The organism is Mycobacterium sp. 1482292.6 (assembly GCF_001672995.1).
Taxonomy (GTDB): Bacteria; Actinomycetota; Actinomycetes; order Mycobacteriales; family Mycobacteriaceae; genus Mycobacterium; species Mycobacterium europaeum_A.
In genome coordinates, this window is record NZ_LZKV01000071.1 from 1 (window position 1) to 40,500 (window position 40,500).

At 70.0% G+C, this 40,500-nt stretch carries 39 protein-coding genes and 1 pseudogene; 12 read left to right on the forward strand and 28 right to left on the reverse strand.

The window, feature by feature from the left end:
- Positions 1-43: 43 nt before the first annotated feature.
- The 5 genes from A5624_RS06625 to A5624_RS06645 form a co-directional block, all read right to left on the reverse strand.
- Positions 44-2,908: an aminotransferase class I/II-fold pyridoxal phosphate-dependent enzyme gene (locus tag A5624_RS06625; protein ID WP_066863449.1), complete on the reverse strand. Its 2,865-nt coding sequence runs from the start codon at positions 2,906-2,908 to the stop codon at positions 44-46.
- 92 nt (positions 2,909-3,000) lie between these two features.
- Positions 3,001-3,390, reverse strand: coding sequence for an antitermination protein NusB (locus tag A5624_RS06630; protein WP_066863453.1), 390 nt, complete (start codon positions 3,388-3,390; stop codon positions 3,001-3,003).
- Positions 3,387-3,890, reverse strand: a complete 504-nt coding sequence (gene nusB, locus A5624_RS06635) for a transcription antitermination factor NusB (protein ID WP_066863456.1) — start codon at positions 3,888-3,890, stop codon at positions 3,387-3,389. The genes A5624_RS06630 and nusB overlap by 4 nt, the downstream gene beginning before the upstream one ends.
- The gene (gene efp, locus A5624_RS06640) at positions 3,887-4,450 is read right to left on the reverse strand and encodes an elongation factor P (RefSeq protein WP_066863465.1); all 564 of its coding nucleotides are present in this window, start codon (positions 4,448-4,450) and stop codon (positions 3,887-3,889) included. Before efp ends, nusB begins: the two co-directional genes overlap by 4 nt.
- 110 nt (positions 4,451-4,560) lie before the next feature.
- Positions 4,561-5,670 (reverse strand): Xaa-Pro peptidase family protein, encoded by a 1,110-nt coding sequence (locus tag A5624_RS06645; protein WP_066863468.1) that lies wholly within the window; start codon positions 5,668-5,670, stop codon positions 4,561-4,563.
- Positions 5,671-5,703: 33 nt separating this feature from the next.
- On the opposite strand from A5624_RS06645, the gene A5624_RS06650 reads away from it, so the two are divergent.
- A complete protein-coding gene (locus A5624_RS06650; protein ID WP_066863471.1) occupies positions 5,704-6,384 on the forward strand; it encodes a B-4DMT family transporter in 681 nt (226 codons plus the stop codon).
- Here A5624_RS06650 and aroQ read toward each other — a convergent pair.
- The 9 genes from aroQ to A5624_RS06695 form a co-directional block, all read right to left on the reverse strand.
- Positions 6,381-6,827, reverse strand: a complete 447-nt coding sequence (gene aroQ / locus A5624_RS06655; RefSeq protein ID WP_066863476.1) for a type II 3-dehydroquinate dehydratase — start codon at positions 6,825-6,827, stop codon at positions 6,381-6,383. The genes A5624_RS06650 and aroQ overlap by 4 nt on opposite strands.
- Positions 6,824-7,918 (reverse strand): 3-dehydroquinate synthase, encoded by a 1,095-nt coding sequence (gene aroB, locus A5624_RS06660; protein ID WP_066863478.1) that lies wholly within the window; start codon positions 7,916-7,918, stop codon positions 6,824-6,826. Before aroB ends, aroQ begins: the two co-directional genes overlap by 4 nt.
- Complete coding sequence (locus A5624_RS06665; RefSeq protein WP_066863481.1) at positions 7,915-8,439, reverse strand: shikimate kinase; 525 nt, start codon at positions 8,437-8,439, stop codon at positions 7,915-7,917. The genes aroB and A5624_RS06665 overlap by 4 nt, the downstream gene beginning before the upstream one ends.
- A complete protein-coding gene (gene aroC, locus A5624_RS06670) occupies positions 8,439-9,644 on the reverse strand; it encodes a chorismate synthase (protein ID WP_066863568.1) in 1,206 nt (401 codons plus the stop codon). The genes A5624_RS06665 and aroC overlap by 1 nt, the downstream gene beginning before the upstream one ends.
- 65 nt (positions 9,645-9,709) lie before the next feature.
- Positions 9,710-11,320: an ABC transporter ATP-binding protein gene (gene nikE, locus A5624_RS06675; protein WP_066863484.1), complete on the reverse strand. Its 1,611-nt coding sequence runs from the start codon at positions 11,318-11,320 to the stop codon at positions 9,710-9,712.
- Between the two features lie 17 nt (positions 11,321-11,337).
- Positions 11,338-12,171 carry an ABC transporter permease gene (locus A5624_RS06680; protein WP_066863487.1) on the reverse strand — a complete coding sequence of 278 codons (834 nt, stop codon included), beginning with the start codon at positions 12,169-12,171 and terminating at the stop codon, positions 11,338-11,340.
- Positions 12,168-13,130 carry an ABC transporter permease gene (locus A5624_RS06685; protein WP_066863490.1) on the reverse strand — a complete coding sequence of 321 codons (963 nt, stop codon included), beginning with the start codon at positions 13,128-13,130 and terminating at the stop codon, positions 12,168-12,170. Before A5624_RS06685 ends, A5624_RS06680 begins: the two co-directional genes overlap by 4 nt.
- 4 nt (positions 13,131-13,134) lie before the next feature.
- Positions 13,135-14,727 carry an ABC transporter substrate-binding protein gene (locus A5624_RS06690; RefSeq protein WP_066863493.1) on the reverse strand — a complete coding sequence of 531 codons (1,593 nt, stop codon included), beginning with the start codon at positions 14,725-14,727 and terminating at the stop codon, positions 13,135-13,137.
- Between the two features lie 10 nt (positions 14,728-14,737).
- A complete protein-coding gene (locus A5624_RS06695; protein WP_066863496.1) occupies positions 14,738-15,949 on the reverse strand; it encodes an acyl-CoA dehydrogenase in 1,212 nt (403 codons plus the stop codon).
- A gap of 200 nt (positions 15,950-16,149) precedes the next feature.
- Between A5624_RS06695 and A5624_RS06700 the strand changes: the two genes are divergently transcribed.
- The 3 genes from A5624_RS06700 to A5624_RS06710 are packed head-to-tail and all read left to right on the forward strand — an operon-like array spanning position 16,150 to position 19,463.
- Positions 16,150-17,076, forward strand: a complete 927-nt coding sequence (locus A5624_RS06700) for a luciferase (protein WP_066863501.1) — start codon at positions 16,150-16,152, stop codon at positions 17,074-17,076.
- A 35-nt stretch (positions 17,077-17,111) separates the two neighbouring features.
- Complete coding sequence (locus A5624_RS06705; RefSeq protein ID WP_066863571.1) at positions 17,112-18,356, forward strand: NtaA/DmoA family FMN-dependent monooxygenase; 1,245 nt, start codon at positions 17,112-17,114, stop codon at positions 18,354-18,356.
- 21 nt (positions 18,357-18,377) lie between these two features.
- Positions 18,378-19,463, forward strand: a complete 1,086-nt coding sequence (locus A5624_RS06710) for an LLM class flavin-dependent oxidoreductase (RefSeq protein WP_066863504.1) — start codon at positions 18,378-18,380, stop codon at positions 19,461-19,463.
- Positions 19,464-19,468: 5 nt separating this feature from the next.
- On the opposite strand, the gene A5624_RS06715 is transcribed toward A5624_RS06710, so the two are convergent.
- The 6 genes and pseudogenes from A5624_RS06715 to A5624_RS06740 all read right to left on the reverse strand — a co-directional run bounded on the left by A5624_RS06715 (position 19,469) and on the right by A5624_RS06740 (position 25,692).
- The gene (locus A5624_RS06715) at positions 19,469-19,900 is read right to left on the reverse strand and encodes an A24 family peptidase (protein ID WP_066863507.1); all 432 of its coding nucleotides are present in this window, start codon (positions 19,898-19,900) and stop codon (positions 19,469-19,471) included.
- A 10-nt stretch (positions 19,901-19,910) separates the two neighbouring features.
- Entirely contained in the window at positions 19,911-20,750 is an 840-nt protein-coding gene (locus tag A5624_RS06720; protein WP_066863510.1) for a shikimate dehydrogenase, read from the reverse strand.
- Positions 20,725-21,972, reverse strand: coding sequence for an endolytic transglycosylase MltG (mltG, locus tag A5624_RS06725; RefSeq protein WP_066863513.1), 1,248 nt, complete (start codon positions 21,970-21,972; stop codon positions 20,725-20,727). The genes A5624_RS06720 and mltG overlap by 26 nt, the downstream gene beginning before the upstream one ends.
- Positions 21,965-22,470: pseudogene (ruvX, locus tag A5624_RS06730) on the reverse strand (Holliday junction resolvase RuvX). Before ruvX ends, mltG begins: the two are co-directional and overlap by 8 nt.
- Positions 22,471-25,173: an alanine--tRNA ligase gene (gene alaS / locus A5624_RS06735; RefSeq protein ID WP_066863516.1), complete on the reverse strand. Its 2,703-nt coding sequence runs from the start codon at positions 25,171-25,173 to the stop codon at positions 22,471-22,473.
- 129 nt (positions 25,174-25,302) lie between these two features.
- Positions 25,303-25,692, reverse strand: a complete 390-nt coding sequence (locus A5624_RS06740) for a secondary thiamine-phosphate synthase enzyme YjbQ (RefSeq protein WP_197497906.1) — start codon at positions 25,690-25,692, stop codon at positions 25,303-25,305.
- Positions 25,693-25,869: 177 nt separating this feature from the next.
- Here A5624_RS06740 and A5624_RS06745 point away from each other — a divergent pair, with 177 nt between their 5' ends.
- Positions 25,870-26,493: a hypothetical protein gene (locus A5624_RS06745; RefSeq protein ID WP_066863523.1), complete on the forward strand. Its 624-nt coding sequence runs from the start codon at positions 25,870-25,872 to the stop codon at positions 26,491-26,493.
- Between the two features lie 19 nt (positions 26,494-26,512).
- On the opposite strand, the gene A5624_RS06750 is transcribed toward A5624_RS06745, so the two are convergent.
- Together A5624_RS06750 and A5624_RS06755 are read right to left on the reverse strand one after the other, a co-directional pair.
- Entirely contained in the window at positions 26,513-26,848 is a 336-nt protein-coding gene (locus tag A5624_RS06750; RefSeq protein WP_066863527.1) for a hypothetical protein, read from the reverse strand.
- Complete coding sequence (locus A5624_RS06755) at positions 26,845-28,215, reverse strand: replication-associated recombination protein A (RefSeq protein WP_066863530.1); 1,371 nt, start codon at positions 28,213-28,215, stop codon at positions 26,845-26,847. The genes A5624_RS06750 and A5624_RS06755 overlap by 4 nt, the downstream gene beginning before the upstream one ends.
- 147 nt (positions 28,216-28,362) lie before the next feature.
- Here A5624_RS06755 and A5624_RS06760 point away from each other — a divergent pair, with 147 nt between their 5' ends.
- Positions 28,363-29,034, forward strand: a complete 672-nt coding sequence (locus tag A5624_RS06760) for a hypothetical protein (protein ID WP_066863534.1) — start codon at positions 28,363-28,365, stop codon at positions 29,032-29,034.
- Between the two features lie 190 nt (positions 29,035-29,224).
- Positions 29,225-31,840: a circularly permuted type 2 ATP-grasp protein gene (locus A5624_RS06765; RefSeq protein ID WP_156748882.1), complete on the forward strand. Its 2,616-nt coding sequence runs from the start codon at positions 29,225-29,227 to the stop codon at positions 31,838-31,840.
- A 17-nt stretch (positions 31,841-31,857) separates the two neighbouring features.
- On the opposite strand, the gene A5624_RS06770 is transcribed toward A5624_RS06765, so the two are convergent.
- Both A5624_RS06770 and A5624_RS06775 read right to left on the reverse strand, forming a co-directional pair.
- The gene (locus A5624_RS06770) at positions 31,858-32,913 is read right to left on the reverse strand and encodes a putative zinc-binding metallopeptidase (RefSeq protein WP_066863539.1); all 1,056 of its coding nucleotides are present in this window, start codon (positions 32,911-32,913) and stop codon (positions 31,858-31,860) included.
- Positions 32,906-33,877, reverse strand: a complete 972-nt coding sequence (locus A5624_RS06775) for a transglutaminase family protein (RefSeq protein WP_082990508.1) — start codon at positions 33,875-33,877, stop codon at positions 32,906-32,908. Before A5624_RS06775 ends, A5624_RS06770 begins: the two co-directional genes overlap by 8 nt.
- A gap of 97 nt (positions 33,878-33,974) precedes the next feature.
- Here A5624_RS06775 and A5624_RS06780 point away from each other — a divergent pair, with 97 nt between their 5' ends.
- Positions 33,975-34,364 (forward strand): MmcQ/YjbR family DNA-binding protein, encoded by a 390-nt coding sequence (locus A5624_RS06780; RefSeq protein ID WP_066863545.1) that lies wholly within the window; start codon positions 33,975-33,977, stop codon positions 34,362-34,364.
- A gap of 5 nt (positions 34,365-34,369) precedes the next feature.
- On the opposite strand, the gene A5624_RS06785 is transcribed toward A5624_RS06780, so the two are convergent.
- The 3 genes from A5624_RS06785 to A5624_RS06795 all read right to left on the reverse strand — a co-directional run bounded on the left by A5624_RS06785 (position 34,370) and on the right by A5624_RS06795 (position 36,663).
- Positions 34,370-35,437, reverse strand: coding sequence for an aromatic acid exporter family protein (locus tag A5624_RS06785; protein ID WP_066863548.1), 1,068 nt, complete (start codon positions 35,435-35,437; stop codon positions 34,370-34,372).
- Positions 35,438-35,440: 3 nt separating this feature from the next.
- The gene (locus A5624_RS06790; RefSeq protein ID WP_066863551.1) at positions 35,441-35,884 is read right to left on the reverse strand and encodes a nitroreductase family deazaflavin-dependent oxidoreductase; all 444 of its coding nucleotides are present in this window, start codon (positions 35,882-35,884) and stop codon (positions 35,441-35,443) included.
- A 104-nt stretch (positions 35,885-35,988) separates the two neighbouring features.
- Positions 35,989-36,663 carry a 2OG-Fe dioxygenase family protein gene (locus A5624_RS06795; RefSeq protein WP_066863574.1) on the reverse strand — a complete coding sequence of 225 codons (675 nt, stop codon included), beginning with the start codon at positions 36,661-36,663 and terminating at the stop codon, positions 35,989-35,991.
- Between the two features lie 161 nt (positions 36,664-36,824).
- On the opposite strand from A5624_RS06795, the gene A5624_RS06800 reads away from it, so the two are divergent.
- Positions 36,825-37,025: a hypothetical protein gene (locus tag A5624_RS06800; RefSeq protein WP_066863554.1), complete on the forward strand. Its 201-nt coding sequence runs from the start codon at positions 36,825-36,827 to the stop codon at positions 37,023-37,025.
- Between the two features lie 6 nt (positions 37,026-37,031).
- Here A5624_RS06800 and aspS read toward each other — a convergent pair whose 3' ends face one another.
- Positions 37,032-38,798: an aspartate--tRNA ligase gene (gene aspS / locus A5624_RS06805; protein WP_066863558.1), complete on the reverse strand. Its 1,767-nt coding sequence runs from the start codon at positions 38,796-38,798 to the stop codon at positions 37,032-37,034.
- Between the two features lie 65 nt (positions 38,799-38,863).
- On the opposite strand from aspS, the gene A5624_RS06810 reads away from it, so the two are divergent.
- The 3 genes from A5624_RS06810 to A5624_RS28080 all read left to right on the forward strand — a co-directional run.
- Positions 38,864-39,763: an oxidoreductase gene (locus A5624_RS06810; protein ID WP_197498168.1), complete on the forward strand. Its 900-nt coding sequence runs from the start codon at positions 38,864-38,866 to the stop codon at positions 39,761-39,763.
- 9 nt (positions 39,764-39,772) lie between these two features.
- Entirely contained in the window at positions 39,773-40,270 is a 498-nt protein-coding gene (locus A5624_RS06815; RefSeq protein WP_066863564.1) for an SRPBCC family protein, read from the forward strand.
- Between the two features lie 9 nt (positions 40,271-40,279).
- The coding region (locus tag A5624_RS28080) for a hypothetical protein (protein ID WP_156748880.1) at positions 40,280-40,500 on the forward strand (221 nt) is incomplete at its 3' end.

The window sequence follows — 40,500 nt, forward strand, 5'->3', positions numbered from 1 at the left end:
ACCACGTGCGCCGCCCGGCCGACTCCGACACCCCGCTGATCGCTCAGCCGCTGTCGGCGCCCGACGGCACGGCCGGGGCGTCGCTGGCCCCGTTGGTGCGTGCCCCGTTGGTCGCGGACGCGTCCGAGGGCAGTTCGAAGGCCGCGGTCACCGAGCCCACCGCGGCCATCGCGGCGCTGCGTTGCGCCTCCATGCGCGCCAGCGCCGTCTCGGTGAACACCGACAACCCCAGATCCGGGTTGTAGCCGTGGATTTCCTTGACGTCGAGCTGGGCCAGGAAGTACACGATCTCCTTGGACACCACCTGACCGGGGACCAGCACCGGGAAGCCCGGCGGGTAGGGCACCACGAACGTGGTCGACACCAGGGTCTTGCCCTCGGCCAGCCGTCGCCCGGCCATGCCGATCAGCACGTGTTCGCGGTCGGACTCCTCGTATCCGGCGTAGAACGCCGAACGCATGTCGCCGAATTTGCACTCGTCGACGGGCTTGAACGCCATGTCGAATTCGCTGAAGTCGGGCAGATGCGGCAGGTCTTCGGTGATCTCCTCGACGTGACGCTCCTGCAGCGCTCGGTCGGCAACGCTGGCCGCCTTCTGGATGCGATCGAAATCGATTGCCACCCTTCGCAACACGTCGAGCAGGTAGTGCACGCTCGACCAGGTGACGCCGATCGTGAAGATCAACAGCACGCTGTTGATCGACGTCTTGTTGATCTGGATGCCGAATCGCTCCATCAGGATCTTCTCGCGGAAGTCGTAACCGTTCATCCCGGTCGCGCCGACGAACAGCGTCACCCGGGTGGCGTCGAGCACGAACTGGTCCGAGCGCCACGCCTCGTTCCACTCGGCCAGCGCCCCCTGCCTGACCTCGCGGTAGGAGCTCACCGAGGACTTTCGGAATTCCTCTGGTACCAAATCGGATTCGTCGAGAATGCGGAACCACTTGCTGATCAACCGGTCCTTGCGCACCCGATGCCGGAAGACCAGCGCCATGTCGTAGACCTGCCGGACCAGTTGGAAGCCCTCGATGTCGACCTGTCGGCGTGCCAGATCCAGCGACGCCAGCAGTTGCTGGTTGGGTGACGTCGAGGTGTGGGTCAAAAACGCCTCACCGAACGAATCGCGGGTGAGCGCGTTGAAATCCTGGTCGCGCACGTGGATCATCGACGCCTGCCGAAGCGCCGACAGCGATTTGTGCGTGGAATGCGTGGCGTAGACGCGGACCCGCGCGGTTTCCGGGTCGGGCATCAGCTCCCGCTCGATCCATTCCGACCGGTCGACGCCGTCCATGGTCGCGGCCCATTTCCGGTATTCCTCAAGGTATTCCGGTGAGGCCAGCATCTGTTCGAGGCGCTCGGCGGACACCATCGCGGTCCGCTGCCGGGCCCACGGCACCGCCGTGGCGAACGCGTACCACGCCTCGTCCCACAGGAAGCAGATGTCCGGCTTGATCGCCAGCACCTCCTGCATGACCTGCAGCGGGTTGTAGACGACGCCGTCGAAGGTGCAGTTGGTCAGCAGCAGCATGCGCACCCGGTGCAGCTGCCCGGCGGCTTCCAGGTCCAGCAGCGCCTGCTTGATGGTGTGCAGCGACACCGCGCCGTAGATCGCGAACTGCGGCAACGGATAGGCGTCCAGATACAGCGGGTAGGCGCCGGCCAGCACCAGCCCGTAGTGATGCGACTTGTGGCAGTTGCGGTCGATGAGCACGATGTCGCCGGGCCGGGTCAGCGACTGCACGACGATCTTGTTGGCCGTCGACGTGCCGTTGGTGACGAAGTAGGTGTGGTCGGCGTTCCACGTCTTGGCGGCCTTGTCCATCGCCTTTTTGATGTTGCCGTGCGGATCCAGCAGCGAGTCCAGCCCGCCGGAGGTGGTGGAGGTTTCGGCCATGAAGATGTTGCGGCCGTAGAACTCCCCCATGTCCTGCAGCGACCTGGAGTTGAAGATGCTGGCGCCCCGCGCGACCGGCAGGGCGTGGAATTGCCCGACCGGGGCGGCGGCATACGCCCGTAACGCGTCGAAAAACGGTGTGGCGTAACGGTTCCGCAGCCCGGCGAGCACCGTGCTGTGCAGGTCGGTGACGTCGTTGAGCCGGTAGAACGTGCGGTCGTAGACGTCGGGCTCGGTCCCGTCGCCGGCCGCGATCGACTCGTCGGTGAGCAGATACAGGTCGATGTGGGGCCGCAGCTCCCGGATCCACTCGCCGCACTCCACCCAGTAGTTGGCGCGGTCCGGGATGCCGTCTCCGGCGTCCTCGTTCGGGCCGAGCAGCGTGTTCATCAGCGGCAGCCGGTCACGGGACCGCAGCGGCAGGTCGTCGCGGATGATCGCGGCCTGGATCTCCCCGTTCAGCGCGACCGCGGTGATGGCGTCCTCCACGCTGGGCACCACCAGGATCTCGAACTGCACATCGTCGGACGGCGTGCGCAGCGCGCGCAGACACTCGGCCAGGCTGTCCGGCGCGGTGCTCGGGGCGTCGTCGGCGAGCAGCACGGTGTAGAAGTGCTGCTGTTTGGCCTGGGCCACCAGTTCCTGGTCATCGAGCGGCGCGGACGTATCGAAAAGCCCTGCGCGGTCGCCATATTCACTGAGCAACCGCACGGCCAGCGACACCTCTTCGGTGAGCCGCACGGTGGACAGGCTTTCCAGATGGGCGCGGAAGATCGCCAGGTTCGCCGCCCCGGGGTACAGCCAGTACCGCTCGTAGGCGGCGATGCGGTCCATCAGCCGTTTGACCCGGGCCACGTCGTGGGTCTTGTCCAGCCCGGCGAGGTCCACCTCGGCCAGGTGACGGCAGGCGTCGTCGAGCAGGTTCCAGGTGTCGACCCGCGCGTAGGACGGGTTGGCCACGGCCGCCAGTGCCGACACCCGGAGTCGTCGCGGCTGGGTGCTGTATCGAATCATGACCTCACCTGTTCTTCGTTCGCCGCCGCTGACGTGCCGCTCGTATTGTCAACCCGCCGCGACATGCCCGTGGTCATTTCACCTCAGCTTGATCAGTGATCCGCCTCGTCGTCACTTTCCACCACACGGCGATTACCCCGCGTGCTGTCCACCCAACGCAACACCGGCAACTCCCAGCGGCGGGCGGGCAATTCGGTGACGTCGGACAGCGAGCGCACCACGCCCTGCGTCAGCCCCATGATCGCGGCCATCACCGGCAGCAGCGGCTGCAGCGGCTTGGCCGCCGAGCGCACCGTGCTGATGCGCCGGGCCACGATCACCCGTTCGACGCAGTGATACAGCCAGGCGCCCACCCCCAGCGCGTAGATGGAGAGCACCGAGGCGACGATGGTCAGGCGATAGGCGGCGCAGATCACCGCGCCCAGCACCACCGTCGCGGCCAGCACGGCCGCCACGAGCAGGCGCAGCTCCAACCGGGTCATGGCTGCGGTCCGGGGTCCTCCGGGGTTAGGTCGGGACCCAGCGCGCCTCGGACCGCCTCGGCGGCGGCCCGGATCTGCGGCGTCACCAGCATGACGTGGCCCAGCACCCCGTTGACGAAGCCCGGCGAGTCGTCGGTGGACAACTCCTTGGCCAGCTGGACGGCCTCGTCGACGGCGACCGGCTCGGGCACGTCGTCGGCGTACAGCAGCTCCCACACCGCGACCCGCAGGATCGCGCGGTCCACGGCCGGCAGCCGGTCCAGCGTCCAGCCCTGCAGGTGCGAGCTGATCAGGTCGTCGATGTGCGCGGCGTGCTCACCGACGCCCCGGGCCGCCGCGGCCGTATACGGCTGCAGGGGCGCGACTTCGGGGTTCGTTTCGGCGAGCCCGGTGCGGACGTCGACGACCTCCGCCGGGCTCAGTCCGCGGGCCTCGGCTTCGAACAACAGGTCGACGGCGCGTTTGCGGGCCTGGTGGCGTCCCCTCACGGGTCTACTCACGCGTTGATGCGCCCCAAGTAGCTGCCGTCGCGGGTGTCCACCTTCAGCTTGTCGCCGGTGTTGATGAACAGCGGCACCTGGATCTCGGCGCCGGTCTCCACGGTGGCCGGCTTGGTGCCGGCGCTGGACCGGTCACCCTGCAGGCCGGGCTCGGTGTGGGTGACCTCCATCTCGACCGACACCGGCAGCTCGAGGTACAGCGGTGACCCGTTGTGGAACGCCACCTGCACCGGCAGGCCCTCCAGCAGGAACCGGGCGGCGTCCCCGACCAGCGACTCGGGCAGCGGGTGCTGCTCGTAGTCCTGGCTGTCCATGAACACGAAGTCGCTGCCGTCGCGGTACAGATAGGTGGCGTCGCGCCGGTCGACGGTGGCGGTCTCCACCTTGACCCCGGCGTTGTACGTCTTGTCGACGACCTTGCCGGAGAGCACGTTCTTCAGCTTGGTCCGCACGAACGCCGGGCCCTTGCCGGGTTTGACGTGCTGGAACTCGACGATCTGCCACAGCTGGCCGTCGATCACCAGCACCAGTCCGTTCTTGAAATCGGCAGTGCTTGCCACGGTTCGGTATATCTCCTCGGGATGGACAGTCGTCTGCGGACTGTGTGCGACTTGTCGGCTAGTTTAGAGCGCCGCGGGGCCGGGCCTCGCGGGCCGGGGTCGCGCGACGGCTACCCCAGGACGGCCAGCTCCTTGGGGAACTTGGTCAGCAATTCCGGTGATGTGCCGCCGGCCTCCTGCGGCACCACCAGGGTGTCCTCGATGCGCACCCCGCCGCGGCCGGGCAGGTAGACGCCGGGTTCCACGGTCACCACCGACTCGGCCAGCAACGTGCCGGTGGAGGTGGCGCCGATGCCCGGTGCCTCGTGGATCTGCAGGCCCACGCCGTGGCCCAGGCTGTGGCTGAACTGCTCGCCGTAACCGGCGTCGGCGATCACCCGACGGGCCGCGGCGTCCACCTCGCGCAGGTCGGCGCCGGCGTGCAGCGCCTCCCGGCCGGCCCGCTGCGAGTCGGCGACCAGCTGGTAGATCTCCAGCTGCCAGTCGGCGGCCTTGCCGAGCACGAAGGTGCGGGTCATGTCGGAGTGGTAGCCGCCGACCAGCGCGCCGAAGTCGATCTTCACGAAATCGCCGCTGGCCAGCACGGCATCGGTCGGGCGATGGTGCGGGATCGCCGAATTCGGCCCGGCGGCCACGATGGTCTCGAACGAGATCGCGTCGGCGCCGTGGTCGAGCATCAGGGCCTCCAGCTCGCGGCTCACCTCGCGTTCGGTCCGGCCCGGCCGCAGGCCGCCACGCGCCACCAGGTCGCTGAGCGCGGCGTCGGCCGCCTCGCAGGCCAGCCGCAGCAGCGCGACCTCGCCGGCGTCCTTGACCTCGCGCAGCGCTTCGACCGTGCCGGCGGCCTTGACCAGCTCGGTGGCCGCCTTGCGGTCGTCGAGCTTACGGGTCAGGGCGTCGAACCCGTCGACGGTGACCACATTGCTTTCGAAGCCCAGCTTCTGCGCGCCGGCCTCGGCGGCCTGCCCGACCAGGTAGCGCCCGAGGGCCCGTTCGATGGCGACCTCGAGGTCCGGCGCCTGCTCGGCGGCCTGCGTTCGGTAGCGCCCGTCGGTGGCCAGCACGGGGCCCCGACCGTTGGCGAACACCAGCAACGCGCCGTTGGATCCGGTGAAACCGGAAAGGTAACGGACGTTCACCAGGTCCGTGACCAGCAGCGCATCCAATCCGCTGGCCTCGAGTCGTGCTTTGAGCCTGTCTCGACGCTGTGAATGTGTCACAGGTCTTGACGGTACTCGCTACGCTTTTGGGCCATGAGTAACTGGATGCTGCGCGGATTGGTCTACGCCACGGCGATGGTCGTCGTCCGATTGTTCCAAGGTGCACTGATCAACGCGTGGCAGACGAACGCCGGGTTGTTCAGCGTGGTGCTGCTGGTGCTGTTCATCATCGGCGTGGCCGTGTGGGGGGTGCTCGACGGCCGGGCCGACGCCCGCGCCAACCCCGATCCGGACCGCCGCGGCGACCTGGCGATGACGTGGCTGCTGGCCGGCCTGCTGGCCGGTGTGCTCAGCGGCGCCGTGACCTGGCTGATCGCGCTCTTCTACAAGGGCCTGTACACCGGCGGGCTGCTCAACGAGCTCACCACCTTCGCCGCCTTCACCGCGCTGTGCGTCTTCCTGCCCGCCATCATCGGCGTGACCATCGGGCGCTGGCGGGTGGACCGCAATCCCCCGCCGCGGCGGCCGGGCGCCGACGACGAACGGGCCGACACCGACGTGTTCTCCGCGGTGCGCGGTGACGACGCCCCTACCGGCGAGATTCCCGCGCAGACGTCCAGCCACCAGACCGACGCGCGGACCGCGGCCGTCGCCACCGCCGAGCGCGAAGAGCCCACCGAATCGATCGGCAAAACCGAGCACGACCCCAAGACCGAAGTGATCCACCGCGGCGACGAGCACACCAAGCCGGGCACGGAGCACGGCAAGGGCTAGCTGTCGGCGCCGGGCTTTCCGGCCAGATAGCGCAGGGCGAGCAGATAGCCCTGTACCCCCAGCCCGACGATCACGCCGGTGGCGACCGGGCTCAGGTAGGAATGCCGCCGAAACTCCTCGCGGGCATGGACATTGGAGATGTGCACCTCGATCAGGGGTGCGCTCAGCTCGGCGCAGGCGTCGCGCAGGGCCACCGAGGTGTGGGTGAGCCCGCCGGCGTTGAGGATCACCGGTTCGCCCGCGTCGGCGGCCGAGTGGATCCAGTCCAGCAGCTCGGCTTCGTTATCGCTTTGCCGCACAACGGCTTTGAGGCCCAGGTCATCGGCCTCGCGCTCGATCAGCGCCGCCAGCTGATCGTGCGTCGTGTCGCCGTACACGTCGGGCTCGCGGCGCCCCAGCCGGCCCAGGTTCGGGCCGTTGATGACGTTCACAGTCGTGGTCACGAAGCCTCCTGCGCGAGTCCGGCATATGCCGCCGCCAACAGCGCCGGGTCGGGTCCGGCCAGCCGGCCCGGCTTGCCCAGCCCGTCGAGCACCACGAACCGCAGCACCCCGGCGCGCGACTTCTTATCTCCCGCCATGTATTCCAGCAGCTGCGGCAGCGCGTCGGCGTCGTAGCTGACCGGCAGGCCGAGCGCGGACAGGATGGTGCGGTGGCGCTGCGCGGTGGCGTCGTCGAGCCGGCCGGCCAGCCGGGCCAGCTCGGCGGCGAAGACCAGACCCACCGACACCGCGGCGCCGTGGCGCCACTGGTAGCGCTCCCGGCGCTCGATGGCGTGGCCCAATGTGTGCCCGTAGTTGAGGATTTCGCGCAGCTCCGACTCTTTCTCGTCGGCGGCCACCACCTCCGCCTTGACGGCGATCGCGCGGCGGATCAGTTCCGCCAGCACGTCACCCGACGGGTCGACGGCGGCCTGCGGATCGGCCTCGATGAGGTCGAGGATCACCGGATCGGCGATGAATCCCGCCTTGACGATTTCGGCCATCCCGGCCACAAGTTCGTTGGGCGGCAACGTCTGCAGCGTCGCGAGGTCGACCAGGACCGCGTGGGGCTGATGGAACGACCCGACCAGGTTCTTGCCCGCGTCGGTGTTGATCCCCGTCTTGCCGCCGACGGCCGCATCGACCATGCCGAGCAGCGTGGTGGGCACGTGCACGATGTCGACGCCGCGCAGCCAGGTGGCCGCCGCGAACCCCGCGACGTCGGTGGCCGCGCCGCCGCCGAGACTGACCAACGCGTCCTTGCGCCCGATCCCGATGCGGCCCAGCACTTCCCACAAGAAGCCCACGACCGGAAGGTCTTTGCCGTCTTCGGCGTCCGGGATCTCGATGCGGTGCGCGTCAACACCCTTGTCCGCCAACCGGCCTCGGATCACCTCGGCGGTCTCGGCCAGCACCGGCTGATGCACGATGGCCACCTTGTGCCGGTTGCAGAGGAGTTCGTCCAGCTCGCCCAGCAGGCCGGTACCGATGATCACCGGGTACGGCGGGTCGACGGCCACCTCGATGGTGACGGGCTCACCCGAGCGGGTCATGTCGCGGCCCCCGCGGGAGCCTGCAACCGCGAGACGATGTAGCGCACCACCGCGCCGGGGTTGCGCCGGTTGGTGTCGACGCGGATGGTCGCGGCCCGCCGGTACAGCGGGCTGCGCTCGGCCAGCAGCGCGCGGTACTTGTCGGCGCGATCGGGCCCGGCCAGCAGCGGACGCACGGCGTTGCCGCCGGTGCGCCGCACGCCTTCGGTGGCGCTGATCTCCAGGTAGATGACGGTGTGACCGGCCAGCGCCGCCCGCACCCCCGGGGTGGTGACGGCGCCGCCCCCCAGGGACACCACGCCGTCGTGATCGGCCAGCGCGGCGCGCACCACTTCCTCCTCGATGCGGCGGAATTCCGGCTCGCCGTCGGTGGCGAAGATGTCGGCGATGCGCCGCCCGGTCCGCTGCTCGATGGCCACATCGGTGTCCAGGAAGTCGACCCCGAGGGCCTTGGCCAGCCGCCGGCCGATGGTGGACTTGCCCGATCCCGGCAGACCGATCAGAACAGCCCTGGGCGCCATTACGCGGTACCCCGGGCGGCCGGCGACTCCCGCTCGGCGACCGCCCGCCGGTAGGACTCGACGTTGCGGCGGGTTTCGGCCAGCGAGTCGCCGCCGAACTTCTGCAGCGCCGCGCGGGCCAGCACCAGCGCCACCATGGCCTCGACCACCACGCCGGCGGCCGGCACCGCGCAGACGTCCGAGCGCTGGTGGATCGCGACGGCCTCGTCGCCGGTCGCCATGTCGACGGTGGCCAACGCCCGCGGCACCGTGGAGATGGGCTTCATCGCGGCGCGCACCCGCAGGGGCTGGCCGTTGGTCATGCCGCCCTCCAGGCCACCCGCCCGGTTGGTCGAGCGGACCACCCCGTCTGGGCCCGGATACATCTCGTCGTGGGCTCGGCTGCCGCGGCGGCGCGCCGTCTCGAAGCCGTCGCCGATCTCGACGCCCTTGATCGCCTGGATGCCCATCACGGCGGCGGCGAGCTGGCTGTCGAGGCGGTTGTCGCCGCTGGTGAACGAGCCCAGCCCGATGGGCAGGCCCAGGACCACCACCTCGACCACCCCGCCGAGCGTGTCGCCGTCCTTCTTGGCGGCCTCGATCTCGGCGATCATCGCCTCCTCGGCCGCCTTGTCGAAGGCGCGCACCGGGCTGGCGTCGATCGCGGGCAGGTCGCCCGGGCCGGGCGGCGGGCCCTGGTAGGGCGCCGACGGGCCGATCGCGATGACGTGCGAGAGCACCTCGACGCCCAGCGCCTGGCGCAGGAACGCGCGGGCGATGGTGGCCGCCGCGACGCGGGCCGCCGTCTCGCGGGCGCTGGCCCGTTCCAGCACCGGCCGGGCGTCGTCGAAGCCGTACTTGAGCATGCCCGCGTAGTCGGCGTGGCCGGGCCGCGGCCGGGTGAGCGGCGCGTTGCGCGCGCTGTCGGCCAGCTCGCTCGGGTCGACCGGGTCGGCGGCCATCACGGTCTCCCACTTCGGCCATTCGGTATTGCCGATCTCGACGGCGATGGGCCCGCCGAGGGTGACACCGTGACGCACCCCGGACAGCACGCTCACCGCGTCCCGCTCGAACGCCATCCGGGCGCCGCGGCCGTAACCGAGGCGGCGGCGGGCCAGCTGTTCGGAAATGTCGAGGGAGGTGATCTCCACACCGGCGACCATGCCTTCGAGCACGGCCACCAGCGCGCGGCCGTGCGACTCCCCAGCAGTGATCCAACGCAACACGGATCCCATTGTCCCATGTCGACTTCCGAAAAGCCGATTCGCGCAGCCCGCGGCGGTGCCGGCCGCTATCCGGAGGCGGACAGCGCCAGATGCGCCAGCCGCCGCCCCGGTGTGGCGTCCAGGAGCGCGCGGGTGTAGTCCGCCGCCGGCGCCGCGAACACCGCCGCGGTGGCGCCGCTTTCCACCACCCGCCCGGCCCGCAGCACCACGACGCGGTGGGACACGCGCCGGACGACCGACAGATCGTGGGAGATGAACAGGTAGGTCAGGCCCAGCTCTTCCTGCAGCCGCAGCAGCAGGCCGATGATCTGTTCCTGCGTCACGACGTCCAGCGCCGACAGCGGTTCGTCGAGCAGCACGATCTGCGGTCGCACCACCAGCGCGCGGGCGATCGCGACGCGCTGGCATTCGCCGCCGGACAGCTCGGCGGGCCGCCGGTCGAGCTTGTCCGGGGTCAGGCCGACGCCGGTCACCGCCTCCGAGACGCGCAGGGCCCGCTCCCCCTTGTCGCCTATCCCGTAGGAGCGCAGCGGGCTTTCCAGGATCTGGCGGACGGTCCAGCGCGGGTCGAGCGCCGAACCGGGGTTCTGATACACGAACTGGATGTCTTGCCAGTGCTCGCGCCGGCCCCGCGCCGACAGCGAGGCGATGTCGCGGCCCAGCACGGCCACCGTTCCCCGGCTGGGCTTGAGCAGGCCGACGATCATCTTCGCCGTGGTCGACTTCCCCGACCCGGACTCCCCCACCAGGGCCAGCGTCTCGCCGCGCCTGACCGCGAAGGTCAGGTCGGCCACCGCGGTGTGTTCGCCCCGGGCGCCGATCCGGAACTCCTTGGCGACACCCGCGACCTCGATGACCTCCTCGGCATCGATGTGACCGGCGGCCGGCGCCTGGGCACCGAGCCGGCGGATCAGGTGCGCGGCGTACTCGGTGCGCGGCGCCGCGACGATCGCGTCGGCCGCGGCGTCTTCCACGACCGCGCCGTCGCGCATCACCACGATGCGCGACGCGTGATCGGTGGCCACGCCGATGTCGTGGGTGATGAAGACGACGGTGGTGCCGTGCTCGGCGACGAGCCGGTCGAACACGGCCAGAACGTGACGCTGGACGGTCACGTCGAGGGCGGAGGTCGGCTCGTCGGCGATCAACAGGTCGGGACCGAGACCGAACGCGATCGCCAGCAGCACGCGCTGGCGCATGCCCCCGGAGAGCTCACCGGGATACTGCTTGAGTCGCTGCTCGGGGCGGTCGATTTCAACCCGGTCCAACAGGTCGATGCAGCGCTGACGGACCTGGCGCCGGGACAGCTTCTCCTTCTTCAGGGCGAAGACCTCGGCGATCTGAGACCCGATGGTCCGCACCGGGTTCAGCGACGTGGCCGGATCCTGCGGCACCAACCCGACGGCGCTGCCACGCAGCCCGCACCACTGGCGCTCACTCAGGCCGAGCGCGTCGCGGCCACCGATGGCCAGCGACCCCGCGGTGATGGTCGCCGCCGGGGGCAGCAATCCGAGCACCGCGTTCGCCAAAGTGGTTTTGCCCGAACCGGATTCGCCAACCACGGCGACGAATTCGCGCCGGGACACCGCCAGGTCGAGGTGGTCGAGGGCCACCTTGGGCACCTCACCCGGGTAGGTCACGGTGAGGCCGGACACGTCGAGCAGCGGTGGGGACACGGTGCGTCTCCTTGCGTTCAGATCCGGTTGGACGTCAGCGCCCGGCGGCTCACCACACCGAGCGCCAGGATCACCAGCAGAACGACGGCGCCGGGCAACGTGGTGAGCCACCACGCGGTCGCCAAGTAGCGGCGGCCCTCGGCGATGAGCAGCCCCCACTCCGGGGTCGGCGGCGGGGCGCTGTAGCCCAGGTAACCCAACGCCGAGATCAACAGGATCGCGCTGCTCAGATCGATGACGGTCAGGGCGATCACGACCCCGGCCGCGTTGGGCACGATGTGCCGGCGGATCACCGACCACCGGGTCTCCCCGGACAAGAAGGCGGCCTCGACATAGTCCAGCGCCCGGACGCGAAGCACTTCGGCGCGAAACACCCGGGCGAAGATCGCGATCGAACCGATGCCGACACCGATGCCGACCGACAGCGGGCCCGGGCCGTAGGCGGTGACGATCCACACCGACACCAGAAAACCCGGCAGCGCCAGCAGCACATCGGCGAATCGCATGCCGAGCGCGTCGACGGCGGGGCCGGACACGCCGGCCAGGATGCCGACGACGCTGCCGATCAGCAGTCCCACCGCCACCGCCAACCCGGCCGTCGCGATGGTGTGCGAAGTCCCGTAGATGACCCGGGTCAGCACGTCGCGGCCGAGGTGGTCGGTGCCGAACCAATGCACCGAGCTGGGCGGCTGGAACTTGTCGACGGGCTTGCCCTTCACCGGGTTTCGCTCGGTGAACAGCCCGGGGGCGACCGCCCATGCGGCGACGAGGATCAGCAGCGCCGCGGACAGCCGCACCGACCAGGACGCTGAACGCCGCGCGCGGCGGGCCGGCGCCGCGACCGCGCTCATCCGAACCTGCCCAGCCGGGTGGTGAATCCGCGGCGCTGCGACTTGGTGACGCGCGGGTCCAGCAGCGGGTAGATCAAGTCGACCACGAGGTTGGCCGCCACGATGACCACCGCGGTCAGCAAGACCAGACCCTGAATGAGCGAGATGTCCTGGTTGGAAACCGCCTGCAGCAGTACGGCTCCCAAGCCGGAACGGGAGAACACGGTTTCGGTGACCACCGATCCGCCCAGCAGCGCACCCACCGTCGTCGCGGTCACCGTCAGCGCCGGCGCGGCGGCGTTCTTCAGCACGTGCCTGCGGATCACCCACCCCGGCGTGCCGCCCTTGGCGCGCGCGGTGTTGACGTGCGGAAGCGCCAGGGTGGCATCGATGTTCTTGCCCAGCACCTGCGCGATCGGTGCCGAGATGGGCACGGCGAGCACCAGCGCCGCGACCAGCAGCGAGGTCACGGATCCGTCCGGAAACAACGAGATCAGCCCGAGTTGCACCGAAAAGACTTGCAGCACCACCAATCCCAGCCAGAACGTCGGGACGGCGCCGAACAGCGGCGGGATCGCGCGCACCACCGACTTCACGGGCGCGCAGGTGGTCGCCAGCGCCGTGATCGCCGCGGCGAACAGCAGCGCGAACGCGGTCGCCGTGGCCGCCAACTTCAGCGTCTCGCCGATCACCCCGCCGATGCGGTCGGTGACGGACTGACCGCTGGACAGTGAGAAGCCGAAATGCCCGTGCAGCACCTGGTTCAGCTGGGAGAAGTACTGCACCCACAACGGCCGGTCATAGCCGTAGAACGCCCTGACCTGGATGACGATGTCGGGGTTGAAATAGCCCTCGCCTTTGGCCACGAAGATCGCCGCGGGATCGGTCGGCAGGATGCTGACCCCCCAGAAGACGACGGTGAAGGCCACCAGCAGCACGATCGCCGACTGGCCGACGCGGGTGAGGATGTAGGTGACCACCGCGTCAGGCCTTCCACGCGCTCTGCAGCAACGGCTCGGTGTAGCGGGTGAACTCGACGTGGACGTTCGGCGCGGCGGCATGAACCTGCACCTCGTCCCAGAGCACCAACGCCAACTGGTCGTCGATGATCTTGCGCTGTTCGCGAGCGACGATGGCTTTGAGCCGGGCGGGGTCGGTCTCTTTGAGTTCTTCCTCCGACAACGCCAACAGATCGTCGTTCTTGGCGAATGTCAGGTTGCTTTTCGCGCGGCCGAACAGCAGGCCCAGGCCGATGTTGTACTGGATTCGGGTGCCGAACAACGGAGTCGACTGTTGGCTGCTGGAGGCGTTGAAGAACGTCGTATCGCCGGCCCGGTTCTGCAGGACGACGCCCAGTTCCCGCCACTGCGATTCGATGAACTCGAACGCCGGGCGAAACACCACGCTCTGGTTGGACGCCGCCAGCGTCAGATTGAGCTTCTTGCCGTCCTTTTCGCGCACCCCGTCGCCGCCGATTCTCCACCCGGCCGCATCGAGCAGGTTGGCCGCCTGCTGCGGCCGGTATCCGATGTCGGCGCTGACGTTGGCGAACAAGGGGTCGTCGTGGCCCAGGACGGAATCGCTGGCCCGATAGCTGTCGGACAGCACGGTATCCACCACCGCTTGGCGGTCGATGCCCAGTTGCAGCGCCCGGCGCACCCGCACGTCGTTGACGACCTGGTTGTTGATCCGAAAGCCCACCAGGTTCGCGGTCTCGGCGGGCGCCGCGACCGAGATCACCTGCAGGCCACCCTGTTTGAGTGCGGGTTCGTCGGTGGGCTGGATTCCGCGCGCCACGTCCACCTGATGCGACTGGACCGCACCCGCGCGCAGGCCCGGTTCGGCGATAACCCGGAAAACCACCTTGTCGAGATAGGCGGCCCCCGGGTTCGACCACGACGACGGCGCCCACGCGTAGTCCGGGCGTTTCTTGAGCACCACCTGTTGGTCGGGAATCTGCGATTGGTAGACGAACGGGCCTGAGCCGACGACGTTTTCGATCTTGGCCTGACGCTGGTAGTCGAGGGCCAGCGTCGACGGCGCGCGGATCCCGGCGCGGCTGTAGGACAAGACCTTGTAGAAGTTCGTGTTGGGGCGGTTGAGGAACACGGTGACGACGTTTCCGCTGACCTCGCTGCGGTCGTAGCCGACGAAGTCGGCGAAGGCCGGCATCTTCTTGCCCGGGTCGCCCTTGCCGAGCTGGTCGAAGTTCGCCTTCACCACCTCGGCGGTCAGCGGTGTCCGGTCGCTGAACGTCACTCCGTTGCGGATCGTGAAGGTGTACCGGGTGGCGTTCTGGTTGCGGGAGAAGGTTTTCGCCAGCCATCCATGTACCGCGTCGGTCTTCGGGTCTACGTACACCACCCGGTCGAGCACCTGGAACATCAGGTTGTTCGCGCTGTAGTTGGCCGCCATGGTGTCGGTGACGAACTGGACATCGGAGTAGGTCAACGTGCCACCGTGCACCGGCGCCCCGGTGGGCCCCGCGCTGGGAGCGTGCCGGTGGCTCGAGCACCCCGCCGCCACGACCGAGAGGACGGCGCCCAGCACCACCGCGCGCGTCGCTGCCTTCGACATTCGGGCGCGTTTAGAAGAAACTGGTGTCGGGCAGCGCCGCGCCGTTGACGGCGACGTCGCCCAGCACCCGCGCCTTGTAGATGGTCGGGTTGTGCGAGAACAGGGTTCGCAGGTTTCGCCAGTGCCGGTCCAGCAGCGCCGAGGCCTGGATGGCCGACGCGCCCCCGGCGTCGAAGACGCGCGACGCCGCCCGCAGGGCGGGCTCCTGGATCGCGACCTTGACCCTCGCGGCGGCGATCGACGCCGCGGCTTCCAACTCGGGATCGATCCCGGTGTCGCGCGCGGCCTCCAGCGCGGGCGCGAGATCGGCCGCCGCGCTGCGCACCAGAGCGTGCGCGCCGTAGGCCACGGCGTCGATCTCCCCGACGATCTGCAGCAACTGCGGGTCGGCGGTCGGAGTGTCGGTGCTGGCGAAGGTGTAGGTGCGGCGCCGGCCGCGCACCAGGGCCGCGGCATCCGCCGTCAGGCTGCGCAGGATTCCGGCGGCCACCGCGTGCAGGTACAGCTGCACCAGCGCACCTCGGGCGCGGTTCACCCCGATGGTGGCGCCCAGCGGGAAGACTTCGTCGGCCGCGACCGCGACGTCGTTGAACACCGTTGTGCCGCTTCCGGTTTGACGCTGACCGATGCCGTCCCAATCGTCGAGGTGCTCGACGCCGGCCCGGTCCACCGGAATCACCACGGCGGTCGGGGCGCCGTCGTCGTCCTGCGCGGTGATCCGCAGGTAGTCGGAGAACTGCGCGCCGGTGCTGTAGAACTTCCTGCCGCGCAACCGCAACCCGTCCTCGGTGGCCACCAGCCGCGTGTCGCGGTTGTTGCCGCCGACGGACTTCTGGCTCTGCTCGGCGTTGGCGCCCCCGATCAGCCCGCCCTCGGCGACCACCGCGATCCAGCGGTCGCTGCCGGGGCGCCGCGGCTTGACCTGCAGCTCCTCGACCAGCGCGTAATGGATCCGCAAAATGTGCGCCAGGTCAGGGTCGGCGGCGGCCAGCGCGACGAGATAGTCGAAGAACTCCGGCGCCGTGAAGCCGGCACCGCCGAGTTCGCGGGCCAACCGCACCGCGCCCAGCCGATGGTCGCGAACAAGCTTGAGCCCACGCAGCGGCGGTTCCGTCGCACCGTCGGCCAACCGCAGACGATAGTCGGCGGCGATCTCGGCGAGTACGTCGCCGATCGCCGCGGGGTCTGCGGGTGTGTCGTGCCGGTGAACTCCAACGGGCATGTGTGACAAAGCCTTCCGGATGCGTCCGTGCCGCGGCGATTCACGGCAACCAGCCCCAGAACCTATGCGCCGCCGGCCGATGCCGACAACGGTTTATAGCGTCACAATTTTTAAGCGGAATGGCGCGTGGTCAGCCATCTTCGGGTCGGCGCCGCGCGCGGCGGTTGCATCGCGCGTGCGCCGACGTAACGTCGTGACTCATGCCTGCCACGCTGTCCGTCGGGATCGAGGTCGCCGGCGATGGGACCGGCGGCCAGTCGCCGGCGTGCGGCGTCGCCGGGCTGGCACATCGCCTGGAATCCGCCGGTGTGCACTACTGGGTGATCGGCGCCGACCGCTCCGAACCGTCCGACGCCGTCGCCCTGGACGCCTCGCTGGTCGCCACCGTCGCGGCCCGGCACAGCACCACGCTGGGCCTGGTGGTGGCCGCGTCCGTGCATCGCGACCACCCCTATAACCTGGCCCGCCGGCTGCTGTCGGTCGAGCATGCGGCGCCCGGGCGCGTCGGCTGGTTCGCCCTCGATGCCGACCGGCGCATCGGGCTTGACGCCGTCGCCGACACCTGGACCGGCGCCGCCCTCGGCCCGGCGCACACCGCGGCGGCGATCGAGGCGGTGCGGACGCTGTGGCGCACGTGGCCGTATGCGTCGGTGGTGGGCGACCGCGCGACCGGCGTTTTCGCCGACACCGCACAGATTCGGCGCGCCGACGTGCACGGCGCCTATCGCATCACCGGGCCGCTCAACGTGCCCGGTTCGCCGCACGGCGACCCGCCGGTGTGGCAGCGGGGCGGTGTCGCCACCGCGAACGCCGACGTGGTCGTCGTCGAGGACGGCGACCCGGCCCCGGATGGCGCGGTCGTCCGGGTGCGGTCGGTCGGCCATGCGGCGCTGGATCGGGTGGCGGCCACGCCGGGCGCGCGCGGCGTGCTGCTGCGGGTCACCCCTGACTCCCTGCCGGCGGTGCTCGACGATGTGGTCGCCGCGGCGCAACGCCGCGGCGTGCTGGCCACGCCCGGCGCCGGCACGCCGCGACAACGGCTCCGGCTTTCCGAACCCGCCGGCCCCGACCTGTCGGCACATCGCCGCGCCTTCGACGGCGCCCCGAATGCGGGAGCCCGCCTGTGAGCGGCCACCAGCGCCGGCTGACGCTCAATGTCAACGTGTTGAACCTGGGCATTCACACCGCATCGTGGCGGCGATCGGCCGAGGCGCCCACCGCGTTCACCGACCCCGGCTACTACGTGCGGATGGCCGAGATCGCCGAGCGCGGAACGCTGGACGCGCTGTTCCTGGCCGACGGACCCGCGTTGCGCGATCACCCCGCCCTGCGCCCGTCGCAGGCCCTGGAGCCGAGCGTGATCCTGGCCGCCATTGCGGCGGAGACGGAGCATCTCGGACTCATTGGGACGTTGTCCTCGACGTTCAACGACCCGGTGGAGCTGGCGCACCGGTTGCTCAGCCTCGATCACCTCAGCGGGGGGCGGCTCGGCTGGAATGTCGTCACCACCTATTCCGAGGCGGCCGGCGGCAACTTCGGCCTCGCCGACCTTCCCGACCGGCAAACCCGATACCGGCGCGCCGCGGAGTTCGTCGACGTGGTGCTGGCCCTGTGGCGCGACGCCGCGGCCGGTGCGGGCGGCATCGACCACCGGGGCGAATTCTTCAGCGTCACCGGCTCGTTGCCGCAGGGCCCGTCCCCGCAACGGCATCCGCTGCTGGTGCAGGCCGGCGGCTCGCCGCAGGGCCGCGACCTGGCCGGGCGCGTCGCGGACGCGGTGTTCAGCGCGGAACTCGACCTGGAGGCCGGCATCGAGCACTACCGCTACGTCAAGGACGTCGCCGCCGCGCACGGCCGCGGCCCCGACGCGGTGCGCATCCTGCCCGGACTCATCACCACCATCGGCAGCAGCCGCGCCGAAGCCCAGCGGCGCTACGACGAGCAGAACGCGCTGCTGCCCGCCGGCCACGACGTCGAGCGGCTGTCACAGACCCTCGGGGCGGACCTGTCGGGACTTCCGCCGGACGAACCGATTCCCGCGCGGCTGCTGGGGGCGGTGCCGGATCCGTCGAAGTTCGTTGGCTCGCTGGGCTTTCGGGAATCGGTGGTGCGCCTGGTGACCAGCCGCGGGCTGACGCTGCGGCAGACCCTGCGCGAGTTCAGCGGCTCGGGCCACCGGGTTATCGTGGGAACGCCGGTCGACGTGGCCGACACCATCGAGCGGTGGTTCTGCGCCGGTGCCGCCGACGGCTTCAACCTGATGCCCGACGTCTTCCCCGACGGTCTGGAGGTCTTCGTCGACGAGGTGGTGCCGATTCTGCGGTCCCGCGGCCTTTTCCGCACCTCGTACACGGACAAGACGCTGCGCGAACGGCTCACCGGCGACCGACACGTCGCCGCGGCGTGAACCCAGGAAAGAAGGTGCACCGTGCCCGCCGAGAAGGGTCAATTTCTCTGGTACATACCGAATACCGTCGAGCCGGGCCATCGAGGCGATGACACCGTCGACGGCTGGGGAAGCCTGGACTATTCGGTCGACCTGGCGCTCCGCGCCGAGCAACACGGCTGGGAAGGCGCGCTGATCGGCACCGGCTGGGGCCGGCCGGACACGTTCACGGTGGCGACGGCGATCGCCGCGCGCACCACCAACTTCGCGCCACTGGTGGCGGTCCGCCCGGGGTATTGGCACCCGGCGCATTTCGCCAGTGCGGCGGCAACGCTGGATCGGCTCAACAACGGCCGGCTGCTGGTCAACGTCGTCAGCGGGGCCGATGACCTGGCCGCCTACGGCGACCCGGAGGTCGACAAGGCGCGCCGCTACGACCGCACCCGCGAATTCATCCGCCTGGTCCGCCGGTTGTGGAGCGAGGACGACGTCACCTTCCGCGGCGAGTTCTACCGTGTCGAACACTCGACGCTGCAGCCGCGCCCGACCGGTGCGGACGAAGGCCGGCACCCCAAGCTCTACTTCGGTGGGGCGTCGGAGGCCGCCGAGCAGGTCGCCGCGACCGATGCCGATGTCCAACTGTTCTGGGGCGAGCCGCTGGACGGCATCGCCGAACGCATCGACAGGCTGAAGTCGTTGTCCGACAAGCTCGGTCGCGAGCACGCGCCACTGGAGTTCGGCCTGCGTGTCACCACCCTGGTGCGCGACACGTCCGAGGAGGCCTGGCGCGACGCCGAGGCGAAGGTCGCCAAGCTGGCCGGCACGCCCACGATGATGCTGCTGCACGACCCGGCGGGGTCCGCGGGCCAGCGGCGGCTGACCGATCTCGCCGGGCGGGGAGAAGTGCTGGATTCCTGCCTGTATACGACGCCGAGCAAATACGGCGGCGAGGGCGCCGGGACGACGTGGCTGGTCGGGTCGGCCGTCGAGGTCGCCGCCGCGCTGCGCAAATACGCCGACCTCGGGGTCACCCACTTCGTGTTGTCGGACACCCCGTACAAGTCGGAGACGGTCCGGCTCGGCGAGCAGTTGTTGCCGCTGCTGCGCCCCACCACCGTCCCGAACTGACCGCCTCAGAGCAGCGCCAGCCCGACGCCCGCCGCGCTGGCCAGACACATCGACGGCCCGTGCGGCACCGTGGCCGTGCCGTCGCCCGGAAGCCGGGCCGCCATCCCCAACGCCGCGGTCAGCAGCGGCGCCGCCAGCGCCGCCAGGAACCATGCGCCCACGCCGAAGCACCCGGTCAACGCGCCCAGGCCGAGGGCCAGCTTGACGTCACCGGCGCCCATTGCGCCCCGCGACGCGCAGTGCACGGCGAGGTAGATCGCGGTCAGCGCGACGGTTCCGGCCGCCGCCGGCGCGCCGCGGCCGGCCAGGGCGGCGGCCGCCAGAATCGTCGCGGCCCCGGTCAGCGTCAGCGCGTTGGGCAGCCGGCGCTCCCGGATGTCATAGCCGCTCAACGCCGCCAGCCAGGCCAGCACCAGACACGCCGCCGCAATTCGCATGCGCGGCAGGCTAATCCGGTGCGGCCACCGCGCAAGTCATGGCCTCGCGCGGCGCGGGCCGCCCGGTGAACTGTTCCACCTGCGCGAAGGCCTGGTGCAGCAGCATCTGCAGACCACTGATCACCCGGCCACCGGCGGCGCTCACCGCGGCGGCCAGCGGCGTGGGCCACGGGTCATAGACGGCGTCCAGCAGCACGCCGATGCGTCCGAAGGTGCCGGCATAGCGCGCGGCCACGTCCGCCGGGATGGTGCTGACCAGCACCTCGGCGCCCGCCACCTCGTCGGCCAGCCCCCCGCCGTCCAGGTCGCAGAACCGGGTCGGCACACCCAGTTCGCCGCCCAGCTCGACCAGCCGGGCCGCCTTGCCGGGGTTGCGGGCCACCACGGTGACGCCGGCGACGCCCAGTTGGGCCAGGCCGGCGACGGCCGCCGGAGCCGTGCCGCCCGATCCACAGACCAGCGCCCATCCAGAGGCCCCACCTGTTGACGCCAACGCCCCACTGACGCCGTCGATGTCGGTGTTGTCGGCCCGCCAGCCGGTCGGCGTGCGGACCAGGGTGTTGGCCGAGCCCACCCGCCGCGCCCGCTCGGTCCGCTCGTCGGCGAAGCGCAGGGCGGCGAACTTGCCGGGCATGGTCACCGACAGCCCGACCCATTCCGGCCCGAGGCCGCCCACCACGCCGGGCAGCTGCTCGGCGTCGCACTCGATGCGCTCGTAGGTCCAGTCATCCAGGCCCAGCGCGCGGTAGGCCGCCAGGTGCAACTGCGGGGACTTCGAGTGGGCGATCGGCTTGCCGAGCACGGCCGCCTTGCGCGGCGCCGGGCTAGCGGGGGGTGCTGTCGAGGACACCGTTGTGCTTAGCCAGCTCGATGTTGGCCAGGTGTTGTTGATAGTCGCGGGTGAACAGCGTCGTGCCCTGCGCGTCGATGGTGACGAAGTACAGCCAGTCACCGGGCTGCGGGTGCTCGGCGGCGTTGAGCGCGTCGGTGCCGGGCGAACAGATCGCGGTGGCCGGCAGGCCCTGCGACACATAGGTGTTCCACGGCGTCTTCTGGGCCCGGTCGGCGTCGCTGGTGGCCACCTCGCGGCGGTCCAGCGGGTAGTTGACCGACGAGTCGAACTCGAGCGTGTGGTGGGCGTGCAGCCGGTTGTAGATGACCTGCGCCACCTTGGCGAAGTCCTGGGAGTTGGACTCCTGCTGCACCAGCGACGCCACCACCAGGATGTCGTAGGGCGACAGGCCCATGGCCTGGGCGGTGTCCACCAGCCCGGACTTGACGTACTCCTCGGCGCCGGCGCCGATCAGGGTGGCCAGGATGGCCTCGGGCGACGCGGACGGATCGATGTTGAAGGTGCCCGGCCCGATCAGCCCCTCGATGCGGCGGTGGTCCTTGCCGAGTTCACCGACGGGTTCGGTGGCCCATGCCGGCACCGCCAACGCCAAGGGAGAACTGTTGGTGGCGGCGGCCCGCAGGCCCTCCACCGGGACGCAGCGGGTGTCCCCGTCCAGGTCGACGCAGGTGGCGCGCGAGATCAGCGTCAGGATTCCCGGCGTCACCACGTTGGTCTTCATGTCGGTGGTGTCGTCGAGCTGACGGCCTTCGGGGATGACCAGCCGGCCCACCCGGCTCTTCGGGTCGGTCAGCCGCGCGACGGCGTTGGCGGCCGGGATCTCGGTGCGCAGCCGGTAGAAACCCGGCTGGATCGCGTTGATGGCGCTGTTGCCGTGCGCGGCGTTGACGAACGCCCGCACCGTCTTGATGACCTGCTGTTTTTGCAGCGTCTCACCGATGTTGGTGGTCGAGTCACCGGCCTGGACCTGAATCACCAGGTCCCGCTTGCCGCTGCCGGTGTAGTCGTCGCCGGGCCCGAACAACGTGTGCCACAGCTTGCCGCCCGCGAAGACGCCGGCGAGCACCACCACGACGAAGATCGCCAGCGCGACCTTGCCGGCGAAGCGCCGCCGCCGGCGGCCCCGCTCGGCCTTTCGGGCGACCCGGCTCGACCTGCGCCCCGACGGCGCGCCCACCGCCTCGGGCTCGGCCCGTTCCCGCCGTGCGCTGTCAACCATCGCTGAGCTCCCCCGCCACCGCCGCGCGGCGCTGATCCAGCCAACTCTGCAGGATCGCCACCGCCGCGGCCTGATCGATCACCGCACGCTGTTCTTTGGCCCGCATCCCGGCCGCGCGCAGCGAGCGCTGGGCGGCCACGGTAGTCAGCCGCTCGTCGGCCAACCGCACCGGCACCGGGGCGATGCGCTGGGCCAACGCGTCGGCCACCTCGATCGCGTCGAGGGCCACGGGCCGGTGCGATCGGCCAGCGTGCGCGGCAATCCGACCACCACCTCGACGGCTTCGTATTCGGCGACCAGCGCGGCCAGCCGCCGCAGGTGCTTGCCGTTGCGGTCGCGGCGCACGGTCTCCACCGGGGTGGCCAGGATGGCGTCGGGGTCGCTGCAGGCCACGCCGATGCGCACGCTGCCCACGTCGATGCCGAGCCGTCGTCCCCGGCCGGGGTCCTGGTGAGGATCGCCGGGCCGGTCAGGCGAGCGGTGCTGTGTCAAGACCACTCAATCGACCCGCGCTATCACGGCGATCTCGGACCGTACCGCGTCGAGCGCTGCGTCGATGCCCGCCGGATCCTTGCCGGATCCCTGCGCCAGGTCCGCCTTGCCACCGCCGCGGCCGTCGACGGTCGCCGCGAGCTGCTTGACCAGGTCGTTGGCGCGAAGCCCCAGGTCCTGGGCGGCCGGATTGGCAGCGACGGCGTAGGGCACCGACCCGCCCTCGCCCTCGGCGATCAGCGCGACCACCGCGGGATCGCTGCCCAGCTTGCCGCGGATGTCGCCGACCAGGGAGCGCAGATCGCCCGCCGTCATCCCGCCGGACATCCGTTGCGCCACCACCCGGACGTTACCGATGCGCTCCGCGCCCGCCGCGGCGTTGGTCGCGGCGGCCCGGGCGCCGGCCAGCCGGGCGCGTTCGAGTTCCTTTTCCGCCGCCTTGAGGCGCTCCACCAGGTTGGCCACCCGGGCGGGCACCTCGTCGGAGGGCACCTTCAGCGTCGACGCCAGCCCCGCCATCAACGCGCGTTCCTTGGCCAGGTGCCGGAACGACTCCAGCCCGACGTAGGCCTCCACCCGGCGCACCCCGGAACCGACCGAGGATTCGCCCAGGATGGTCACCGGCCCGATCTGCGCCGAGTTGTGCACGTGGGTTCCACCGCAGAGCTCCAGCGAGAAGGGGCCGCCGATCTCCACCACGCGCACCTCGTCGGGGTAGGCCTCGCCGAACATGGCCATCGCGCCCATCGCCTTGGCCTTCTCCAGCTGCTCGGTGAACGTGTGCACCTCGAAGTCGGCCTGCACGGCCTGGTTGGTCACCTCTTCGACCTGAGTGCGCTGCTCTTCGGACAGCGGCCCCTGCCAGTTGAAGTCGAACCGCAAATAGCCGGGGCGGTTGAGCGAGCCGGCCTGAATGGCGTTGGGGCCCAGCACCTGTCGCAGTGCCGCGTGCACCATGTGGGTGCCGGAGTGGCCCTGGGTGGCGCCGCGGCGCCACTGCGGGTCGACCGCCGCGACGACGGTGTCGCCCTCGACGAACTCGCCGGACTCGACGTTGACCCGGTGCACCCACAGGGTTTTGGCGATCTTCTGCACATCGGTGACCGCGGCGCGGGCGGTCTCGCCGGCGCCCGTTCCGCTGATGGTGCCCTCGTCGGCGATCTGGCCGCCGGCCTCGGCGTACAGCGGCGTGCGATCCAGCACCAGTTCGACGCGGTCGGCCCCCTCGGTGCCGTGGGTGACCACCGGAACCCGCTTGCCGTCCACGAAGATGCCCAGAATCCTTGCCTCGGAAGTCAATTCGTCAAATCCGGTGAACTCGGTCGGCCCGGCGTCGACCAGCTCGCGGTAGGCGGTCAGGTCGGCGTGGGCGTGTTTGCGCGCGGCGGCGTCGGCCTTGGCGCGCCGGCGCTGCTCGGCCATCAGTTCCCGGAAGCCGACCTCGTCCACGTGCAGGCCGGCCTCCGACGCCATCTCCAGCGTGAGCTCGATCGGGAATCCGTAGGTGTCGTGCAAGGTGAAGGCGTCCGCGCCCGAAATCGACTTCGCGCCAGAGGATTTGGTGGTGCCGGCCACCTCGTCGAACAGCTTCGAGCCCGCCGCCAGCGTGCGGTTGAACGCGGTCTCCTCGGCGACGGCGATGCGCCGGATCCGGTCGAAGTCGGCGACCAGCTCGGGGTACGACGGCCCCATCGCGTCGCGCACCGTGGCCATCAGGTCGCCGACGATGGGCCCCTCGATGTCGAGCAGCCTGGCCGAGCGGATCACCCGGCGCAGCAGCCGGCGCAGCACGTAGCCGCGGCCGTCGTTGCCGGGCGTGACGCCGTCGCCGATCAGGATGGCGGCGGTGCGGCTGTGGTCGGCGATCACCCGGTAGCGCACGTCGTCGTCGTGGTTGCCCACGTCATACCCGCGGGGCGCCCGGGCGGCGGCGGTGTCGATGACCGGGCGCAGCAGGTCGGTCTCGTAGACGTTGTGCACGCCCTGCAGGATGAACGCGACCCGCTCCACGCCCATGCCGGTGTCAATGTTCTTGCGCGGCAACGGCCCCAGGATCTCGAAGTCGGCCTTGCCGGTGCCCTCGCCGCGCTCGTTCTGCATGAACACGAGATTCCAGATCTCGATGTAGCGGTCCTCGTTGGCGATCGGGCCGCCCTCGATGCCGAACTCCGGCCCGCGGTCGTAGTAGATCTCCGAGGACGGGCCGCACGGGCCGGGGATGCCCATCGACCAGTAGTTGTCTTCCATGCCGCGGCGCTGGATGCGATCGGAGGGCAGGCCGGCGATCTCCTGCCACAGCTGCACGGCCTCGTCGTCGTCGAAAAAGACCGTCGTCCAGATGCGTTCGGGATCCAGGCCGTAGCCGCCCTGCTCGACGCTGTTGGTCAGCAGGGTCCAGGCCAGCTCGATGGCGCGGCGCTTGAAATAGTCGCCGAACGAGAAGTTGCCCGCCATCTGAAAGAACGTGTTGTGTCGGGTGGTGATACCGACCTCGTCGATATCGGGCGTGCGGATGCACTTTTGGATGCTGGTGGCGGTCGAGTACTCGGGAGTGCGCGCGCCCAGGAAGTAGGGCACGAACTGCACCATGCCCGCGTTGACGAACAGCAGGTTGGGGTCGTCGAGGATCACCGATGCGCTCGGCACCTCGGTGTGGCCCGCCTTCACGAAATGATCAAGAAACCGCTTCCTGATCTCGTGTGTCTGCACTTTCCAGCCCGCTTCTTTCCGTTACTTCGACGTCTGGCTCCCAGCCTATTCGCCGGGTGTGAGAAGCCCATCTAACGACGCATTTCGACCGCTCACAGTACCTGCCCCGGCGCGCCGGGCGTCCGGCCGCTAACCCTCCAGAAAGCTCAGCCGGACCGAGCGTTGGGGGTTGTCCCGGTTCAGGTCGACCAGGACGATGCTTTGCCACGTGCCCAGCATCGGCTCCCCGCCCGAGACCGGCACCGTCACCGACGGCGCGACGAGCGCCGGCATCACATGGTCGGCGCCGTGGCCCGGGGAGCCGTGCGAGTGCCGGTACCGGTCGTCGCGCGGCAGCAGCCGTTCCAGCGTGTCGACCAGGTCGTCGTCGGAACCGGCACCCGTCTCGATGATGGCCACCCCCGCCGTGGCGTGCGGGACGAACACGTTGCACAGGCCGTCCCCGCGCGACCAGCAGAACCCGCGCACCGCTTCGGTGAGATCGACGATGCGGCGGCGCGAGGTGTCCACGTCCAACACATCGGTATGCACTCGGACAAGCCTACGGCCCGACCGTCGCGACCAGCCAATCGTTTGTGAGCGCGGCCACAGTTGGGCATTGCGGCACGCAACCGGCAGGAGGAAGGTAACTGGTGGGACCGGTGGCGCCACCGGGTCCCGTTAGTTGTCAAGCCCCGACACAGAGAGGGGTCGACCGTGTACGCACGTTCCACCACCATCCAGGCGCAACCCCTGTCGGTCGACATCGGAATTGCGCACGTTCGCGACGTCGTCATGCCCGCCCTCACCGAGATCGACGGGTGCGTGGGGCTGTCGCTGTTGGTCGACCGGCAATCCGGCACCTGCATTGCGACCAGCTCGTGGGAGACCATCGAGGCGATGCGCGGCAGCGCCGAGCGGATCGCGCCCATCCGTGACCGGGCCGCGCTGATGTTCGACGGCAGCGCGCGGATCGAGGAATGGGACATCGCCCTGCTGCACCGCGACCACCCGTCCCGACAGGGTGCGTGCGTGCGCGCCACCTGGCTCAAGGTGGTGCCGGATCAGCTCACCCGGTCGCTGGACTTCTACCGGTCCTCGGTGCTGCCCGAGCTGGAGGACCTCGACGGGTTCTGCAGCGCCAGCCTGCTCGTCGACCACCCCGCGTGCCGCCGGGCGGTCACCTGCTCCACGTTCGACTCGATGGAGGCGATGGCCCGCAACCGCGACCGGGCCAGCGAACTGCGCAGCAGGCGGGTGCGCGAGCTGGGCGCCGAGGTGATCGACGTGGCCGAGTTCGAGCTGGCCATCGCCCACCTGCGGGTGCCCGAGCTGGTCTAGCCGGGCAATCAGGCTGGGCCTAGGGCAAGGCGTCGCCGGGGAACCCGCGGCAGGCGTGCACCTCGTAGGTGAAGACGCCCGCGGCGACCCCGGGGTCCTCGCTCATGATCCCGGTGGTCTCGTCGACCGTCGCGGCGAAGACTCCGACGCCGCAGACGTCGGACTCGTCGCTGACCGGCAGGACCACCGCGAGCACCCCGTCGTCGCGCAGCCCGAAATTGCGCCGGCCGTGCTCCCAGATCACGCCGACCGACGACTCGTCGCCGAACCTGGGGCCGCGCTTGAGGATGACGACGCTGTAGGGCTTGGCGGTGGGCAGCAGCCGGCCCATCTCCTCGTCGGTGAAGACCTTCATGACCGTCCCCTCTTGTTGCGGATGATCGCGCGCAATCGGTCCAGCCGGCCGGTCATTTCGCGTTCACCGCCGCGGCCGGTGGGGCGGTAGTAGTCGACACCGACCAGCTCGTCGGGTGGATACTGTTGCGCGACAACGCCATCCGGGTGATCATGCGAGTACTTGTAGCCCTGCGCGTTGCCCAGCCCGGCGGCGCCCGAATAGTGCCCGTCGCGCAGGTGCGGCGGAACCAGTCCGGCCTTGCCGGCCCTGATGTCGCTCATCGCCGCACCCAGCGCCGTGGTGACCGCGTTCGACTTCGGCGCGGTGGCCAGATAGACCGTGCAGTGCGCCAGGGTGAGCTGCGCCTCGGGCATGCCGATCAGCGCGACGGTCTGCGCGGCCGCGACCGCCACCTGCAGCGCGGTCGAGTCGGCCATGCCGATGTCCTCGCTGGCCAGGATCATCAGCCGGCGCGCGACGAACCGCGGGTCTTCCCCGGCGACCAGCATGCGGGCCAGGTAGTGCAGCGCGGCGTCGACGTCGGAGCCGCGGATCGACTTGATGAAGGCGCTGATGACGTCGTAGTGCTGGTCGCCGTCCCGGTCGTAGCGCACCGCGGCCTCGTCCAGGGACTGCTCGACGGCGGCGACGGTCAACTCGCCACCGGGTTCGGCCGCCCGCACAGTTTCGGCGGCGACCTCCAGCGCCGTCAGCGCGCGCCGGGCGTCGCCGGCGGCCAGCCGCACCAGCAGGTCGACGGCCTCGGGGGCGACGGCGATCTGACCGCCCAGCCCGCGCGGGTCGTCGATCGCGCGCTGCACCACCGCGCGGATGTCGTCGGCGCTCAGCGGCCGCAACTGCAGGATCAGCGAGCGGGACAGCAGCGGCGCCACCACCGAGAAGCTGGGGTTCTCGGTGGTCGCCGCGACCAGCAGCACCACCCGGTTCTCCACGGCCGACAGCAGCGCGTCCTGCTGGGTCTTGGAGAACCGGTGCACCTCGTCGATGAACAGCACCGTCTGCTCGCCGGACAGCAGCGCCCGGCGCGCGGTATCGATCACCGCCCGAACGTCTTTGACACCGGCCGACAGGGCCGACAGCGCCTCGAACCGGCGGCCGGTCGCCTGCGAGATCAGCGCGGCCAGCGTCGTCTTGCCGCTGCCGGGGGGCCCGTACAGGATGGCCGATGCCACGCCCGAGCCCTCGACCAGGCGGCGCAGCGGGGACCCGGGCGCCAGCAGATGGTCCTGCCCGACCACCTCGTCCAGCGATGCCGGACGCATCCGCACCGCCAGGGGGGCGCCGCCCGACACGCCCAGCCCGTGATCGGTTGGCTGCGACGCGCCGGGTAGGTCAAACAGACCGTCGGACACGGCTTCAGGCATACCACGACCGGCCGACGCCCGCGCCGGCCCAGGCACGCAGCCGGCCCCGGCTACGGGCCCCCACCCGGCTACGGGGCGCCGCCCCGGCCCGCGTTCAGCGTCGGTGACGCGTTCGGCTGGGCCTGGAACGCATTCACCAAAAACCCTGTGGCGCTGATCGTTTCGGCTCTCGTCTACGGGGTGCTGTTCGGCATCGCGTCCGCCCTGGTCGGCCTGAGTCAAAGCGTGGGTTCCACCACGAACAGCTCCGACGACGACTACTTCACCTTCACTGCGAACCTCAACGGCGGTGGGCTGGCGCTGCTCATCCTCGGCTATCTGGTCGCCTACCTGGTGGGGGCGTTCGCCCAGTCCGCTTTCCTGTCCGGCTGCCTGGATCTGGCCGACGGACGGCCGGTGTCCATCGGGTCCTTCTTCAAGCCGCGCAACTTCGGCACGGTGTTTCTGGCCGCGCTGCTGGTCGGCATCCTCACCTCGATCGCCTCGGCGTTGTGCTTCCTGCCCGGGCTGATCCTGGGGATCTTTGCCCAATTCACCATCCCCTACGCCATCGACCGGTCCGAGCAGCCGATCAAGGCCCTCACCTCCAGCTTCTCCACCGTCACAGCGAACTTCGGCAACGCCCTGCTGGTCTGGCTGGTCGAGGTGGCGCTGTTCTTGGTGGGCTTCCTGGTGTGCGGCGTCGGCCTGCTGGTGGCGGCCCCGGTCGCCTCCCTGTTCGGGATCTACGCCTACCGCAAGCTATCCGGCGGACATGTGGTCCCGGTGCAGCAGGCGGGATACCAGTCCGGTCCGCCGCCCGGGCCCGCGCCGGCCTAGCGCCGCGCGCAGGTCTTTCGATTACGGCCGCGCTCGCCGCGTTTGCGGTGCGCTGCGCCGGGTCGGCGCGTGTGATGGGATCGGCGATTATGAACATCAAAGTGGCGCTGGGGCTCCCCTCCGGCCACACCTTTGATTGGCCTTTGCCGACATGACATTCGGCACCGGCGCACCGGCTGGACCCGGCTCGATGGCGGGCACCGCACGCTATGACGCCGACCGGCTGCTGGCCGGCTACCGCGCCGCGCGCGCCCAGCAAGCGCTGTTCGACCTGCGGCACGGCCCGGCGAGCGGCTACGACGAATTCGTCGACGGGGACGGCAACGTCCGCCCGGCGTGGGGCGAACTGGCCGACGCCATCGCCGAGCGTGGCCGCGCCGGGCTGGACCGGCTGCGCTCGGTGGTGCGCGACCTGATCGACAACGACGGCATCACCTACACCGACGTCGAGCCCGGCGGCCGGGCCCTAGAGCCCAGACCCTGGCAGCTGGACACCCTGCCGATCGTGCTGTCCGCGGCCGACTGGGAGGTGCTCGAGGCCGGCCTGCTGCAGCGGTCCCGGGTGCTCGACGCGGTGCTGGCCGACCTGTACGGGCCGCGCAGCCTGCTCACCGAGGGCGTGCTGCCCCCGGAACTGCTGTTCGGTCATCCCGGCTACGTGCGCGCGGCCAACGGCATCGAAATCCCGGGCCGTCACCAGCTTTTCATGCACGCCTGCGATGTCAGCCGACGACCGGACGGCGCCTTCATGGTCAACGGCGACCGCACCCAGGCCCCGTCCGGCGCCGGGTACGCGCTGGCCGACCGGCGCGTCGTCGCGCACTCGATTCCCGACCTCTACGAACGAATCGCGCCGCGGCCCACGACACCGTTCGCCCAGGCGCTGCGGCTGGCGCTGATCGACGCCGCACCCGATGACGCCCAGGACCCCGTGGTGGTGGTGCTGTCGCCGGGCATCTACTCCGAGACCGCGTTCGATCAGGCCTATCTGGCCACCCTGCTGGGTTTCCCGATGGTGGAAAGCGCCGACCTGGTGGTGCGCGACGGCATGTTGTGGATGCGCTCGCTGGGCACCTTGAAACGCGTCGACGTGGTGCTCCGCCGGGTCGACGCCGACTACACGGATCCGCTGGACCTGCGCGCCGACTCCCGGCTCGGGGTGGCCGGTCTGGTGGAGGCGCAGCACCGCGGGACGGTGACCGTGGTCAACACCCTGGGCAGCGGGATCCTGGAAAACCCTGGGCTACTGCGCTTTCTGCCCGCCATGGCCGAGCACCTGCTGGCCGAAACCCTGCAGCTGCCCACCGCGCAGGTCTATTGGGGCGGCATCGCCAGTGAACGCTCACACCTGCTGGGCAAGCTGTCGTCGTTGTTGGTGAAGTCCACGGTCGGCGCGGAAACCCTTGTCGGCCCGGCGCTTTCGTCACACCAGCTGAGCCGGTTGGGCGCGCGCATCGAGGCGATGCCCTGGCAGTGGATCGGCCAGGAGCTGCCGCAGTTCTCATCCGCGCCCACCGACCACGCCGGCGTGCTGTCGTCGGCGGGCGTCGGCATCCGGCTGTTCACCGTCGCCCAGCGGGGTGGTTACGCGCCGATGATCGGCGGCATCGGTTATGTGCTGGCCCCCGGGCCGGCCGCGTATGTCTTGAAAACCTCTGCGGCGAAGGATGTCTGGGTGCGGCCCACCGAGCGGGCACGCGCCGAGGCGATCAGCCTTCCGACGCCGGAGGCACCGGCGAAGACGGCCGCGGGCACCTGGGCCGTCAGCTCGCCACGCGTGTTGTCCGACCTGTTCTGGATCGGCCGTTACGGTGAGCGCGCGGAAAGCATGGCGCGGCTGCTCATCGTCGCCCGCGACCGGTTCCACGTCTACCGCCACCATCAGCAGAGCGAGGAAAGCGAATGCGTGCCGGTGCTGATGACGGCGCTGGGCCGCATCACCGGCACCGACATCGCGGCCGACAGCGACGGCGACCACGCCGAGATGATCGCCATCGCCCCGTCCACGCTGTGGTCGCTCACCGTCGATCCGCACCGGCCCGGCTCCCTGGTGCAATCGGTGGAGGGTCTGGCGCTGGCGGCGCGGGCGGTGCGCGACCAGATGTCCAACGACACCTGGATGGTGCTGGCCGGCGTGGAGCGCGCGCTGGCGCTGAAAAGCGAACCGCCGCAATCGCTTTCGGAGGCCGACGCGCTGCTTACCGGGGCGCAGACTCAGACGCTGGCCGGCATGCTGACGCTGTCGGGGGTGGCCAACGAGTCGATGGTGCGCGACGTGGGCTGGACGATGATGGACATCGGCAAGCGGATCGAACGCGGGCTGTGGCTGACGGCGCTGCTGGGGGCCACCCTGACCGTGGTCCGCGGCGCCGCGGCCGAACAAACCATCATCGAGTCCACCCTGGTGGCGTGCGAGTCCTCGGTCATCTATCGGCGCCGCACGGTGGGCAAGGTCAGCGTTGCCGCTATGGCCGAACTGATGCTGTTCGACGCGCAGAACCCGCGGTCGCTGCTGTACCAGGTGGAGCGGTTGCGGATCAACCTCAAGGACCTGCCCGGCTCCTCGGGCTCGTCGCGCCCGGAACGGCTGGTGGATGAGATCGGCACGCTGCTGCGGCGGTCCCATCCCGCCGAGCTGGAACGGGTCAGCGACGACGGCCGCCGCGCCGAGTTGGCGGAGCTGCTCGATGCGGTGCATGTCGAGCTGCGCAACCTGGCCGAGGTCATCACCACCACCCAGCTCACGCTGCCCGGTGGCATGCAACCACTGTGGGGTCCCGGCGTACGCCGGGCGATGCCGGCCTAGCCGGACGGCCATGCGGCCTAGCCGGCGATCGCCGCGGGTCCCCTGGCCTCCGAGGTGATCTCGTCGATCACGGTGTGGATGAACTTCATCTTCTCGAGCACCGCGGCCGGCAGCACGAACGGGTAGAGGTCGTCGTGGCCCATCGAACGGTTCACCATGTTCAGCGACCACGACAACGGCAGCCACATGTCGATGATCGTCTGAAAAGCGCTGGGCCCCAAGACCGGCCGGTCGAAGGTCGCCGTCGCCGGTGCGAATCCGCACCACGCCGAGGTGTCCAGCGCGTCGCGGATGTGCAGGTAGTGGGCGAACGTCTCGGCCCAGTCCTCGGCGGGATGCATGGTCGCATACGACGACACGAAGTCGTCCTGCCATCCCTGCGGCGGGCCGTCGCTGTAGTGGCGGTCCAGCGCCGCCTGGTAGTCGGCGTCGGGATCGCCGAACAGCTCGTTGAACTGCGCCAGGTAGTCGCTCGACGGGGCGATCAAGCGGTAGAAGTAGTAGTGCCCGATCTCGTGGCGGAAGTGCCCGAGCAGGGTGCGGTAGGGCTCGTCCATCTCGACCCGCAGCTGCTCGCGGTGCACGTCGTCGCCTTCGGCCAAATCCAGTGTGATGACGCCGTTGTCGTGTCCGGTCATCACCTTCTCCTTGGCGCTGGACAGCAGATGAAACGCCAGGCCCTGCTGCGGATCCTCGTCGCGGCCGATGATCGGCAGCTTCAGCTCGTGCAACTCGACGATCAGCCGGCGCTTGGCCGCCTCGGCCCGGGCGAACTCGGCCAGCCCGGCGGTGTCGGCGTCGTTGGGGCGCACCGTGGTCAGCGAGCACGACTCGCACAGCCGGCCGTAGTTGTTCTTCGGCACCAGCCAATTGCACTCGGCCAGATGCAGGTTGCCGCACAGCTGGTACTCGTCGGCGTCCACGGCGCCGGCGTGCTCGCCTTCGTTGCCCCGGGCGATCACCAGCAGTGCCATCTGGTTGAGGGAGAAGCCCAGTGCGCTGCCGCACGACAGGCACGCCGAATTCTCGAATGCCAGACGCTGACCGCAGTTGGGGCAGTGGAAATCACGCATAAAGCACATCACCTTCGAAAGGCACCACGTCGACGGCGACGTCGATCACGCTGTGTTCTGAGTTGGTATAGATGATCCCCCGCAGCGGCGGGACGTCGGCGTAGTCGCGTCCCCGGCCCACGACGATGTAGCGCTCGTCGACCATCTGGTCGTTGGTGGGATCAAGCCCCAGCCACTCGAATTGGCCTGCCTGCTGCGGTGTCCACACCGCCGCCCAGGCGTGGGTGGCGTCGATGCCGATCATTCGATCCTTTCCGGGTGGCGCGTCGGTGGCCAGGTATCCGGAAACGTAACTGGCCGCCAGACCGTTGGCTCGCAGGCAGGCGATCGCCAGCCTGGCAAAGTCTTGACATACCCCTTCCCGGGCGGCCAGAACCTCTTTGACTCCGGTGGAAATCGTCGTCGATCCCGACCGGTAGGTGAAGTCGGTGAAGATGCGCGACGTCAGATCCCGCAGCACCTCGATCAAGGGACGGCCGGGGGTGAAACTGGCCGCCGCGTAGTCGCGGATCTCGTCGGTGATCTCGGGCGGATTCAGGTCCAGGGTGAACTCGGTCGCCAGCGCCCCGCTGCGTCCGACCGGACGGGCCGATTCCCACGGTTGGGCCGCCGGCCCGGCGCCGTACAGGTCCGGGCCGGGCGGGTAGACGTCGACGATCGAATCGCTGGTCACCTTCAGGGCGCGGTGCGGCTCGGTGACATGGAAGTAGGAGCTGACGTTGCCGTAGCTGTCCTCGCTGGTGGAGCTGTCGCCGGGGGCCGGCTCGATCATCAGCCGGTGCGCGACGCAGCGCTGCCGCAGCGAGTCGCGCGGGGTGAGGAATCCGCGACCGTAAGAGCTGGTCACGACGTCGGAGTAGCGGTACTCGGTGCGGTGGGTCACCCGATGACGGCGGGCGGCCCCGCCGCCGTGTCCGCCTGGTTCTGCTGGCAAGCGCGTCCTCCTGTCCACCGCTGATCTCATCACATGCCGGCCGCTCGCGTGGGGTCCGCAACCGCGCGGTCGGCCGCCGTTTGCCGATCCGGCGGCACTCACGCCAAAACGGGAGCACAATCGTGTTGTGGCCACGTGGGGCGAGGTCGCCCGCATCGTTGGTGAGCTGGCACTCACCTCCGAGCCGTCACCGCACGACTGGCGGGTCGGCAAGAAGTTGCTGGCCTGGGAGCGGCCGCTGCGGCCGTCGGAGCGTGAGGCGCTGGAACGCAACGGTCTCCCATCCCCACAGGGCGACATCCTCGGTGTCCGGGTGTCCGACGAGGGCGTGAAGTTCGCGCTGATCGACGACGAACCGCGGATCTACTTCACCACCCCGCATTTCGACGGCTATCCCGCGGTGCTGGTCAACCTGGCCGAGATCTCGGTGCGCGACCTCGAGGACCTGATCACCGAGGCGTGGCTGACCCAGGCCCCGCGCAAGTTGGTCCAGGAGTTCCTGGCCGACTCGCGCTGAATCGCTCACACGGTTCGAAGGTCGATGACCCGTTGCAGGTCATCGACGCAGGCGCTGACGACGTCCGCGAGGATCACCTGCGTCTTCTCCCGCGCCCCGGATTGCAGTTGCGCGGCGTGGTGGCGCGCCGAGGCCGTGTACGCGCACGCGCCCGCGGGGTCGGGATCGGCCAGCGCGGTCGCCGCCGCCAGCACCACCAGCACGGTGTGCACGGACTGCGGCAGGCGCTCGCGCCCGCCGTCTTCACCGGGTGCGACGGCGCGGACCAGCTGGAGCACCGAACCGGCCAACAGCGCCACGTGCACGGCCTGATGGTCGGCCGCCGAGATCGCCTCCCGCAGCCCCCAGCGCCGCGGCGCGATGGTGACGACGTGGCGCGCGGTGGTGCGCGCCTCGAGCAGCCCGCTGAGCTGTTCGTGCACCCGGTCGACGGCCGCCAGCGGCCAATCCGGCGGCGGCGCCTTGCGTCCGGCGGCGACGTCCGCCGCCCGCGCCATTACGTCGTGCAGCACGCCGAGCACCCCGACGCGCGCGTTGCGCAGCACCTTGCGCGGGTCTGCGGGGAACAGCAGGACGGCGAAGACGATGGCCACCGCACCACCGATCAGCGCGTCGAAGATACGTTCAAACCCGACGCCGCCGCGGTACAGCGCCAGCACCAGGATCGCCGACACCACCGTCTGGTTGGCGAACATCATCCCGTGCCCGATGAAGCCGCCCCCGATGAACACCGCGGCGCCCAGCGCCACCACGGCGGCGACCCCGATGGGCACGTCCCCCGGCCCGAGCAGGCCCTGCACCAGCGAGCCCACCCCGATGCCCAGGGTCACCCCGATCATCATCTGGATGGCGCGCTGCGCCCGGAGCACGTTGCTGGTCGACAACGACACCGCGGCGGCGATCGGCGCGAAGAACGGCTGCGGGTGCTGCAGGACGTCGTGGGCTAAATACCAGGACAGGCCCGCGGCCACCGCGGTCTGCACCAGGTTGAACCAGACCGTCCGCAGCCGCTTACTGCCGGCACGCGCGACCGCGGCAACCAACGAGGGCGCCGCCGGTCGCGAAGTGCCCACCGGCTAGGTCCGGATTAACTCGAACAGCGGGATCACCCGGCTGGTCTTGGCCTGGTACTCGGCGAAGCCCGGCGCGACGGCGGTGACCTTGTCGAAGAGCGCGGCGCGCTCGTCGGCGGGCAACTCGCGCGCGGTCACGTCGAACGCTTGCACCCCCTGCGGAGCGCCGACCTCGACCCGCGCCTGGGGGTTGGCCCGTAGGTTGTGCACCCAGGCCGGGTCCTTGGGCGCGCCGGCGAAGGAGCCGATGATGATGAGCTTGCCGTCGATCTCGAAATAGGCCAGCGGCGACACCCGGGGCTGGCCCGACTTGGCGCCGGTGGTGTGCAGCAACAGCAGGCTGGCGCCCTCGAACTGGCCGCCGACCTTGCCGTCGTTGGCCCGGAATTCGTCGATGATGCTCTTGTTGAATGCGTTGACGTTCTCGGCGTCAGGGGTTTGAGTCATGCCCGGTCAACCTTGCCCGGCTCGGCGTCTATTCCGCTCGACAAACACCCGGACACGGTAATGGGTTTTGACGGCGGCTGAAAGCCGCCGATGAAACGGCGACCTCACGGCCAGGCCGAGGCAAAGGTGATCACCAGGACATCGCGCTGGGCCGGCATCGAGCCGTCGATCGGCCGGATCGGGGACACTCCGTGCAGGGTGCGACGGTCGTCGCCCAGCAGCAACGCGCCGGGATCGGCCAGCGTCGTCACCAGCAGCTCTCGGCCGTCGGCGTCGCACACCGTGCTCTCGCCGCCGCTGGCGTTGCGCCGCCCCACCAGCAGGGAGCTGACCAGGGTGACGCCGTCGCGGTGCATGCCCTCGGGCGTCGGGCGCCCGCCCTGCTCCATCGAGGACAGGGTGCGAAACGGATGCACCTTGACGTTCCAGTTCACGACGTCGTCCAGGGCCGACGCGACCCGGGACAGTAGCCCGATCACCTTGTACAGCAAGGGATCCCCGGCGAACGCGGCCGTCAGCGGCTCAAACTCGCGCTGCCTGCCGACGTAGAGGGGGTTGGAGTCCTCCGGCTGCACGAACGTGTGCTCGGGAATGGGGCGCAGCGCCCCGTCACGAAACGAGTACTGGCCGTAGCGACGCAGCCGCCGCACCCCCAACTCCGCCGCGTACGCGTCGGGCGCCAGCCGTTCCCAGTGCCGGGCGAACCGCTTCCAGTCCTCACGCCCCGCACCCAGGCTTCGCTTCACCTCGACGGCGGGCAGCAGCGCGGCTCCGGCCATGGCAACCTGCTGGGCCGCGGCGGCCACCGGGTCGGCGTTCGCCCGCTGCACGGAAAGAATGCGGGTCACCGCGCGGGGATACCGCACCGGGCGAGCCGCAAACCCGCTCGCCTGCGGGGTAACGCTGCCGGGCCGGGCGCATCTCGGGCAGGATATGCAGCATGGCCGATCAACCCGAGGTGCGCAGCGACAAAATCACCGTGCCGCAACGCATGGACGCGAACCACGTGCGCGCGCTGGCGATGCAGAAGGCGCAACACAAGGTGAGGCGGGGCCACCGGGTGTCCGATCTGGAACTCGGTGACAGCAGCCCGGCTGGCGGCCAAGACGTGGAGTGGTCTTACACCTACCGAGTGGTATAGGCGCCGCTAACCGCGCCCGGGCTTGGCGTCTATCCCGGACTCCTTGCGCTGCTGCGCGGTGATCGGCGCGGGCGCCTCGGTGAGCGGGTCGACGCCGCCGCCGGTCTTCGGGAAGGCGATGACCTCGCGGATCGAGTCGACGCCGGACAGCAGCGCGTTGATCCGGTCCCAGCCGAACGCGATGCCGCCGTGCGGGGGCGCACCAAAGGTGAACGCCTCCAACAGGAATCCGAACTTCTCCTGGGCCTCGGCGTGGTCCAGGCCCATCACCGCGAACACCCGTTCCTGGATGTCGCGGCGGTGGATACGAATCGACCCGCCGCCGATCTCGTTGCCGTTGCAGACGATGTCGTACGCGTCGGCGAGCACGTTGCCGGTATCGGTCTCGATGTCGCCCTCGTGGCCGGGCTTCGGCGAGGTGAACGCGTGATGCACGGCGGTCCACGCCCCCGAGCCGACGGCCACGTCACCCGCGGCGGTCGCGTCGTCGGCCGGCTCGAACAGCGGCGGGTCCACCACCCAGACGAACGCCCAGGCGTCCGCGTCGATCATGCCCAGCCGGTGGGCGATCTCGCCGCGCGCGGCCCCCAGCAGCGCCCGCGACGGCTTCGGCGGACCGGCCGAGAAGAAGACGCAGTCGCCCGGCTTGGCCCCGACGTGGGCGGCCAGGCCGTCACGTTCGGCGTCGGACAGGTTCTTGGCGACCGGACCCCCCAGCGTGCCGTCGTCGGCGATCAGCACGTAGGCCAGTCCGCGGTGACCGCGCTGTTTGGCCCACTCCTGCCAGCCGTCCAGCGTGCGCCGCGGCTGTGATGCCCCACCGGGCATCACCACCGCACCGACGTATGGGGCCTGGAAGACGCGAAATGTGGTGTCTTTGAAGAACTCTGTGCAGTCGACCAGCTCGAGGCCGAAGCGCAGGTCGGGCTTGTCGGAGCCGAATCGCCGCATCGCGTCGGCGTAGCTGATCCGTGGGATGGGTCTGGGAATCTCATACCCGATCAACGCCCACAGCGCGGACAGGATCTCCTCGGAGATGGCGATGATGTCCTCGGCGTCGACGAAGCTCATCTCCATGTCGAGCTGGGTGAACTCCGGCTGGCGGTCGGCGCGGAAATCCTCGTCGCGGTAGCAGCGGGCGATCTGGTAGTAGCGCTCCATGCCGGCCACCATCAGCAACTGCTTGAACAGCTGCGGACTCTGCGGCAGGGCGTAGAACGAGCCGGGGTGCAGGCGGGCCGGCACCAGGAAGTCGCGCGCGCCTTCGGGGGTCGAGCGGGTGATCGTCGGGGTTTCGATCTCGACGAAGTCATGCTGGGCGAGCACCGACCGCGCCGCGGCATTCACTTTGGAGCGCAACCGGATTGCCTCGGCCGGCCCGTCGCGGCGCAGGTCCAGATAGCGATACTTGAGCCGCAGCTCCTCGCCGGCGGGCTCGTCGAGCTGGAATGGCAGCGGCGCGCTCTCCCCCAGCACCGTCAGCGACGTGGCGTTGACCTCGATGTCACCGGTGGCGATCTCGGGGTTGGCGTTGCCCTCCGGGCGGATCTCGACCACACCGGAGACCGCGACGCAGAACTCGGCGCGCAACCGGTGCGCCTGGGCCAGCACGTCCTCGGCGCGGAACACCACCTGGGCGATCCCCGAGGCGTCGCGCAGATCGATGAAGATGACGCCTCCGTGGTCGCGGCGGCGGGCCACCCAGCCCGCCAGCGTCACCTGCTGCCCGGCGTCGCTATTCCTCAGCGAACCCGCGGCATGACTGCGCAGCACAAAAGACTCCTCCTCTTCACCTGGCCAGAACGAGTGCCCAGTCTAAAGGAGGTAATTTCGGTGGCATCGCCACAGACGCTGCTACCAACATCGCCCTGGTCGGTCCCGGCGCCGTCGGCACGACGGCCGCCGCCCTGCTACATCGGGCCGGCCACTCCGTCATCGTGTGCGGGCGCACCCCGCGCGACGTGATCGAAGTGCGACCCGACGGCGCCGACCCGATCGTCGTGCCGGGTCCCGTGCACACCGATCCGGCCGAGGTGACCGGGCCGGTGGACGTCGTGTTGCTGGCCGTCAAGGCCACCCAGACCGAGGCGGCGGGCGGCTGGCTGGCCCGGCTGTGCGACGTCCACACCATCGTCGTGGTGCTGCAAAACGGTGTGGAGCAGGTCGAACAGGTGCAGCCGCTGTGCCCCCAATCGCCCGTCATCCCCGGGATCGTGTGGTACTCGGCCCAGATGCAGCCCGAAGGCTGGGTGCGGTTGCGCACCGAACCGGCCCTGGTGCTGCCCAGCGGGCCGTCGGCGGAGGCCGTCGCCGAGCTGCTGCGCGACGCCGGGTGCCGGGTGGACTGCGACCCCGATATCATCACCGCGGCCTGGCACAAGCTGCTCACCAATGCCCTGGCCGGCTTCATGGCACTGGCGCGCAGGCGGTCCGGGATGTTCCGCCGCGACGACGTCGCCGCCTTGGCGCGCCGCTACGTCGCCGAATGCCTGGCCGTCGCGCGGGCCGAGGGCGCCCGGCTGGCCGACGGCGTGGTCGACGAGTTGGTGGACATGTTCCGCAACGTCGCCGAGGACATGAGCACCTCGATCCTGACCGACGCCGAACATCAGCGGCGGATGGAATGGGACATCCGCAACGGCGTGATCATCCGCAAGGGCCGGGCCCACGGCCTGGCCACGCCGATCAGCGACGTGATAGTGCCCTTACTGGCCGCGGCCAGCGACGGCCCCGGCTAGATTGATTTCATGTTCCCCTGCGAGCGCGTGGATCTGAACTTCATCGACTCGGCACCGTTCGTCTTCAGCAACAGCGTCGACCTGGCCATCACCCCCGAGCAGCTTTTCGAGGTGCTCTCCGACGCCGGGTCCTGGCCGCGGTGGGCGAAGGTGATCACGAAGGTGACCTGGACCAGCCCGGAGCCGCGCGGGGTGGGGACCACCCGCGTCGTCGAGATGCGCGGCGGCATCGTCGGCAACGAGGAATTCCTCGCCTGGGAACCGTTCACGCACATGGCGTTTCGATTCAACGAATGCTCCACCCGGTCCGTGGCGGCCTTCGCCGAGGATTACCGGGTGCAGGTCATCCCGGGCGGCTGCCGGCTGACGTGGACCATGGCCCAGAAGCCGGCCGGCCCGGTGAAGCCGGCGATGGTCGTGGTGGGGCCGCTGCTGAACCTGGCCCTGCGCCGCTATCTGCGAAACCTGCGCAGCTACACCGACTCCCTTGCGACCCGGCAACGTTAGGAGAGCGTCGTGACCTTCAACGAGGGCATGCAGATCGACACCAGCACCGCGTCGTCGTCCGGTGGTCTGCGGGGAGTTCATGACGCGGCCGGGGTCGACGCCCAAAAACAGCGCCCCGATGAGAATGAGCAGCCCCAGGCCGCCACCCCCGACCGTCATGAACTCCCCGCAGACCAACACCGGCGGGTACTCGGCGCCCGGATTCGACCTGAGCCAGTGCAAGACCGGCG

Coding starts and splice junctions, on each gene's coding strand:
- A5624_RS06625 (WP_066863449.1), bottom strand. CDS start 2,908: ATGATTCGATACAGCACCCAGCCGCGACGACTCCGGGTGTCGGCACTG.
- A5624_RS06630 (WP_066863453.1), bottom strand. CDS start 3,390: ATGACCCGGTTGGAGCTGCGCCTGCTCGTGGCGGCCGTGCTGGCCGCG.
- A5624_RS06650 (WP_066863471.1), top strand. CDS start 5,704: ATGAGTAACTGGATGCTGCGCGGATTGGTCTACGCCACGGCGATGGTC.
- aroB (WP_066863478.1), bottom strand. CDS start 7,918: ATGACCCGCTCGGGTGAGCCCGTCACCATCGAGGTGGCCGTCGACCCG.
- A5624_RS06665 (WP_066863481.1), bottom strand. CDS start 8,439: ATGGCGCCCAGGGCTGTTCTGATCGGTCTGCCGGGATCGGGCAAGTCC.
- A5624_RS06680 (WP_066863487.1), bottom strand. CDS start 12,171: ATGAGCGCGGTCGCGGCGCCGGCCCGCCGCGCGCGGCGTTCAGCGTCC.
- A5624_RS06690 (WP_066863493.1), bottom strand. CDS start 14,727: ATGTCGAAGGCAGCGACGCGCGCGGTGGTGCTGGGCGCCGTCCTCTCG.
- A5624_RS06695 (WP_066863496.1), bottom strand. CDS start 15,949: ATGCCCGTTGGAGTTCACCGGCACGACACACCCGCAGACCCCGCGGCG.
- A5624_RS06700 (WP_066863501.1), top strand. CDS start 16,150: ATGCCTGCCACGCTGTCCGTCGGGATCGAGGTCGCCGGCGATGGGACC.
- A5624_RS06715 (WP_066863507.1), bottom strand. CDS start 19,900: ATGCGAATTGCGGCGGCGTGTCTGGTGCTGGCCTGGCTGGCGGCGTTG.
- mltG (WP_066863513.1), bottom strand. CDS start 21,972: ATGGTTGACAGCGCACGGCGGGAACGGGCCGAGCCCGAGGCGGTGGGC.
- A5624_RS06750 (WP_066863527.1), bottom strand. CDS start 26,848: ATGAAGGTCTTCACCGACGAGGAGATGGGCCGGCTGCTGCCCACCGCC.
- A5624_RS06755 (WP_066863530.1), bottom strand. CDS start 28,215: ATGCCTGAAGCCGTGTCCGACGGTCTGTTTGACCTACCCGGCGCGTCG.
- A5624_RS06765 (WP_156748882.1), top strand. CDS start 29,225: ATGGCGGGCACCGCACGCTATGACGCCGACCGGCTGCTGGCCGGCTAC.
- A5624_RS06770 (WP_066863539.1), bottom strand. CDS start 32,913: ATGCGTGATTTCCACTGCCCCAACTGCGGTCAGCGTCTGGCATTCGAG.
- A5624_RS06775 (WP_082990508.1), bottom strand. CDS start 33,877: ATGAGATCAGCGGTGGACAGGAGGACGCGCTTGCCAGCAGAACCAGGC.
- A5624_RS06790 (WP_066863551.1), bottom strand. CDS start 35,884: ATGACTCAAACCCCTGACGCCGAGAACGTCAACGCATTCAACAAGAGC.
- A5624_RS06795 (WP_066863574.1), bottom strand. CDS start 36,663: ATGGCCGGAGCCGCGCTGCTGCCCGCCGTCGAGGTGAAGCGAAGCCTG.
- A5624_RS06800 (WP_066863554.1), top strand. CDS start 36,825: ATGGCCGATCAACCCGAGGTGCGCAGCGACAAAATCACCGTGCCGCAA.
- A5624_RS06815 (WP_066863564.1), top strand. CDS start 39,773: ATGTTCCCCTGCGAGCGCGTGGATCTGAACTTCATCGACTCGGCACCG.